At 35.5% G+C, this 49487-nt stretch carries 40 protein-coding genes, 4 tRNA genes and 1 pseudogene; 32 read left to right on the top strand and 13 right to left on the bottom strand.

The window, feature by feature from the left end; translation table 11 throughout:
* Window positions 1-111: 111 nt before the first annotated feature.
* On the top strand, window positions 112-2070 hold the full coding sequence (locus PSU83_RS04680; protein ID WP_300587238.1) for a DUF2779 domain-containing protein: 1959 nt from the start codon (window positions 112-114) through the stop codon (window positions 2068-2070).
* A 159-nt stretch (window positions 2071-2229) separates the two neighbouring features.
* On the top strand, window positions 2230-2697 hold the full coding sequence (locus PSU83_RS04675; RefSeq protein WP_300587237.1) for a hypothetical protein: 468 nt from the start codon (window positions 2230-2232) through the stop codon (window positions 2695-2697).
* 219 nt (window positions 2698-2916) lie between these two features.
* On the opposite strand, the gene PSU83_RS14775 is transcribed toward PSU83_RS04675, so the two are convergent.
* The 6 genes from PSU83_RS14775 to PSU83_RS04650 form a co-directional block, all read right to left on the bottom strand.
* The gene (locus PSU83_RS14775; protein WP_363319871.1) at window positions 2917-3009 is read right to left on the bottom strand and encodes a hypothetical protein; all 93 of its coding nucleotides are present in this window, start codon (window positions 3007-3009) and stop codon (window positions 2917-2919) included.
* Between the two features lie 47 nt (window positions 3010-3056).
* Window positions 3057-3224, bottom strand: a complete 168-nt coding sequence (locus PSU83_RS04670; protein WP_300587234.1) for a hypothetical protein — start codon at window positions 3222-3224, stop codon at window positions 3057-3059.
* Between the two features lie 186 nt (window positions 3225-3410).
* On the bottom strand, window positions 3411-5165 hold the full coding sequence (locus tag PSU83_RS04665; protein ID WP_300587231.1) for an aromatic amino acid hydroxylase: 1755 nt from the start codon (window positions 5163-5165) through the stop codon (window positions 3411-3413).
* Window positions 5166-5401: 236 nt separating this feature from the next.
* The gene (locus tag PSU83_RS04660; RefSeq protein ID WP_300587229.1) at window positions 5402-5938 is read right to left on the bottom strand and encodes a DUF4136 domain-containing protein; all 537 of its coding nucleotides are present in this window, start codon (window positions 5936-5938) and stop codon (window positions 5402-5404) included.
* An 80-nt stretch (window positions 5939-6018) separates the two neighbouring features.
* Window positions 6019-8001 carry a urocanate hydratase gene (locus tag PSU83_RS04655; RefSeq protein ID WP_300587227.1) on the bottom strand — a complete coding sequence of 661 codons (1983 nt, stop codon included), beginning with the start codon at window positions 7999-8001 and terminating at the stop codon, window positions 6019-6021.
* Window positions 8002-8136: 135 nt separating this feature from the next.
* A complete protein-coding gene (locus PSU83_RS04650) occupies window positions 8137-8313 on the bottom strand; it encodes a DUF5522 domain-containing protein (RefSeq protein WP_300587226.1) in 177 nt (58 codons plus the stop codon).
* A 27-nt stretch (window positions 8314-8340) separates the two neighbouring features.
* Between PSU83_RS04650 and PSU83_RS04645 the strand changes: the two genes are divergently transcribed.
* On the top strand, window positions 8341-8670 hold the full coding sequence (locus tag PSU83_RS04645; protein ID WP_300587224.1) for a hypothetical protein: 330 nt from the start codon (window positions 8341-8343) through the stop codon (window positions 8668-8670).
* A gap of 1 nt (window position 8671) precedes the next feature.
* Here PSU83_RS04645 and PSU83_RS04640 read toward each other — a convergent pair whose 3' ends face one another.
* Together PSU83_RS04640 and PSU83_RS04635 are read right to left on the bottom strand one after the other, a co-directional pair.
* The gene (locus tag PSU83_RS04640; protein WP_300587221.1) at window positions 8672-10291 is read right to left on the bottom strand and encodes a hypothetical protein; all 1620 of its coding nucleotides are present in this window, start codon (window positions 10289-10291) and stop codon (window positions 8672-8674) included.
* A gap of 143 nt (window positions 10292-10434) precedes the next feature.
* Window positions 10435-15756: a hypothetical protein gene (locus PSU83_RS04635; RefSeq protein WP_300587219.1), complete on the bottom strand. Its 5322-nt coding sequence runs from the start codon at window positions 15754-15756 to the stop codon at window positions 10435-10437.
* A gap of 412 nt (window positions 15757-16168) precedes the next feature.
* Here PSU83_RS04635 and PSU83_RS04630 point away from each other — a divergent pair, with 412 nt between their 5' ends.
* From PSU83_RS04630 to hemL, 4 genes are all read left to right on the top strand, one after another.
* Entirely contained in the window at window positions 16169-18127 is a 1959-nt protein-coding gene (locus tag PSU83_RS04630; RefSeq protein WP_300587217.1) for a T9SS type A sorting domain-containing protein, read from the top strand.
* A gap of 140 nt (window positions 18128-18267) precedes the next feature.
* Window positions 18268-19179, top strand: coding sequence for a pyridoxal-phosphate dependent enzyme (locus PSU83_RS04625; protein WP_300587215.1), 912 nt, complete (start codon window positions 18268-18270; stop codon window positions 19177-19179).
* Window positions 19172-20083, top strand: coding sequence for a glucosaminidase domain-containing protein (locus PSU83_RS04620; RefSeq protein WP_300587213.1), 912 nt, complete (start codon window positions 19172-19174; stop codon window positions 20081-20083). The genes PSU83_RS04625 and PSU83_RS04620 overlap by 8 nt, the downstream gene beginning before the upstream one ends.
* Window positions 20084-20095: 12 nt before the next feature.
* Window positions 20096-21382 (top strand): glutamate-1-semialdehyde 2,1-aminomutase, encoded by a 1287-nt coding sequence (gene hemL, locus PSU83_RS04615; RefSeq protein ID WP_300587211.1) that lies wholly within the window; start codon window positions 20096-20098, stop codon window positions 21380-21382.
* Window positions 21383-21439: 57 nt separating this feature from the next.
* Here the strand turns inward: hemL and PSU83_RS04610 are convergent, their stop codons facing one another.
* The 3 genes from PSU83_RS04610 to lysS all read right to left on the bottom strand — a co-directional run bounded on the left by PSU83_RS04610 (window position 21440) and on the right by lysS (window position 24115).
* Window positions 21440-21778, bottom strand: coding sequence for a hypothetical protein (locus PSU83_RS04610; protein ID WP_300587209.1), 339 nt, complete (start codon window positions 21776-21778; stop codon window positions 21440-21442).
* 95 nt (window positions 21779-21873) lie between these two features.
* The gene (locus PSU83_RS04605) at window positions 21874-22287 is read right to left on the bottom strand and encodes a hypothetical protein (RefSeq protein WP_300587207.1); all 414 of its coding nucleotides are present in this window, start codon (window positions 22285-22287) and stop codon (window positions 21874-21876) included.
* Between the two features lie 130 nt (window positions 22288-22417).
* Window positions 22418-24115 carry a lysine--tRNA ligase gene (gene lysS / locus PSU83_RS04600; protein ID WP_300587205.1) on the bottom strand — a complete coding sequence of 566 codons (1698 nt, stop codon included), beginning with the start codon at window positions 24113-24115 and terminating at the stop codon, window positions 22418-22420.
* A 262-nt stretch (window positions 24116-24377) separates the two neighbouring features.
* Here lysS and lipB point away from each other — a divergent pair, with 262 nt between their 5' ends.
* Window positions 24378-25103, top strand: coding sequence for a lipoyl(octanoyl) transferase LipB (lipB, locus tag PSU83_RS04595; protein ID WP_300587202.1), 726 nt, complete (start codon window positions 24378-24380; stop codon window positions 25101-25103).
* On the opposite strand, the gene PSU83_RS04590 is transcribed toward lipB, so the two are convergent.
* Window positions 25078-25698: a ribonuclease HII gene (locus PSU83_RS04590; RefSeq protein WP_300587201.1), complete on the bottom strand. Its 621-nt coding sequence runs from the start codon at window positions 25696-25698 to the stop codon at window positions 25078-25080. The two genes, lipB and PSU83_RS04590, sit on opposite strands and share 26 nt — an antisense overlap.
* Before the next feature lie 189 nt (window positions 25699-25887).
* Here PSU83_RS04590 and PSU83_RS04585 point away from each other — a divergent pair, with 189 nt between their 5' ends.
* The 5 genes from PSU83_RS04585 to PSU83_RS04565 all read left to right on the top strand — a co-directional run bounded on the left by PSU83_RS04585 (window position 25888) and on the right by PSU83_RS04565 (window position 36112).
* Window positions 25888-29010 (top strand): SusC/RagA family TonB-linked outer membrane protein, encoded by a 3123-nt coding sequence (locus PSU83_RS04585; protein WP_300587198.1) that lies wholly within the window; start codon window positions 25888-25890, stop codon window positions 29008-29010.
* 10 nt (window positions 29011-29020) lie between these two features.
* A complete protein-coding gene (locus PSU83_RS04580; protein ID WP_300587196.1) occupies window positions 29021-30691 on the top strand; it encodes a RagB/SusD family nutrient uptake outer membrane protein in 1671 nt (556 codons plus the stop codon).
* A 76-nt stretch (window positions 30692-30767) separates the two neighbouring features.
* Window positions 30768-32621, top strand: a complete 1854-nt coding sequence (locus PSU83_RS04575; protein ID WP_300587194.1) for a S8 family serine peptidase — start codon at window positions 30768-30770, stop codon at window positions 32619-32621.
* Between the two features lie 96 nt (window positions 32622-32717).
* On the top strand, window positions 32718-34640 hold the full coding sequence (locus tag PSU83_RS04570; RefSeq protein ID WP_300587192.1) for a putative porin: 1923 nt from the start codon (window positions 32718-32720) through the stop codon (window positions 34638-34640).
* A gap of 110 nt (window positions 34641-34750) precedes the next feature.
* Window positions 34751-36112 (top strand): pyridoxal-phosphate dependent enzyme, encoded by a 1362-nt coding sequence (locus PSU83_RS04565; protein ID WP_300587191.1) that lies wholly within the window; start codon window positions 34751-34753, stop codon window positions 36110-36112.
* A gap of 50 nt (window positions 36113-36162) precedes the next feature.
* Here the strand turns inward: PSU83_RS04565 and PSU83_RS04560 are convergent, their stop codons facing one another.
* Window positions 36163-37812, bottom strand: coding sequence for a PNGase F N-terminal domain-containing protein (locus PSU83_RS04560; protein WP_300587190.1), 1650 nt, complete (start codon window positions 37810-37812; stop codon window positions 36163-36165).
* 56 nt (window positions 37813-37868) lie between these two features.
* Here PSU83_RS04560 and PSU83_RS04555 point away from each other — a divergent pair, with 56 nt between their 5' ends.
* The 19 genes and pseudogenes from PSU83_RS04555 to rpoB form a co-directional block, all read left to right on the top strand.
* Window positions 37869-39137, top strand: coding sequence for a DUF2851 family protein (locus PSU83_RS04555; RefSeq protein ID WP_300587189.1), 1269 nt, complete (start codon window positions 37869-37871; stop codon window positions 39135-39137).
* A gap of 26 nt (window positions 39138-39163) precedes the next feature.
* Window positions 39164-39391: a PspC domain-containing protein gene (locus tag PSU83_RS04550; protein ID WP_300587187.1), complete on the top strand. Its 228-nt coding sequence runs from the start codon at window positions 39164-39166 to the stop codon at window positions 39389-39391.
* A gap of 5 nt (window positions 39392-39396) precedes the next feature.
* Entirely contained in the window at window positions 39397-40278 is an 882-nt protein-coding gene (locus PSU83_RS04545) for a helix-hairpin-helix domain-containing protein (RefSeq protein ID WP_300587186.1), read from the top strand.
* A 31-nt stretch (window positions 40279-40309) separates the two neighbouring features.
* Entirely contained in the window at window positions 40310-41479 is a 1170-nt protein-coding gene (locus PSU83_RS04540) for an acyl-CoA dehydrogenase family protein (protein ID WP_300587185.1), read from the top strand.
* A 293-nt stretch (window positions 41480-41772) separates the two neighbouring features.
* On the top strand, window positions 41773-41967 hold the full coding sequence (rpsU, locus tag PSU83_RS04535) for a 30S ribosomal protein S21 (RefSeq protein ID WP_300587184.1): 195 nt from the start codon (window positions 41773-41775) through the stop codon (window positions 41965-41967).
* A gap of 73 nt (window positions 41968-42040) precedes the next feature.
* The gene (locus PSU83_RS04530; protein WP_300587183.1) at window positions 42041-42937 is read left to right on the top strand and encodes a tyrosine-type recombinase/integrase; all 897 of its coding nucleotides are present in this window, start codon (window positions 42041-42043) and stop codon (window positions 42935-42937) included.
* 31 nt (window positions 42938-42968) lie between these two features.
* Entirely contained in the window at window positions 42969-43271 is a 303-nt protein-coding gene (gene raiA / locus PSU83_RS04525; protein WP_300587181.1) for a ribosome-associated translation inhibitor RaiA, read from the top strand.
* 91 nt (window positions 43272-43362) lie between these two features.
* Window positions 43363-43436: transfer RNA gene (locus tag PSU83_RS04520), tRNA-Thr, on the top strand.
* 31 nt (window positions 43437-43467) lie between these two features.
* Window positions 43468-43548: transfer RNA gene (locus PSU83_RS04515), tRNA-Tyr, on the top strand.
* Window positions 43549-43717: 169 nt separating this feature from the next.
* Window positions 43718-43789, top strand: a tRNA-Thr gene (locus tag PSU83_RS04510).
* A gap of 61 nt (window positions 43790-43850) precedes the next feature.
* Complete coding sequence (tuf, locus tag PSU83_RS04505; RefSeq protein ID WP_300587180.1) at window positions 43851-45038, top strand: elongation factor Tu; 1188 nt, start codon at window positions 43851-43853, stop codon at window positions 45036-45038.
* Window positions 45039-45103: 65 nt separating this feature from the next.
* Window positions 45104-45174: transfer RNA gene (locus PSU83_RS04500), tRNA-Trp, on the top strand.
* Window positions 45175-45189: 15 nt separating this feature from the next.
* Window positions 45190-45387 carry a preprotein translocase subunit SecE gene (gene secE, locus PSU83_RS04495; RefSeq protein ID WP_300587179.1) on the top strand — a complete coding sequence of 66 codons (198 nt, stop codon included), beginning with the start codon at window positions 45190-45192 and terminating at the stop codon, window positions 45385-45387.
* 10 nt (window positions 45388-45397) lie between these two features.
* Window positions 45398-45949: a transcription termination/antitermination protein NusG gene (gene nusG, locus PSU83_RS04490; protein WP_300587178.1), complete on the top strand. Its 552-nt coding sequence runs from the start codon at window positions 45398-45400 to the stop codon at window positions 45947-45949.
* 64 nt (window positions 45950-46013) lie between these two features.
* The gene (rplK, locus tag PSU83_RS04485; RefSeq protein WP_300587177.1) at window positions 46014-46457 is read left to right on the top strand and encodes a 50S ribosomal protein L11; all 444 of its coding nucleotides are present in this window, start codon (window positions 46014-46016) and stop codon (window positions 46455-46457) included.
* A gap of 3 nt (window positions 46458-46460) precedes the next feature.
* A complete protein-coding gene (rplA, locus tag PSU83_RS04480) occupies window positions 46461-47150 on the top strand; it encodes a 50S ribosomal protein L1 (RefSeq protein ID WP_300587175.1) in 690 nt (229 codons plus the stop codon).
* Window positions 47151-47171: 21 nt separating this feature from the next.
* A complete protein-coding gene (rplJ, locus tag PSU83_RS04475) occupies window positions 47172-47672 on the top strand; it encodes a 50S ribosomal protein L10 (RefSeq protein ID WP_300587173.1) in 501 nt (166 codons plus the stop codon).
* Window positions 47673-47727: 55 nt separating this feature from the next.
* Window positions 47728-48096: a 50S ribosomal protein L7/L12 gene (gene rplL / locus PSU83_RS04470; protein WP_300587170.1), complete on the top strand. Its 369-nt coding sequence runs from the start codon at window positions 47728-47730 to the stop codon at window positions 48094-48096.
* 247 nt (window positions 48097-48343) lie between these two features.
* A pseudogene (gene rpoB / locus PSU83_RS04465) lies at window positions 48344-49487 on the top strand (DNA-directed RNA polymerase subunit beta); the annotation flags it as partial.

Raw genomic sequence — 49487 nt, 5'->3', positions numbered from 1 at the left:
TCATTTAAAGAAGCCATCTTTTTGGCTTCTTTTTTATCGGACAACAATGATTTAATTATTAATGAAATTACAGGAGGAATTTTTATTTAAGTAATTTAAATTATAAAATTAATGCGAGTACTCTCAAAATCCCGTTTCAAATTAGGACTTGAATGCCCTAATAAACTCTATTTTACAAATGATAACACATTTGCTAATAAAAAAAATGAGGACTCTTTTCTGAAAGCATTGGCTCAAGGCGGTTTTCAAGTGGAGGAATTGGCAAGATTACATTATCCAAATGGTGTTTTTATTGACACAGAACCTAAGGAGTATGAAAAAGCAGTACAGCTAACTAAAGAAGTTTTAAATCAAGAAAATGCGGTTATTTATGAAGCTGCATTTTTAATTGATGGTTTTTACATTCGTACCGATATTTTAGAAAAAAAAGGAAATAGTATTCGTTTAATCGAAGTAAAAGCAAAATCATTTGACCCAACTGATGAGAATTTATTTATTGGTAAAAAAGGAGCTTTGGTTAGTGGATGGAAACCCTACTTATTTGACTTAGCCTTTCAAAAGAAAGTGGTGCAAATGGCTTACCCAAATTTTGAAGTTGATGCCTATCTAATGATGGCAGACAAAACTAAAACAGCAAGTATAGACGGATTAAATCAATTATTTCGGGTTCCACTGGAAGGAAATCCTAGAACGGATATAGTAAAAAAAATCAGCACAATTGAAGAAGCTGGGGATTCCGTATTATCAGAAAAAAATGTAGATACTATTATTAATGCAATTATTGAAGGCAGATATAGCTATTCTGAAAATCTAAACTTTTCTGAAGCTATGTTATTGTTCAGAAATGCTTATCAAGAAAAAAAATATCTCAATTGGCCAACCAATTTTAGCACTTGTAAAAAATGTGAATTTAAAACCTCTCCAGAGGATAAAGAAATAGGTTTATTGTCTGGTTTTGAACATTGTTTTGGCAAACAATTTAATTGGACAGCAAAAGACTTTACAACTCCAAATGCAATGGAAATTTGGAACTTTAGAGGTGGGAATCTAATGGAAGAAAAGCGATTGTTTATGGATGATTTAGTAGAAGATGACTTCAAAATAAATCCAGCTGTAGATAAAATCTCCCCAAGCGCTCGGCAGTGGATTCAAGTAGAAAAAGCAAGAAAAAATGATTCAACTATATATGTTGAAAAAGAAGGTTTAAAAGCTGAAATGGAAAAATGGAAATTTCCCTTGCATTTCATCGATTTTGAAACAAGTACCGTTGCACTTCCCTTCACAGCAGGAAGAAGTCCTTATGAACAAGTTGCTTTTCAATTTTCACATCATGTTTATAATGAAAATGGGACTATAGGACATCAATCTGAATTTATAAGTAATACTCCTGGTGAATTTCCGAATTTCATTTTTGCAAGAGCTTTGCAAAAAGCTTTAGAAAATGACGAAGGCAGCATATTCCGATTCGCAACACACGAAAATTCCATTTTGAATGCTATTATAAAACAATTAGAAGTTTCATCGGAAATTGATAAATTAGAATTGATTGAATTTTTAAAAACGATAACAAATTCAACCAAAAACTCTGCTCAAATTTGGACTGGTGTTCGAAATATGATTGATTTAAATGTAATAGTAAAGGAGTATTATTACAATCCATATACTAAGGGATCGAATTCTATAAAGACAGTATTGCCAGCTGTATTAAAATACAGCAGTTTTTTACAACATAAATATAGTCAGCCTTTAAAACTGTTGACTCTAAGCAGTAAAAACTTTGATGAAAATCACATTTGGCTTGCGCTACTAAATAATGAAGTTGTTAATCCATACAAAATGCTTCCTCCACTTTTTGAAGGTTGGGAAAATATTGAATTGGACGAGAATATATCTGAAATGGAAAATATTTCAGACGGTGGTGCAGCTCTAACGGCTTATGCAAAATTGCAATATCAAGACATGACAGAAAAAGAAAGAAACGAAATAACATCTGGACTTTTAAAATATTGTGAATTGGATACGCTTGCAATGGTCATGATTTATGAGCATTTAAAGGAATTAACTAATTAAGTAAAACCCAGCTCTGCAAAGTGTTTTCAGTAAATGCCCCACATTAAGCTCATCATGAATAACTCATTTGATCTATTGTAATATTTAAGAAAATTAAGTTATTCGAATTAATCTCATGTGCATCGGTTTAACTATTTATGAAAACAATAAACTTAAAAAATGAAACTTACAAAAATAGTCCTCACATTATTTATTTTCCTAACATTTCTTGCCACTATGGCTCAAACAAAAATTTTCTATGCCGATGGCAACTATAAGGGAAAATTAAAATACGTTGTTGAGGGAACAAAAATTTATTATGCAGACGGAAATTATAAAGGCAAACTTGCTTTTATAAATGAAGGCAATAAGCTCTTTTATGCTCAAGGTAATTATAAAGGTAAATTAGCATGGCTTTTTGAAGGAGAAAAAATATACAATGCTGTCGGAAATTACAAAGGCAATCTGTATATGGTTATAGTAGCAGAAAAAGCATATTTTGCGGATGGAAACTACAAAGGCAAATTAGCGTTTGTAAAAGAGGGAAATAAAATTTACTATGCTGATGGAAATTACAAAGGAAAATTAGCAGAAATCGTTGAAGGAGGTCTGCCACGACCTATTTTATTTACTTTAGCAAACAATTAAAGTATAAATTGATTAAAGAGCTTAGCTTCCGCAGTCAAGTACACTTTTACTAAAAAATTAAAAACAAAACGCCCTAAAAAGGGCGTTTTTATCTAGTAAGCAAATTTAGGTCCAAAGCAAAATATTTTCGAACCCTCAAATAGTTACTTTTATATGCTCTTAAAATTTTTTAAATTTTTGTATGTTATTTTTCAACCGCTACTTTTTGCGGAATATTTTTTAAAATTTGCTTCCCAAGTTCTGCCATCTGCCGCCATTGATAACTTCGATACCATTTGATTTAAGAATTGATGCCGCCTGAGCGCTTCTCATTCCCGAACGACAACAAACAATAACTGGTTTGTTTAGTTTTTGTATTTCTAAAATTTTACAGCAGTATTGTCCAATGGAATATTTTTGGAGTTTTTGAAATGTCGTTCACAGAATTCACCAGCGGTTCGAACATCAATAATAATGGCGCCTTTGTATGTAAAGTCTTTTATACTTTCCGATTTACTGTCTAAACCTAACATGCTTAAAATTCCCACAATATTTTTTTTGACAAAGATAAAATGTGGGGAACTTTTATGCTTTAACAAATGTTACATTTTTCCAGATTATTAGTTTAGTATTGTGTTTTGCAAAAGTAATTTCAATCCGCTAAACATTATAGTACAAAAAATGCCTTTTGAAATTTTTCAAAAGGCATTTTACTATTTGTTTAAACTATTAATCTAAACCAATTCGTTTTTAAAAATTAATTCTAAACCGTTGCTAATTAATTTGGCAACTTCAGTTCGGTTCTCTTTTAGTTGTTCTAAATGAATGAGTACTTGTTCCAGTAATTCGGGTTGATTTTCATCTTTTAAAATCTCAACAATTTCAATCGACAACAACCAATCATTTGGGTGATTTGATTTCAAAGTTTCAAAAATTTGTGCTAAAGATTTGCTTTCTTTTCTTTCACGCATTGCTCTAACGGCTTTATATAAACCTTCTAATTCTTCTCGCTGTACTGATTTTTTAGCTTTTATGGTATGGCTTGACGGAACATGATTAATCATGTCAAAACTATTTACATCTGCTGGACCCGAAAATGCTGAAATCACTTTTTTACCCACAGCCATATCGTAAATACCCCATTCTGGTTGAAATAAAATGGTTTCGTTATGAGTAACGGTGCAATTTTTAAAACTGATAATAATAATTTCGCCCTGCAGATTTCTAGAACCTGTGATGATTTCTCCAGTAACTGTAATGCCACCTTCAAATTCAAGTGTTACTTTTTCGGCTTCATAAATATCATACGCACGTAAATCACGTGGACTCATGTCTTCAATGGCCAAATTAATTCCCTTTAACATACCTAGAGGACTTCCAAAACCATCTTTGTGTTGACTGGTTCCGTGCCCCACTAATTCTTTTTCACGATAGGATAACGCTGTTTTTCCTGTTGTTTGAATATAAATAGATTTTCCGTTGTGTTCAATAACGTTAGTAAAAATACCTGATATTTGCAAACCAGTACTTAATTCAATGGTTCCTATTGAATTGGAATCAATAAGTTTCTGAACTGCTTTTGGTCCGCCTTTTCGGACTGCCATAGTATTAGCAAATTCTTCTAAAACTTGGCTGAGGAACGCAAAATCTGGAGTTACATATAGTTGAGGTTGCGGTTTTGTGATGTCAAAACTTTGATCGGCAGCCGAAATATCATATGGAATTTTGGTTACTTCATCCGTCATGCACCAGGCGCTTTCACCAATGGAAGATAACAATCCGGCACCATATATTTTGGGGTTTTCAACAGTTCCAATCAAACCATATTCTACGGTCCACCAATGCAGATTGCGAATTCGGGCCATTTCAGATAATTCACCCATATTGTTTTGCAGAAAATCAACTTGTGCTTCGGCGGCATCAATATCGGCTTGTGGAGTGCCTTCTGCTTCTTTAATAATTGAAAGTAAACGCACAGCTTCGTACATTTCATAATCACGATGAGACGAAATCGCTTTGCATCCAATTTCACCAAAACGGCGCAAATATTCCGCATATTCCGGATTGGCAATAATAGGAGCATGTCCAGCACCTTCGTGAATAATATCTGGAGCCGGAGTATATTCTATATGTTCTAACTGACGAATGTCGGAAGCAATTACTAAAACATTGTACGCCTGAAATTCCATAAAAGCATTCGGTGGAATAAAACCATCTACCGCTACAGCAGCCCAACCAATTTCCTTCAAAATTCGGTTCATGCCATACATATTTGGAATATTATCCACTTCCAAACCGGTCTTTTTCAAACCGTCCAAGTAAGAATTGTGCGCCACTTTTGAAAGATAATCAACATTTTTACGCATCACATAACGCCAAACCGCTTGGTTGATGGGTGTGTAATCTGCATAATCTTGAGGCTTGATAAATTGCTTTAAATGCTTTGGTAATCTATCTATCAAGGGGTTGCTTTCAAATGCTGCTTCCATAAATTTTTAGGTATTGTTTAGGGTAAATTTACAAATCTTAGACTAAAGAAGCGTGATATTTATCATAAAAAAATTCTATTCTAATATTGATTGAGGAGCCATTTCCAGCTTTCCATTGCAATCTTTTTTAAATAAAAAAGGATTTCCATTGCAATCTGGGCTAAAAAAAACCGCAGTCTCGTCAATTAACAAGAATGCGATTTTAAATTATTTGTAAGCTGCCCTCTGAATACGTATTACTTTTTCTTCGGTGGATATTGTTCCAGAATTTTAGTCACAAATTCTTTTATTTTTTCATCCTTTTTGTTAGTGTCTTTTGTCAAGACCCCTTCACCTTCGCCTTGCCAGATCAATTCTTTTTTCTTGGCATCAATAATATCAATGAAGAGTGTTCCAACTGGATAGCTGGAAACAGCTGAGCTTCCGTTCATCATCCATGGATTCCAACCCCATCCCCAACCGTATCCCCAACCCACGTTGAATTGGTTTACGTCCACTTGTTCTCTTTCTTTGGTAAAAATGTTGATTAACAAATCGGGAGTTTCACTTGACATGAAACCTTTAGCTAGCATGATTTCTTCAATTGAGCGTAGAATTCTTTTTTTGTCTAAATCTGATATTTCAACTTTATCAATACCACTTTTGTAGAATGCATAGGTTTTGTACGAAGTAAAATCTACTTTCTTATCGTAATCTGCGTTAACTTTTACAGAAGAACAGGATGAAACGACAAGGAAGAGTAGTAGTAACGGTAAAATTTTAACTGTTTTCATATTTTTATTTTTTAAGTATTTTAGACTTCTTATAGTGTAAAATTACTATCTTCTTTACAGTGTCTAACCATATAGGAAGTTTAATAATCTAACAAAGAATCATCAACTACGTTAGGGATGGTAACTTTTAATAAAGGTTGCGTCTCCATAGCTCTTTTAATTGCAAAAATAGCCCCTTCATTTCGAGCCCAGTTTCTTCTTGAAATTCCGTTATTGACATCCCAGAAAAGCATTGACTCTAAGCGCCGTGAAGCGTCTGCTGAACCATCAAGAACCATACCGAATCCGCCATTTATAACTTCGCCCCAACCCACGCCACCGCCGTTATGAATAGAAACCCAAGTGGCACCGCGGAAACTGTCTCCAATCACATTTTGGATTGCCATATCGGCAGTAAACCGAGAGCCGTCATAAATGTTTGAAGTTTCTCTATAGGGCGAATCGGTACCAGATACGTCATGGTGGTCACGACCCAAAATTACAGTTCCAATTTCACCTCGCGCGATAGCTTGATTAAAGGCTTCGGCAATTTTAATCCGACCTTCAGCGTCAGCATATAAAATTCGGGCTTGTGAACCTACGACTAATTTATTTTCTTGAGCACCTTTAATCCATTGAATGTTATCGGCCATTTGCTGTTTGATTTCGTGAGGCGAATTTTTCATCATTTCTTCCAAAACATCACAAGCAATTTTATCTGTTTTGGCTAAATCTTCCGGATTTCCAGTAGCACAAACCCATCGAAACGGACCGAAACCATAATCAAAACACATGGGTCCCATGATGTCTTGCACATAACTATTGTATTTAAAATCGATATGATTTTCAGCAAATACATCCGCTCCGGCACGAGAAGCTTCTAGTAAAAAGGCATTGCCATAATCAAAGAAATACGTTCCTTTAGCAGTGTGTTTATTAATTGCTTTGGAGTGACGGCGTAATGTTTTTTGGACTTCCTCTTTAAACTTTGCTGGATTGTTGGCCATCATCTCATTAGCATCTTCAAACGAAATTCCAACGGGATAATAGCCGCCAGCCCATGGATTGTGTAATGAAGTTTGGTCAGAACCCAAATCGACATGGACGTTTTCTTGATCGAATCGTTCCCAAACATCAACAATGTTTCCGAGATAGGCAATTGAAACAACTTCTTGATCATGAAGTGCTTTTTTGACTCTTGGTACTAGGTCTTCGATATCTTCAATCACCTCGTTAATCCAGCCTTGTGAATGTCGGATGTGGGTTATTTTTGGATTTACTTCGGCGCAAACCGTTACACAACCAGCAATATTGCCCGCTTTGGGTTGTGCTCCTGACATACCGCCGAGTCCTGAGGTAACAAACAAACCACCTTTTGGTGCTTTTTTAATTTTTCGAAATCCATTTAAAACTGTAATTGTGGTTCCGTGTACGATTCCCTGAGGACCAATGTACATATAGCTTCCTGCGGTCATTTGTCCGTATTGTGAAACGCCTAACGCATTCATTTTTTCCCAATCATCCGGTTTGGAGTAATTTGGAATTACCATTCCGTTTGTAACCACAACTCTTGGTGCCTCTTTGTGTGAAGGAAACAATCCCATGGGATGACCCGAATACATTGTTAAGGTTTGCTCGTCAGTCATTTCCGATAGGTATTTCATTGTGAGCAGGTATTGCGCCCAATTTTGAAATACCGCTCCATTTCCGCCGTACGTAATCAATTCGTGTGGATGTTGTGCCACGGCATAATCCAAATTGTTTTGAATCATTAGCATAATGGCTTTTGCTTGTTCTGATTTTCCTGGATATTCTGAAATTGGTCGGGCGAATATTTTGTAGTCCGGGCGAAAACGGTACATGTAAATGCGGCCATATTTTTCTAATTCTTCTTTGAATTCGCCTAGTAATAAGGCATGATGTTGCGGTTCAAAGTAGCGTAAAGCATTTTTTAAAGCCAGTTTTTTCTCTTCTTCTGAAAGAATCTCTTTTCGTTTAGGAGCATGGTTGATTTCGGTTTCGTACGGTTTCGGATTGGGTAAAACGGATGGAATTCCTTGTTGTATTTGTTCTTGAAATGTCATTTTTTTAGACTTCTTAAAGTGTTAGATTTTTAGACTTGTTAGATTTTTATAACTTGTCGTTATTATTGCCTGCGTTAGGGATTGTAGCAAGTACCGTGTACTGCGGAAAGCCCGACCCTTGTGGTAACGCCCTAATTATTTTTTTATAGTTCCTGTTTTTTTGTCAAAACCGTACGGACAATGCCTGCAACCACTTCGGCAACAATAGCCACGTTTTAAGTGGTATTTTTCGGTGAAACATCGATAACCTTCGGGTGTAATGTAAAAATCTTCGCCTTCGATTAATTTATTTTCATTATTTTGCTCATTCATAGGTACAAATTTAAAGCTTTATCATAAATGTTTGTAATCGTTTCCAGATATTTAATTCCAAAAGGGTTTCGTGGAATCACTTTATTTCCTTTTATCGTTGTTTCAGAACCGGATTTGAAGCAAAATAGGATACTGATTAATCATGAAAGAATTCATATAAGACAACAATTGGAAATGTTGATTCTGCCCTTTTTTATATGGTATGGAGTGGAGTTTTTGGCTCGATTTATAATTTGTAAAAACAAAGACAAAGCTTACCACAGTATTTCATTTGAACGCGAGGCTTATGAAAACGAAAAAGACCTTAACTATTTAAAGCAAAGATCTTATTGGAAATTTTTAAATTATTTGAACTAATTTATTTTGATTTCGTTTTATCTCGGGCAAGTTTTTTTGCTTCTTCTGATAAAGTTTCTTTTACAGTTTGAAAAGGTGCTTTATTTCCAAATTTTACAATTCCGTTTTCAGACCAAATTGCTTTTCCGCCATCAATAGTTTCATCGTGCATTACTTCGGTTAAATTATGTTCAAAGTTTTTATCCAAAATTTCTTCAGAAATTTTCGGGTTCTCGTATCCTGATTTTTCTCCTATCGCAATCCAAGTAAAAGCGATGTTTGAATTTCCGTTATTGTTTTCTTTTATGGTAAACCCTTGCGAATCCAACGAAACTAAATATAATCCATTACTTTGGCCAATTGGAGTAACTGTAACTATAATGGGTTTTTCTGTGGATAAAAGTGATACAAAATTTTTATCAAAGCGAATACTAGCATTACCATCGACTAAATTTCCAATTCCTTTGGCATTGACATCTACATTTAAAGAAGTGGAAGCATAAGTGGCTATTTTATTTTCTTTTCCGGATAAAACGATAAAGTTTTCGTTTGTTATGGTTTTGCCGATAGTATAATTACCAAATCGATTGCCTGAAAATACGGTTCCATATTCATCTCCTTTTATCCAGCCGCCAATAACTCCGCCATATATTCCTAACCCTATTAGGGTGTTTACGGAATTTGAATTTTGACTGTTTGAATTCCCGCTAAATCTACCAGTAAGACCTCCAGTAGTATGACCTTGTCCGAATCCATATACTGAATAATCATTTCCATTGGCAGCATAATAGCCTAGTGCGCCAGAGGCAAAAAGGTCAGTTCCTAAAACACCTCCAGAGCGAATACTGCCAACATATGCATTTGAACCAACTGAACCAAAAACCCCAAAGGCATAGTTTCTTGGAGTTGGTACTACATACGAACCGTTAACTCCAGCGGAAACTAAATTTGTGAAATTTGAACCAGATGCTGTGGATGATGATAATCCTCTAACACCATTACCATTGATACCTGATCCGCTATATTCGCCTTGCACTGCTGCGAAGTTTGTAGCTCCTCCGATAACTCCACCATATACAGCACCTCCAGTAAAGGAAGTGTAACCATTTACGGCCCACGGGAATGTGTTATTACCAACAGCATTCATTAAGTCTCCAGGCAAAGTGGTGTTCAAAGTACCCACAAAAAATTCTCCTAAAGAACTAAATCTTCCCACGAAATTATTGTTGGTTCTGAAATCGATATTTTGAGCATCTGTGGTTCCAAGAAAATTAGTCCCGGCGGTTGTTGTATTCCCGCCATTAGTTCCACCATTACCGGTTAGTGACCATGCATTTGCTTCAGCGCCCGTTACGGATCTCCAAATAGTTCCATTCCAATAATAAAATCCCGGAATTACATTGTTTGGAAAAACTCCTGCAGTGGCGGTATTCCAAACTAAAGTTCCACTAGGCAAAGCTCCGCCCTGCGGATTCACAACAGGCGCTGAAACGTTGGTCGCAGTTAATATGACTCTTGGCACTAACATGCCGTTTGTAGTTGAGGTTATATCTAAAGCTCCCTGAGGCGTTGTTGTCCCTATTCCAACTTGCGAATGTCCAAGGAATGTGCTTAATAAGAATAATATGTAAAGTTTTTTCATCTTACAAGATTTAAATTTTAAGGACTATAAATATAAGTATATACTATTTAATTGTCTAATTTTAAGCAAGTTAATTTGTGTATAAACTAAAAAAACCTTTACTTTTTTTGTAAAGGTTTTTTTAAAGCTTGAGGCGATTATAATTAGTAAATAATTTTGCGAGTAACTGTTCCCCCTGTTTGTAATTTTATTTTCAACAATAATGTCGTGTTGTTTTTGCGCAGATTGGAAAGTATTATATAATTTGAATTTATGGTAGTATACATGTCTAATTTCTGTCCTAAAAGATTAAAAACTTCAATAGTTTCCATTTCGAAGTTATTCGAGCTAACAGCAACTTCGTTATTAACCAATACTTTTATAGTGTTCTCATCAAATGTATTAGTTGGGACTCCCAGCGTATTATTTACATATACTACTTTAAAACGATTACTAATTCCACCAGATTGAGTTGTGTTAAAATGGTATGGACTTACTTTAAGGTCATGGGTAATATTTAACAGATTATCTTTTAAATAAATATTTTGGTTGTTAAATAATCCATCAACTGCAGCAATTCCGATAGTGTAATCCCCTTGTGTAGGAGCATTAATTCCAAGAGGAACTTCATCATTTACGTCAAACGGTAAACTTCTGCCTTGAATATTGAATTTTGTATCTCCAATTTCTGAAAACAGTAAAGTTCCTCCTGTATTTTGCGTGATACAATCATAGAAATTGTCTACACCCATTGTTGCGTTTTCAATATATCCAAAAAGTGTTCTATCGGACTGCCCATTAGGATTGATAAAATCTAACCATATTCTGTTTCTTTCAATATTAGTAATATCAATTGCTGAAGTTGTTGTAACATTTGATGTTCGATAAAAACTACTATTACTTAATGAAGCGTTTCTTAATCCATTGTTAAATTCAACTGTAATGTTATCTGCTGCAGAAACCGCCGGTCCATCAATCATCTGAACAAAAAAGCCTTGACCAGATCCAACATATAAATCAGCCGCTGCCGCAGGACAACAGCTGGTTCCAGTAAAATTAAAGGTGTAATAATCTCCAGCCGTATAATTGTATACGAAAGAGGAATAAAAAGGATTAGCTATTAAATTCGATGGAAGAGTTCCGTGAGTCCATAGTCTTATATTTCCTAGAATTTTTGTACGGTTATCAAATAAGAACTGGCTCCCGCGAATCGCTGATGGATACGGGTTTCCAAGTAAATTCCAGTTGTCGCTTAAATACGATATTTCGATTCCGTTTGTACCATAATGAGTAGTTGTATTTTGGTCATTTCCCCTTTCAATTGGAATCGTTATAATTCCATTTTGTGGAACTCCTGTAAACGTTCCGCTCAACGTTCCTGATCCGCTATTGTAGGGAGCCGCGTTTGGAGCTCTCGCAATATATCCTTTTCCCGCAACCATAATGCTGCCTGGAGCATTTTGCCATGTCCCTTGGCCACCGTTTCCATTGGCAATAGTCGTATTCCATCTGTAAATTGGACCAAAAGTAAGAGGTGATACTATGTTGCTCACATTAAATCCGACAACTGGAGACGACCAATAGGAATAGTCTAACATTCTTATATTTGGTGAATCGCGTTTGTAGATGATATTTCCAGAGTTTAGGATATTGTTTATCTGAATCAAACTTGCACTGTTATTAATAGTAAAAATACCAGCGGGTTGAACTGTGACTTTATCTGTAATAGTCAAGTTTTGATTTGAGTTAATAGTAAGCGAAGCATTATTATACACCGCAAGGTTATAACCAACAGCATTAGGTGTGTTTGATATTATTGGATAAGGACGAGGAGAATTTACCACAGGAACTATGACACAATCAGCATTGGTAGGAACACCATTAGGAGTCCAGTTTGTCCCTATATTCCAATTGTTATTTGTGTTGCCGTTCCATACTTTATTTCCAGTAATAGTTACCACTGTAATATCGCTTACTTTTAAATTCCCGGTACAAAGTGGATAAGTAACTTCGGCCGTATATGTTGTAGTTGCTGATGGACAAACATTTATAACATCCGCCGTTCCCGCAGGTGCTGCAATTGGAGTTCCTGTAGCAACCGTTCCCTGATACCATTGTACAGTTGGATTTACGGAAGGACCATTTGGAGTAAATCGCCAAGCTTCCCCAGTGCCGTTTGCTACTGTCCAATTGGTGTCTAATCCATTTCTGCTTGGGGCTACGACGGCTGCTGTTCCGGTTGTATTTTGAACTCCTATGATTGCATTTCCATCATTCCAAGTTGCACAAATATTCTTTTCTTTAATATAAACTTCAATTATGTTGGTGTTTTCGTAGAGTACCATCATGCCTGTGTAGTAACTAGAGTTACATGCTGCAGAAAACATCGGGATTTCGTTCCAAGATGCGACAAGTGCTCTACAGCCTGAGTTAAGCGTAATTAATTCCCATCCAACTTGGCCTCCTTTACTTGGGTCAATATCGTGATACACTCCAAAAATAGTATTTTTAAAAAGTGTATTGTTGGGTAAATTGTTACTGAATGACCAAGTAGAATAGCCGCCAGGACTATTGGTTGTTGTGTCAAATGTTATTACACCATTCGATCCCATTAAACATTTATTGTAGTTGTTTCCGTAAAAACAAAAATTAAAAGGAAGATTAATAGTTGATGACCAAACATCATCGATGTTAACACTTACTGGGTTTTGTAAGCAAGTAAACTGATAAGGTGGAGCATATGGTATAGAGGAAACCGCATAATCTGTTGTCTGTTTGATGGGCAAGTACGTTACTTCTAAATTGGTACAGGTCGATCCTGAACAAAGTAATGCGGCCGGATCTACGCCACTTAAACCTTGTCCTGCAGCTACTGGAGTAATACAGGCAAGTGCAGTTGTACCAGTTCCCGAACCAACTGCGCAAGGCGTATAATTAGTTGGTCCAAACCAACTGCTTACATCAGAGCCACCGCAATACGAGCGCACCCAAAAGTAATATTTAAGACCTGGTGTTAATCCAAGTAAAGTTACTGTCGTTACTCCTGCAGATGTTGAACCCGTTGGTGTTGTGCCTGCAGTTGGAGCTGTGCCAGTCGTGTTAATAAAGTATTGATAGCCACCAGAAGCCGCTACGGAAGCCGTCCATCCAACAGTAACGCTTGTGGCGGATAAAATATTAGTGTAAAGATCAGAAGGAGACGGGCAACTAGGGGTCGAGGCGCAAATACCAAATGTTCCACTACTACCACCGTAACCCCAAACTCTGACATAAATTATTTGGCCTGGTGTTAAACCAGTTAAATTAATATTTGACATTAGGGAGAAAATAATGGGGTCATCATCATTACATTCTAATAAAGTTAATGAACCACAAGTGCCAGAATAGAAAGCCATGCCGCTATCAGTTATGCCTCCACCTTGCAAATCAACCGTTATTTCACCTGTCGCAGGAACAACGACTGAAAACCAGACATCGCCTCCAGAATAGTTACCGCAAGCAGGAGCTGTCATTCCAATGCTCGGGGTTGCTCCGGTATTGGTATATGTACTGTAAGAACACAGAGAATTTACAGGCAATGAAATAGCCCCTGCACATTCATCATTAGTAAGCGGAGGGAGCGGACATGAAATCATAAAACTTACATTTCCACCGACGGAGCTTTCAGGATCTAATAAAATATAATATTGAATTCCAGCTGTTAGTGTAAATCCGGCGCTGATCGATGATCCAAATAAATCATCAATACAAGTCCAACCCGTTGGTCCACATCCAGTGCTTGCTGCCATGAATTGATAGTCTATAGTTGTGTATGAACTAGTTTGATTAATAGAATAAACTCCTGTGGCTGCTGGCGTAAAACTGTATATAACTTCCAGTCCAGGTGTAGTCCAGCCACAAGCGGAAGGACTATAAACCCCATTTCCTGATACTATAGTTTTATTTAGTGCGGTTCCACAAGTTGCAATATTGGTTATGGAGATACACGGGCTTGGTGGTGGAGCAGTGCAACTTCGCGAGATGGTAAATGTTCCTGTTGTAGTTCCAAAAGTTAACCAATACGCTACATACACATAATAAGTGGTACCATTTACTGTGGTAAATGTGGCCGTTTCTGGTGCTGTATCAGTACAGACTATATTAGTTAATGATCCACAGGTGCCTGTCGACACCGATAATTTAATATCAAATGCTGGATTTGTTGTAATAGTAGTTTGTTGCCCATTACCCACAAACGTATACCAAACGCCATAATTAGACATGGAACAACCGGATACATTTGCAATGTTTGTTGTGTTTACTGTAGTTCCTGCTAAATTTGTAGTACCGCAAGGTAAGTTTGTTGCATTAGCACAAAGATCATTTACTGGTGGGACTGGTGGGACTGGTGGGACTGGTGCAGCTGTGCAGCTTCTTGAAATTGTAAATGTGCCTGTTGTGGCTGACCCTGATGACCAATGGGCTACATAAACATAATATGTGGTTCCGTTTACTGTGGTAAATGTAGCTGTTTCTGGTGCTGCATCAGTACAGCCAATATTAGTTAATGCCCCACAGGTGCCTGTTGATACCGATAATTTAATATCAAATGCTGGATTTGTAGAAATAGTAGTTTGTTGCCCATTTCCGACAAACGTGTACCAAACGCCATAGTTTGACATGGGACAACCTGAAACATTTGCAATGTTGGTTGTTGCTACAGTAGTTCCTGCTAAATTCGCGGTGCCACAAGGCAAAGGCGTCGCATTTGCACAAAGATCATTTGCTGGTGCAGTTAAGATTTTAGAGATTAAAGAGATATTGTCAATAGCAGTAGGTGGCTGTGTTCCTAGACTACCATCATTTCGCCATTCAAAAACTAATCTTACCGTAGTACCTGCATAGGCAATGGGCAATTTAAAGGAAGTTGACGTCCAAGTTGCTTGAGCGCTATAATTTGTAGCTCCTACCTGAATTCTTCCTGTTGGTGCTGTACCTGTTGTTGTTATTTCCGTTCCATACAAAGGTGTATAAGTAGTTGGAACAACCCAGACTCTCATTCTGTCAAACGTGCTTTCTCCTTGGCCTAACCAATTAAAAGATAGCGTGATGTCTGTTTCTCCTGCTGGAATTGTTATATTTCTATAAAAATGAGTTGCTCTTGTAGTGCCTATATCATAAGTATAAGGAGGAGGAGTATTGCTAGTGTTTTGAGAAATATAAGCACATCTTGTTCCAGAAAATCCTGCAGTAGCGCCAGTATTTAGAACCCATTGATTTTGAGTGGCGATTCCCAATGTGTTGGACCAATTGTTTGAACTAAACGTTGTTCCGCTTTCAAACCCGCCATCTCCAATTGGTGAAATAAGCGTAGTTTGCCCAAAACTCTCAAAAGGGGCAAAAACTAGTAAAAGCAGTAGTCCTATTTTTTTAAAAAGGTTTTCAGTTTTTAAAAAAATAGTATGAGATGTATTGAGGTATTTTTTTATTGAGTAGTTCTTTTTCATATATCTTTCTTTGAAATTTGTGCGCAACTTTACAATAAAATTAACATTATTTGTAATAATATGACAGCATATTTGTTATAACACTATAAAAATCGATGAATTACAAATTATGACGATGAATTACATTTTTTTTAAACTGTGTTTAATTTTAAAATAGTTTTCAACGGGAAATCTTATCTTAAATAATAGTTTTTTTATCGGATCGTAAAAGGTAGTAATTTACATTTTTTAGATATTCCTACTTGCCCTAAACAAAAAGTCACTAGTTTTCGTTTGAGATTAAATAGTGAAATAATTTTAAATAATTTGAATAGTAGCTTGCTTCAATTTTGATAATATTTTTTGAATTGAGTTTGAAAATGAGCCACATATAAAAAAAATTCGTATTTTTGAAATCTAAATTGATTGACTTATGAAAATAGCTTTATTTATTTGTGGATTTATGTTTTCACTAAATTCCGTTTTCGGACAGTTGTATGTTAAAGATAGCTATGTTTTTAACCAAGGTTCAATGGTTTATGTTAAAGATTATGTTGAATTAAATACAGCAACAAGTTATATCTATCTAAGAAATGAAGGGCAGCTTTTACAAGGAAGTACAGTTGCCAATGGTGTAAATCGGGGAGTAGGTGCTTTGTCTGTTTTTCAGGAAGGAACGGCTAATAACTTTGGTTACAATTATTGGTGTTCTCCAGTAGGAGTTGCGGCAGCTGGCGCTGGAAATAATAGTTTTCAATTAGATCAGGTTCTAAAACGACCCATAGCTAATATAACATCACAAAATCCATCTTTTACATCTTCAGTCAACGGAACATCAACTAATTCACTTTTAACTGTTTCTAACAGGTGGATTTATGCATTTACGGCTCAAAATAATTATTCCAATTGGGTGAATATTGGACAATCTGGAACAATTACGAGCGGCTTAGGATTTACACTGAAAGGAGTTTCTGGCGATGATACATTAGCTGGAATAGGAGAAACTACCGTTAATAATCCAACTAACGTGGGTCCTTATAATCCTTTACATGATTATCAGCGGTATGATTTTAGAGGAAAAGCAAATGACGGAACTATTGGTATAACAGTAGCTGGTCTTGCAGGTCAATACCCAAATAGTACATTGACTGGAAATCCCTATCCGTCAGCTATAAATCTGAATTTATTTTTATTGGAAAATAGTGGATATTCTATTAATTATTCAAGTGGTGCAGTAACAAACCTATCATTTCCATTGCCCGCAAGCGGTATTATTAATGGTACTGCTTATTTTTGGGAACATGAAAAACCAGCAACTTCGCATATATTGCTTCAGTATATTGGTGGTTATGGTTACTATGCACCAAATAATATTGATGCATTTAGTCCAGGGACTTATAATAGTGCTAGTTGGAGTACGTACAATATTGATGGATCAATCAATACTACCGGTGGCAACTCAGGTTCGGTTTATAAAAGAATGTTCTCTCCTGTTGGACAAGGATTTATGATCGAAGGCAAAGGTAACGGAACGGCTCAAATGAAAAATTTATACCGCGTTTTTATTAAAGAAGGTGTCGCTACCAATTCGCAATTCGAAAGATTTTCTAGTACAAATACATCAAATAATGAAGTTTATGAGAATTGGGGACAAATTCAGAATGTTGCGGGTACAGATTATACACAATTCTCTACCGCGCCAACGCCACAAATAAAAATTCATACCATCTTCAATAATCAATTTACGAAAGAAGTAACGATGGCTTTCAATCCTAATACAACGGATGGATTTGATCCCGCTATGGATGTTAATTCGTATGAATCTGATTTTACAAATGATGCTTATTTTTCTATTTCTGATAATATCGGAAAATATGTAATTACTACGCTTCCCTTTAATGTCGATACAAGAGTTCCGTTCACTCTAAAATCAGACAATCAGGCTACATTTAAAATAGCAGTTGCTGCTGTTATTAATTTCAGCGACGCACAAAATGTGTACCTATACGACGGTTTAACTGGAGTATATCAAAGTATAAAAGATGGTTTTTTTGAAGTGACACTTCCGGCTGGTCTCTATACCAATCGTTTTGAAGTTACATTTAAAGATTCAAATGCTCTTGGAGTTGCCAATCCAATAAAGGAAAATGTAACAATTGTTCAGAATAATACTAATCAACTTTTGACCGTTTTAAATCCAAATTTACTGGAGATAAAATCAGTACTATTGTTTGATATTACTGGGAAATTATTATTGAATAAAACGAAGTTAGGTTCAAAAACCAGCTACGAGTTTACTACGGCTTCCTTACCCGAGGCGGTGTATTTAGTCAAAATTCAAACCGAAGACGGACAAGCCGTTGGACAAAAAATTATAATTTCTTCCAAATAATAAACATAAAAAAAGTGATTGTATGATCGCTTTTTTTTATTCACTATTAACAGAAGAATGTCTAGTGGACATTCGGTAAATGAGCAGAAAATTGTAATTTTTAGTCTTGTTTAATTCTTCCAATATACTACTTTTGAGGTATGAATTTTCCAGAAAGCAGTAATCAAAAAATCACTATTAAAAGCAGTACGGTTTCGCTGTACGTAAAGCGGGAAGATTTGTTGCATCCCTTAATTTCAGGAAATAAATTTAGAAAATTAAAGTACAATCTGGCCCAAGCCAAAAAAGAAAATAAGGAAACCTTGTTAACTTTTGGCGGTGCATTTTCCAATAACATCTTAGCCGTGGCTGCAGCCGGAAATGAATACGGTTTTAAAACTATCGGAATCATTCGTGGAGAAGAGTTGACAGACAAAATTCTGGACAATCCAACACTTAAAAAAGCTCAGGAATTAGGGATGATCTTTGAGTTTACTTCTCGAGAGACCTATCGCGAAAAGCATACTGCAAAATTCAGGGCTAAACTAACTGAAACGTTTGGCGATTTTTATCTCATTCCGGAAGGCGGCACGAACAATTTAGCCATAAAAGGATGCGAAGAAATACTCACATCCAATGACGACATGTTCGATTATATATGCTGTTCAGTTGGAACTGGAGGCACTATTTCTGGCATTATAAATTGTTCAAAAAGTAGTCAACAAGTTTTGGGTTTTCCTGCGTTAAAAGGTGACTTTTTAAGAGAAGATATTTGTAAATTTGCATCCAAATCAAATTGGGGCTTGATTACAGACTATCATTTTGAAGGTTATGGGAAAGTTTCGGAAGAACTCATACGATTCATTAACGCGTTTTATCAGCAGTATAAAATTCCATTAGATCCCGTTTACACTGGGAAAATGGCATTTGGAGTTTTGGATTTAATTAGCAAAAATTATTTTCCTGAGAACTCAAAAATCCTAATGATACACACAGGTGGATTGCAAGGAATAGCCGGAATGAATAAAGTCTTGAAACAAAAAAAACAATTAGAAATACATATCAATGATTAAGAAAACCATTTTACTGCTGCTTATGATTTTTGTTGCTTCGTGTAGCGCCAATCATTCTGCGGTCAGAACCTCGAAACCAGATCCAAGAAAGTCAGGAAATCCAGTAGTTCAAAGAGTAAAGAAGCCTATTTACAGACCAGCGACTGCAAAAAATCCAGTAGCAGTTAGTGCAGTAAGCGTAAAAGAGTCGCCAGGAAACGTAGATGGTCCTTTGACCTCGTCGGAGGTTGTTTTAGAAGCTACAACACGAGTAAAGGTTACTACAGCAATGGTGGTAGCTTATATCGAAAGATATAAAGAAGTAGCCAAAGAGAATATGACCAAAACGGGAATTCCTGCTAGCATAACTTTGGGTCAAGCCATTTTGGAGTCGGGTGCAGGAACGGGGCCATTAAGCGTTCAAGCGAATAATCATTTCGGAATAAAATGCCACAAGGAATGGACAGGACCGAGTATTAAATATACGGATGATGAAGAAAATGAATGTTTTAGAAAATATGATGATCCTAGTCTTTCATTCAAAGACCACTCTTATTTTTTAACGAGCAGACCAAGATATGCTGAGCTTTTTGAATTTAAAAAAGATGATTATAGAAGTTGGGCTTATGGTTTAAAAGCGGCAGGTTATGCCACCGATACGAAATATCCAGACAAACTTATCGGATTGATTGAGCGGTATCAATTGGGTAAATTTGATGCAGAAGTTTTAGGTACAGAATATGTTCCGGTCGCAACAACTAAGACGAACGTATATGCTCAGGATTTTCAGAAATATACCGTAATCAAAGGTGATTCGCTATATTCAATTTCTAAAAGATTCAATATTTCAATTGATGATTTGAAGAAGAAAAATAATTTAACAGATAATACTATTTCTTTAGGACAAAGTATAATTGTCAAATAATAAAATTCAACTATGATTTATCAACGAAGCAGTCAGCTATTTGCTGAGGCCGAAAAAGTAATACCAGGTGGAGTAAATTCACCAGTCAGAGCATTCAAGGGTGTTGGTGGAACTCCAATATTTGCCAAAAGCGCAAAAGGTGCTTATGTTTATGATGAAGATGACAACCGTTTAATTGATTACATCAATTCATGGGGACCAATGATTTTAGGTCATGCATTTCAGCCTGTCGTTGATGCTATAATCGAAAAAGCGCAAAAAGGAACTTCCTTTGGTATGCCAACAGAATTGGAGACAAAGATTGCAGAACTAGCCGTTTCTATGGTTCCGAATATTGATAAAATCCGTTTTGTTAATTCGGGTACAGAAGCTTGTATGAGCGCTATCCGTTTGGCAAGAGGTTTTACCCAAAGAGATAAAATTATAAAATTCGCTGGATGCTATCACGGACATTCTGATTCTTTCTTGATTCAGGCTGGAAGCGGAGCCAGTACTTTTGGCACACCAAATTCTCCAGGAGTTACTCAGGGTACTGCAAAAGACACTCTTCTTGCAAATTATAATGATTTGGACAGTGTGAAAGCATTGTTTGAAGCCAATCAAAATGAAATTGCCGCAATAATTATTGAGCCTGTTGCGGGAAATATGGGTTGTGTGCCACCAAACGAAGGTTTTTTACAAGCCTTAAGACAAATTTGCGACGCGCATACTACGTTACTGATTTTTGACGAAGTAATGACCGGATTTCGTATGGCAAAAGGCGGTGTTCAGGAATTATACAATGTAAAAGCAGATATTGTTTGTTTCGGAAAAGTAATTGGTGGCGGTTTGCCTGTCGGTGCTTTTGCAGCGCGAAATGAAATTATGAATTATCTCTCGCCAATAGGACCGGTTTATCAGGCGGGAACTTTATCAGGAAATCCACTGGCAATGGCTGCTGGATATGCAATGCTGCAGGCTTTAAATAATGATACCACTATTTTCAAAAGATTAGAAGAGAAAACGGCTTATTTGCATCAAGGAATAGAGAAAGTATTAACTGCCAATAAGATTTTGTTTACCATTAATAGAGTAGGTTCAATGATTTCCGTTCATTTTGATGCTAATCCGGTTTATGATTTTCAAACGGCTAAGAATGGTGATAATGATACGTTTAAGAAGTTCTTTCATGGATTGTTGCAAGAAGGAGTTTATATCGCGCCATCTGCTTATGAAACTTGGTTTATCACGGATGCATTAACGTATGAAGATTTAGATTTCACAATCAATGCCGTTGCTAAAGTTTCTAAAAGTTTATAAATAAAAAAGTCCTCTCATTTTTAAACGAGAGGACTTTTATATCTAACAGTAGATAAACTAGTTTGTTAATTTCTTTAATAACTCTGGATTTTTCTCTAATTTTTCCATTTGATTTCCATCTAATGTAGCTCTAATTTTAGCATCAACACTTTTCAACATTTCAGATTTTCGCTCTGCCGCTACATTTTTATCGTCAATAACTTGAAATTTATATTCAAAAAGCATCGCGAAATTTTGATTCGTTGTCTCGTCCAATTGAAGATACTCTGACAATTCAGCAGCCTGTTTTTTACCTTTTTCAGTAGAATTTAAGCCAATATAGCCTTTAGTATCTTGTGCATTTGCATTTATTGAAAATGCCAATAGTAACATGAAAGCTGCAATTATTTTTTTCATTTTTTAAAGTTTTTAGTGGAATAATAACTCCAAAACTAATTTATTTTGGTCGAAACTCAAAATTTATTTTTATCTAACTTTTAAGGAAAGTGTTTTTAATTTCTTTTTCCTTTTCTTTCTGCTCTATTTTCTTTCATTTGCTCAATTTTCTCTTCCCGATTTTTTTCCCATTTGGTAAATTGCGCTGGAGTTAGAATTTTTTTCATTTCAGAAGTCAAAGCAGCTTGTTCCGTTTGCATTTGCGCTTTCATTTCCGCTCTGTTTTTATCTTTGACTTGTTGCATTTCTGCTTTTTTCACTTCTCTTTTTTGAACTTGTTTGGTTACTAAAACTTTTACTTGTTCGGTTTGTTTTTCATTCAAGTCTAATTCCTTGCCCATTTTTTTGACCTGAAGTTCTACTTTTTGCTCGGTAGTTAATTTTTCTCTTCCGGCTCTTTTTCCATCTCTTTGTTGTGCAAAAGTTGTCAATCCAACAACTAGTAATGCAGCGATAAATAATTTTTTCATGTTATAATTTTTTAAATGATTTGCCAATTGGACAGTAAGACTTTTAAAAGGTTTAATTCGTAACAAAATTTTATAAAAAAAAGGAACTCAATGGAGTTCCTTGTATATTCGATTATTTATGATTTCTAAATTATTTCCCTAAATACTCAACGATTTTGTTTTCGCCATCCACAACAATTTTCATCAAACCGTGTTTCGCTATTCCTTTGCTAGCCGCATCCCATTTTTTTCCACTTAAATCAGCTTTTATTTTGAGATCACCAATAGAAATTCCTTCGTTAGCTTTCAAAATTTCAATAATGTGTTTTTCATCTGCGGTTAATTCCAATTGTTTTTTCTCCGGACGCATTTGCGGGAAAAACAATACTTCCTGAATAGATGGATTATTAGTTAAAAACATTACTAATCGATCCATGCCAATTCCTAATCCTGAAGTTGGTGGCATTCCGTATTCTAATGCACGTAAAAAATCTTCGTCAATGATACCGTTTGCCTCGTCATCGCCTTTTTCTGCTAAGGCCATTTGATTTTCAAAACGCGCTCTTTGGTCAATTGGATCGTTTAATTCTGAATACGCATTGGCAATTTCTTTTCCGCAGACCATTAACTCAAAGCGCTCCGTTAATTCTGGATTATCGCGGTGTTCTTTGCATAAAGGCGACATTTCTTTTGGGTAATCTGTTATAAAAGTTGGCTGAATAAAGTTCCCTTCGCATTTTGCTCCGAAAATCTCATCAATCAATTTTCCTTTACCCATGGTTTCGTTCACTTCAATATGCATTGATTTTGCAGCATCAAATAATTCGGCCTCCGTTTTACCTGAAATATCAAAACCCGTAAATTGTTTAATAGCATCCGTCATAGTAATTCGAGCATAGGGCGCTTTAAAGTTTACTTGGTGTTCGCCAAAAATAGCTTCTGTCGTTCCGTTTACTTCCTTAGCGCAATATTCAAGTAAGTTTTCAGTCATTTCCATCATCCAGTTATAGTCTTTATAGGCTACATAAATCTCCATAGCGGTAAATTCCGGATTGTGCGTTCGGTCCATCCCTTCGTTTCTAAAGTTTTTTGAAAACTCATACACGCCATCAAAACCCCCAACGATTAATCTTTTCAGATACAATTCGTTTGCAATTCTTAAATACAAAGGAATGTCTAGTGCATTGTGATGCGAAATAAAAGGTCTAGCCGCTGCTCCGCCAGGAATGGATTGCAAAACAGGAGTTTCAACTTCGATATATCCAGCAGTATTGAAAAAAGTTCGCATGGCTGTGAATAATTTTGTTCTTTTCAGGAACACTTCTTTCACGTGCGGATTTACTACTAGATCTACATAACGCATTCTGTAGCGCAATTCAGGATCGTTAAAAGCGTCGTGAACATTTCCCTCTTCATCTGTTTTAGGCAATGGTAATGGGCGAAGTGTTTTACTTAGAAAAGTAAAATTGTCGACACGAATGCATTGAGCACCAACCTGGGTAGTAAATAATTCACCTTCAATGCCAATAAAATCTCCTAAATCGGTTAATTTTTTAAAAACCTGATTGTACATCGTTTTGTCTTCGCCTGGGCAAAGCATATCACGGTTTAAATACAATTGAATTCTGCCTTCGCTATCTTGTAGTTCCGCAAAACATGCTTTTCCTTGATCACGAACGCTCATCAAACGACCCGCAACAATCACCTTCTTGCCGTCTTGAAAATTTTCCTTAACCTGCTTTGAAGTATGGTTAACCGGAAATAAATCCGCTGGATAAGGATTGATGCCAAGTCCGCGCAAGGCGTTCAGTTTGTCTCTTCTAATGATTTCTTGTTCTGAAAGTTGCATATTAGTGTATTTAAGCGTGCAAATGTAGTTATAAAATAAAAAACTGCCAACTGCTACTGTCTGCGGATTGCTTTTTTCTGAAGCGAATGGTTTGGGCTTTGTCGGCGGAGCATTTTCCCGCTTTCCGTTACAATCTTTTGTATTTCCCTTCCGCTTTGCTATACGAAAACACAAAAGGATTTCCGCTACAATCGGGGCTAAAAATAAACTAGGGGCATACTTTTAAACTTTGTAACTTTGCGGCTTTGCAACTTCAATCAAAATGAATAAAAACATTCAAGTTCAGGACTTAGGTCACAAAGATTACAAAGATACTTGGGATTATCAGGAACAACTTTTTAAAAAAATCGTTGATCTTAAATTAGAAAAAAGAACCGTTCCCGAATTAGTAACGCCAAATTTCTTTGTTTTTGTGGAGCATCCGCATGTTTATACTTTAGGTAAAAGTGGTGATATAAGTAATTTGCTTTTATCCGAAAAACAATTAGAAGCAAAAGGCGCTACTTTTTATAAAATCAACCGAGGCGGAGATATTACCTATCACGGACCAGGTCAAACAGTAGGTTATCCTATAGTGGATTTAGAAAATTTCTTTACAGATATTCACAAGTATCTGCGACTGCTTGAAGAAACTATTATCCTAACATTAGCAGAATACCATATAAAAGGAACAAGAAGCGAAGGAGAAACCGGCGTGTGGCTTGATGTTGGTACGCCATTTGCAAGAAAAATTTGTGCGATGGGAGTTAGAGCCAGTAGATGGGTAACTATGCATGGATTTGCGTTAAATGTAAATGCTAATTTAGGATACTTTGATAATATCATCCCGTGTGGCATAAAAGGTAAGGCAGTGACTTCAATGCATGTTGAGCTGGGTCAAGAAATTGATGCGGCTGAAGTGAAAGCTAAAATCTTAAAACATTTCGCTGTTTTGTTCGAAGCCGTCATGGAATATTCTGAAATCAGGAATCAACATTCGGGAATCTAAAATCTAATTGCAGTGGTTCTGGTAATAAGCGAAAAGTTAGGCGGTGGTATTTAGTAATCCCATATTTTCTTATGGCTTCGCGATGTTCAATCGTAGGATAGCCTTTATTCTTTTTCCAATTATACATTGGAAATTCTTTGTGAATTCTCGCCATATATTCATCTCGGTACGTTTTAGCTAATACAGAAGCAGCAGCGATACTCATAAATTTACTATCTCCTTTTATTATAGTCGAAAACGGAATGTCATCAGTAGGTTTAAATCTATTCCCGTCCACTATGATATAATTTGGTTTTGGTAACAATTTGGTAACGCACAACTGCATGGCTTGTATGGATGCATTTAAAATATTGATCTCATCAATAATATTGGGTTCCAGATGTGTTATCGAAAAACAAATGGCTTTTTCCTCAATTAAAGGTTTTAGTTTTTCTCGTATCTTTTCAGAGAGTTGTTTAGAGTCGTTTAATAAATCTAATTCAAAATTTTCAGGTAATATAACGGCTGCCGCCGTAACGGGACCGGCAAGACAGCCGCGACCTGCTTCATCAGTTCCGCATTCCAATTCAAAATTAGAAAACTTAAATTGTAACATTTAAAAATATTTTTTTGTTAAAAATATAAATAATGATGCAACTATTTACAGGTAATCGTGTCATTGTTAATCTGCGAAAAAAATTATTCGGACTTTAACACATTAAGAAAACATTATTTATGGTTAATATTTGGTTAATTAAGAAATAATTAAGAAGTTTGCAGAATAACTAACTCAAATAAAATTAATATGAGATCGAAGTTCAAATGGATTTTTACGCTATTATTAGCGTTATCAATGCAGTTTTCGTTTGCACAAGAGAAAACTGTAACAGGTGTTATTTCAGATAAGTCTGGACCGCTACCAGGTGCTAATGTAATTGTTAAAGGAACCAATCGTTCTGCCCAGGCGGATTTTGATGGTAAATTTTCTATCAAAGCAAAACAAGGAGAAGTTCTTGTTGTGTCTTTTGTTGGAATGAAAGATGCAAGAGTAACTGTTAGTGCGGCTAACACTGTAAATGTTGTTTTACAACCGGATTCGCTATTACTTAATGAAGTTGTAGTTCAAGGTTATGGTAAAACAGAAACAAGAGCAAGAACAATCGGAGCAGTTCAGACTGTTTCTTCGAAAACTATTGCAAACAGACCAAACGTAAACGTTCTTCAGTCTTTACAAGGTCAATTGGCGGGTACTAACATCGCAATGGGTTCTGGTCAACCAGGAACTAATAAAATTGATGTAATCATTAGAGGGGAAAGTTCATTAAATGCGAGTACTGATCCATTATATGTTATTGATGGTATTCCGTTAACTCAGGCATTCTTTAGAAACTTGAATCCAAATGATGTTGAAAGTGTTACAGTATTGAAAGATGCTTCTGCTACAGCGGTTTATGGAAACAGAGGTACGAACGGTGTTATCTTAATAACAACTAAAAGAGCAGGTTACGAAGAATCTCTAGGGATTAATTATTCGTCTTCTTATGGAACATCTGAATTCAGAGGTGATAAATATAATATTACCAATGCTCAGCAACATTTAAGAATTCAAAATTTACGTGGAGATGGTCCTGGAGCTACAGGTTCTGATAATTTAGGTATTATTACGGTTGATCCAAATAATCTTGCAGCTTATACTGTGGATACAAATTGGAAAGATGTATTTTTCAGAATTGGGACTACTCAAAGTCACGATTTAAGCATCACTTCAGGGGGTAAAAACATGTCAAACTTTACTTCTGTTGGTTACTATGATCAACAAGGTATTGTTCCAACTACACAGTTCAAAAGATTTACTATAAGAAGTAATTTCACTGGAAAATCTAACAATGACAAGTTTAACTACGGTCTTAATATTGGTTTGACTTATTCAAGAAGAAATCAGTTGGAACAAGAAACAAGAGGTGGTATTGACAATAACGTTCTTCAAAATCCACTACAAGGATACCTTACGTCGGCAGCTTACTACAGTCCATCAACTTATGTTAGTGGTCAGCAGTTATTTGATGATTTTGGTTCTCCTTCTTTGGATATTGTTCCTTTTATGTTGTTAGGTTTATTAGATGATAGAAATGCTCCAAGTTTCTTTGATGAGTACAAAACACTAATCAGTGCAACAATGGGTTACAAATTAACAAAAGACTTGACGTACTCTGTTACAGCTGGAGCTGATTATACAGAAGATAAAAGAGTTTTCGCTATCGGACCAGAAGCTTATCTTTCTGTAGTTCGAGCAGTTGGAGCTGGTCAGCCTTTCCACGGATTAGAAACACAAAGAAGTCAAAAAGAATTTATGTTTGATTTTGTAAATAGACTTAATTACAGAAAAATATTTGCTGAAAAACATACATTAGATATTTCAGGATATACCGAGTATTTGAAAGCACATAGAAAAGTATTTTTGTACCAACAAATTGGATTGAATCCACTTACTTGGGAGCCTGGAGCTGGTACAGGATATATTCCTTACACTCCTGCTTTGCCTCAAGGTTATATTCCTACAAATGGCGCTGCTGAAGTTGAAGCGGGTATGTTCTCTTACTTTGGTACATTAGATTATGATTATGATTCTAAATACGGTTTTGCGGCTTCGATAAGACGTGATTCATCGTATAAATTTGCTGGAGACAACAAATGGGGAACATTTTGGTCTGTTGCTGGAAGATGGAATATTTCTAAAGAAAATTTCTTAAAGGATAATTCTTTCATCAAAGACCTAAAATTAAGAGCTTCTTATGGAACAACGGGTAATCAGAATATTTCTGCTAGAGGTGTTGACGATACTCAGAGTACAATTTTTTACAATGCAAGGGATGTTCGTTCTTTGAATGCCTTACAAGGTACTCCTGGATATAATAATTCTTCCTCTTTCGGTGTCCAAACTTATGGTAATCAGGATTTGCTTTGGGAGACAACCTCTCAGTTAAACGTTGGTATTGACTTTAATATTAAGGCAAGACTTAGCGGTTCGTTTGATTGGTATTCAAAAGAAACAACAGACTTGTATATAGCTATACCTGTTTCTTATGCTAATGGTATTCCTGGAAATTCACTAGCTGGTAACAATGGTGCATTAAGAAATCAAGGATATGAGTTGTCTTTAAAATATGATATCTTAAAAGATACTAAGCTTAAATTATCCGTTTTTGCCAACGGAGCATTCAATGATAATGAAATGAGTAGTCTAGGGGTTTTAGATGACGGTACTCATTTCCTTAGACAAGGAGCAGATTTTGCTTTGGTTGTAGGTCAAACAGCTAATCAGTACTATAACGTTCCTTACCTAGGTGTTAATCCAGTGAATGGTAACTTACTTTTCCTTGGTGCTGATGGAAATCCAACGGAGTCTCCAAATGATGGCGATAGAAGAGGAACAAATAGAAATAGTTTGCCGAGATATCAAGGTGGTTTTGGTTTCAATTCTTCTTATGAAGGATTCTTCTTAGACGCATCTTTTGTATACTCTAAAGATTTTTATAAATTTGATTCAGACTATACAAGTTTAATGGATATCAGAAATGTAAACCCATTCCCAGTTTCAAATGATTTAGCAAATGCTTGGACTCCAACAAATACTAGTTCAAGTATTCCATCATGGGATGCAACGAACATTGATTCTGGAGATATCTCTGATAGATTTTTGCGTGATGCTTCATTCATAAGATTGAGAAATCTTACAGTAGGTTATGATGTTCCTGCTAAATTTTTGAAACAGACCTTTATCAAAGGATGTCGTTTCAGATTACAAGGTGAAAACATTCTAACATGGACTAAATGGAAAGGATTTGATCCAGAAACGTTTACTACTAGTGGTACTGGATATTTCCCAACTCCTAAAGTGTATACTTTTGGTGTAGATATTAATTTCTAATAAAAAAAAAATGAAAAAAGGAATCTTATTTTTAAGTCTTTTTGCAGTGTTGTTTTCATGTAATGATGCAACGGATATTATACAAAAAGGAGAGTTAAATGATGCTAGGTTATTTACGAATGTTGCTAATTTGCAATTATTTATGAATGAAACCTATGACCGACTAAATACGGAAACTGATATAATTGTTTCTTCAAAGCTGTCGGATGAAATTGCTATCGCTTCAGGTTTAACTGTAGATGATACGCAACGTTTCTTTGTTGTTACAACAAACGGTGAAGCTGACGCAATATGGAGTAATCACTATCAGTTAATCAATTATTGTAACAGAGTGATTAGAGGAGCTACTTTCTTTACTCCTACTACTGCGGCAGATATTGCGCAGTACAATTCAATCCTTGCTCAAGCTAGAGCACTGAGAGCTTTTGCTCATTTTGAGTTGATGGTTTATTTTTCAAAAGATCTTAGCGATAGCAGTGCATTAGGGGTTATGTTAGTTGATAGAGTACCTTCAATTAATGAAGATATTCCAAGATCTACAAATGGTGCTTTGTATACTTTTATTGAAGGGGATTTGACGTATGCTGAGGCTAATTTAGGTACACCAAATGCAGGAGCTACTCCGGTAACAGCTGCGAACGCATATAAGTATGTTAGTGTTAATATGATTAATGCACTAAGAGCTAGAATGTACTTGTACAGAAAAGATTATCCTCAAGCTTTAACATATGCTAATGCAGTAATTAATGCTAGACCATTATCTCAGTCTACATTTGCATTTACAGGCGCTACAGCTGCTTACCCTCTTACTTCTGCAGTAATTCCAGCAGTAGGAGCAGCATCAGGTTCAACAACTATTAATACTGCTCCTAGTGCGACAAATCCAGCACAAGCTGTTCAAAGAGCTTTGTATACAATTGACCAATGGACATCAACTACCTCACCAGAATACAGAAAAATTTGGGTTGATGCAGTTCAAGGAGAAGTTTTATGGGCTGTTGATAGACAAAATAATAGAACAAACTTTAGTAGCCGTTACAATACAAATGGTTCGTATTTAACGGGAGGTCCATTATTTGATATGGGTAGAAATTTATTTAATTTGTATACACAGCCTCTAGGTGGTGGTGCTGAGGATTTTAGAAGATGGTCGTTTATTGATCGTTCTGCTACTATTTCTGCTACACCTGCTACGGCAACTAGAGTTACTGAGCAAATTGTAATTGATAAATATCCAGGAAAAGCTGGTTCACATACTGCCAATGATCTAAAAGTTTTCCGTGCTTCGGAGATTTATTTCATCAAAGCGGAGTGCTTAGTTAGAAGTAATGATTTACTAGGTGCAGCTGGTTTAATTCAACAAGTTAGACAAGCTAGAAACTACATTATTGGTGCAGTTGTACCAACTCCTGTATATGCTAATCCAACTGCTGCTTTGAATGATATTCTTACTGAAAGAAGAAAAGAATTAGCTTTTGAAGGTCACAGATACATTGACTTAAAAAGATTAGGAGCTGACGCTGGTGTTACTGGAACAGACAGAGATGCAACAGACGGTGTAAATTCAAGTGCAACTAGTCCTTTAAATATACTTTTAGGAGATTATAGATTTACATTACCTATACCACAAGGTGAAATAAATATCAATCCTCTTGTGCCAAATGAAGGATACGGTGGTTAATCTGTATTTTAATTAATTTTTTAAAAACCTCTCTTTTCGAGAGGTTTTTTTTTATCTTTATAAAAAAATTATTGTTATGAAATATATTTTACTTTTTTCGTTTGTTTTTTGCAATGTCTTTTCTCAAACACAGAAAGAACGTGATTTTATTATAAGTAAATCTGATCCGGTTGAGTCTTTCAAATTAAAGCAATCTTTACAACAAGAGTACTTGAAGGATCAAAAGGAAGTTCGTGATTATCTGTTACAACATCCTAATACAAAGAATGCTACTAATCTTCAAAAAATTATTGATGGTGTTCCCATTTTTTATCAGGAAGATAGTAATGCTCTTTGCGTTCAAACTTTGAGAGCTAATTCAATGTATCCATCTGGTTCTCTAGGTTTATCGGTTACAGGTCAAGGAATGACTATTGGAATGTGGGATGGCGGAAGAGTTAGAGAAACTCACGTCGAATTTGCTACAGGAAGACTAACCTTAGGGGATGCAGTAGTAACGTTATCCACTCACTCGACGCATGTTTTAGGAACGATGATCGCTGCAGGAATTAGTCCAACACGAAGAGGTTTTGCTTATCAGGCATCGGCAATCGCCTACGATTTTGGAAACGATTCAAGTGAAATAGCTACTTTTGCAAGTCAGGGCTATGTTGTTTCAAATCATTCTTATGGAAATATTGCAACTAATTTACCTCAAAGTAGTTTTGGAGCCTACAATTCTCAATCCGTATCGGCAGATAATATAATGGTTACTTATCCGTTTTATCAAATGGTGAAATCTGCTGGAAACGACAGAAATGATACAACTTTAGATCAAGCAACCGGTAAAGGCGGTTATGATTTATTAACTGGAGTTGGAAATTCGAAAAATGCCATTGTGGTAGCTGCAGTTGAGGGAATCATGACAAATGGAAACGATAATTCTTTTGTAATGTCAAACTTTAGTAACTGGGGTCCCACTGATGATGGAAGAATTAAACCTGACCTGTCAGCTAAAGGAGTAGCGGTTTCTTCATGTATTTCCGTTTCTGATAATGCTTATTCGGAACTGCAAGGAACGTCAATGTCAGCACCATGTATTACTGGACTAATAACACTTCTACAAAAGCACTATAACAATTTAAACCCAGGAACCTTCATGAGATCTGCTACTGTAAGAGCCTTACTTTTTCAGTCAGCTAGAGAGGCTGGTGATAATCCAGGCCCTGATTATCGATTTGGTTGGGGTTTACCGGACGGGAGTGCAGCTGCACAAATTATTACGAACAAAAATATATCTTCAATTTTGGAAGAGAATACTTTAAACAATTCGCAAGTTTATACTAAAACAATTACTATCAATTCCGTTCAGAACTTAAGTGTCGATATTGCTTGGACAGAAAGAATTGGTATTGCGAATAACAGTGGAGATATCGATAACCGTACCCCTGTCTTAGTTAATAACTTGGATTTAAAAGTGTTGAAAGACGGAACGACATACTATCCTTGGAAATTAGATCCAGAAGATCCAGAAGCAGGAGCGACTAATAACTCTGATAATGATGTAGATAATAGTGAGCGTGTTAATATTAGTAACGCACAACCTGGTGTTTATACAATTCAAGTTACCCATAAAGGTACCTTGGTTGGAGGTTCGCAAAATTATTCTTTAGTAGCAACTTCAACAAATGGTTTAGGTTTGAATTCAAGAGATTATGACAACAGCGTTTTTATTTATCCAAATCCTGCCCAGGATGTTTTGAACTTTGAAATTAAAAGCGATGTAATTTTATCTGACATTTCATTAAGTGATATTTCAGGTAAACAAATTTATAAATCTACAAATGCAATCGGTAACTCAATCGATGTTTCAAATCTATCATCAGGGGTTTACTTTATTACATTCAAATCAGATAGTAATTCAATCACTAAGAAATTTATAAAACGATAAACTTTCTTCCTATTATTCTAAAACCACCTTTATGGTGGTTTTTTTATGATTTTATTACAGATTGTTTTATGTATTTTTGTTCCGAAATATTTTAAGATGAAATACTTATTACTTGTACTTTTTTTATTAAATTTTTCATTTGGTTTTTCTCAGCGGACAGAGAAATTAAATGAAAGTGCTGCAGATACTATTGAAAAGAAAGCGCCAAAGGCTGCCTACAATCAGTATAGAATTATCACCTTGCAAAAAGATACAACTTATGTTGACACGTCGCTCACGATAGAAAAAGAATACCAATTCAATTATCTACGTAAAGATATTTTTGGGCTTCTTCCTTTTGCGAACGAAGGTCAAACGTATTCCGTTTTGGATTTCGGATTGAAAAAAGATAATTCATTTCCTGAAATTGGATATTCCGGAAAACATTTTAGTTTTTTGGGAGTAAATGATATCAAGTATTATTCAGTAGCAACTCCAGTAACCGAATTGTATTTCAAAACCACAATGGAACAAGGACAATCTGTAGATGCGTTCGTAACTGTAAATACTTCGGAGCGATTTAATATTTCTCTTGCTTTTAAAGGACTTAGGTCTTTAGGAAAATATATTAATCAGCTGTCTAGCAATGGTAACTTTCGTTTTACATCGAGTTACAACACGCTAAATAAAAGATATTTTATTAATTTTCATTTCACGGGTCAAGATTTACTAAACGGCGAGAATGGCGGAATTACAACCTTAACAGACTTTGAGAACGGAGATCCAAATTTTGATAATCGTGCCAGACTACAAGTTTATCTCCTAGATGCAAAAAGTTTTTTGAAAGGGAAACGAGTTTTCTTTGACCATAATTTTCTAATTAATTCTAAGAAAGGTGAAAACAATTTATACCTGACACATCAATTCAATTACGAAAACAAATTCTTTGAATATAACCAAAAAACCATTTTATCAACTGTAGGTACCCTATCAGTAAAACGTTTTGGAGATTCGTATGTCACATCGAATATCAATGACCAAAATCGTTACAACAGAATGTATAATAAAGTAGGTGCTATATACGAAAATGCTACCCTTGGAAAATTCCAATTCTTTGCAGAGGATTTCAGATACAATTATTATTTTGATAAAGTACTGATCCTTAATTCGGTAACCGTTCCAAGTGCGCTTAGTGATGAAATCAATACCGTTGGTGGCCAATATGAATACAGAAAAGATAAATGGAACGGTACTTTTATGTATTCCAATTCTATTTCCAATCAACCCATGTCGAATTTGGATGCGAAGTTGAATTACAAACTGAATGAGAAGAATGAATTTGTTTTTCAGTACCAAATGTTAAGTAAAGTTCCAGACCATATTTATAATTTGCATCAGAGTAGTTATGTAGGTTACAATTGGGCTAATGATTTTAAAAACGAAAAAATAAACAACATTGAAGCTACCGCTAAAACGCAATGGTTCGATGCTTCATTACAACTCAGTTCGATTCAAGATCATTTGTTTTTTAGAAACGATGCAACCAATGCTCAGCAACAAATTATTAGTCCAAAGCAATATGATAAAACCATAAATTATTTGTCGATTAAAGTAAGTCGAGAATTTAAATGGTGGAAATTGGCTTTAGATAATACGGTACTTTATCAAAAGGTTGATCAAGAAGACGAGGTTCTAAATGTACCCCAATTTGTGACTAGAAACTCATTATATTATACGGATTATCTCTTCAAAAAGGCATTGTATTTACAAACCGGATTTACAGTTAATTATTTTACAAAGTATTACATCAACGATTACAATCCAGTTATAACAGAAGCATTTGTTCAAAATGATACTAAAATTGGTAATTTTCCGATGATCGATTTCTTTGTCAATGCTCGAATTCGTCAAACAAGAATCTTTTTGAAATTAGAACATTTCAACTCAAAAATAACTGGAAACAATTACTATACGGCACCAAATTATCCGTACCGTGATTTTATGATCCGATTTGGATTGGTTTGGAATTTCTTTCAATAAAATGTACTAGAATTTCTAGATTCAATATCTTTGTCAAAAATTCAACAAAAGCAAAAAATCATAATGACTTGTGCTTGTAAAGGCATGACTTCAAACAAATAATAACACGAATGAAATACGCAGAAAATATATTAGGAACTATTGGTAACACACCATTAGTAAAACTTAACAAAGTAATAGAAGGAATTGATGCCTTGGTTTTAGCCAAAGTAGAAACATTTAATCCAGGAAATTCTACCAAAGACCGAATGGCGCTTAAAATGGTAGAAGATGCCGAAGCAGATGGAAGATTACAGCCAGGCGGAACCATCATCGAAGGAACGTCTGGAAATACGGGGATGGGATTGGCGCTTGCCGCTATTGTGAAAGGCTATAAATGTATTTTTGTAATTACAGACAAACAGTCTAAGGAAAAAATGGACATTCTTCGCGCTGTTGGTGCCAAAGTTATCGTTTGCCCAACCGACGTAGAACCAACAGATCCGCGTTCGTATTATTCTGTTTCAAAAAGATTAGGTACCGAAATTCCAAATTCTTGGTACGTAAATCAATATGACAATCCGTCAAATGCTCAAGCACATTATGAACAAACAGGTCCTGAAATTTGGGAACAAACTGACGGTAAGATTACGCATTTCGTAGTTGGAGTAGGAACAGGCGGAACAATCTCTGGAATTGGAAAATACTTAAAAGAAAAGAATCCAAATATTAAAATTTGGGGAATTGACACCTATGGTTCGGTATTCAAAAAATACCACGAAACAGGAATTTTTGATGAGAATGAAATCTATTCTTATATCACAGAAGGAATTGGGGAAGACATTCTTCCAAAAAATGTTGACTTTTCACTTATTGATGGTTTTACTAAAGTAACCGATAAAGATGCTGCAGTATATACCAGAAAAATTGCTTTAGAAGAAGGAATTTTTGTTGGAAACTCCGCTGGATCTTGTGTTAAAGGGTTGCACCAATTAAAAGAGCATTTTACAAAGGACGACGTAGTTGTGGTTTTATTCCACGATTCAGGAAGTCGTTATGTTGGAAAAATGTTCAATGATGATTGGATGCGTGAAAGAGGATTTTTGGATGAAGAAATTACAACAGCAGAAGATGTTATCAAAGACCATTTAGATAAACCTTTAGCCATTGTTCGTACAGAAGAGTTAGTGTCACACGCTATTGACAGAATGCGTAAATTCAAGATTTCACAGATTCCGGTAATTGACATAACTGGCTTTGTTGGTTCTGTTGATGAAAGCGATTTGTTCCAAAGCTATGTATCAGATAAAAACGTAGCGGACAAACCCATAAAAGAAGTAATGGGAAAACCTTATCCTATCGTTAAAAGAAATACGCCAATTGAAGAAGTCTCTAAATTATTTACTAAAGAAAACCAAGCTGTTTTGGTAGATTTAGAAAACGGAAAACATCATATAATTACAAAATATGATATTATTGGTTCGATAAAATAAGTAAATAGTGAAAAGGGATAAGGCAAAAGTAAAAGTCTTTTCCCTTTTTTTTATTCCCCAATCAATACTCCCGAAACATTCCAAGAGCTAAAACTTCCGCCTTCAGGTAAGCCTTGTGGAATTTTAATTTGTATCGAATGCGTTCCTGCTGCTAAATTGCCTAAATCAATAAAGATTGGATTGGTTACAGTTCCAGGGCACCAATTGGATCGGCTGTAATCCGAGGATGATAATCCGTTTGGGAAATTCCCCGATGCCGGATTGGACAATCGATACGAGCCACAATCTTGTCGCCATGGTATAAAACTGAATGCTTCTTTTTCGTCAAGGAAAATCGAATTCTTCTTTGGTACAAATTCATCGCCATTTCCCCAGCCACCGTGACCTGTCGTGATGTAACGAAGTTTGCAGTTTTTCACGGGTTTGTCTAATGTGAAGGTCACTTCCAAACCTTTATCAGAATTAAACATAGTACCATATTCTTGACCGGCCATTTCCATAATATTGTTAGTGCAAAAAAGCGGAAGAATCTGCGTTGGAACAACAGTGCTTTCTTCCTCGTCATGAATCGTAATGTTTGCCGAAACTTTGTGTCCGCCTTTATCATAATTTCCAATGTTGATGCCAATCCAAACTTCCTGATTGCTCAACAAACTTCTCAAATCAGAAACATCCTGACGGTACAAAACATTATCTGCCCAAGTTTTATCTTTCAGTTGAAGCGTGTTGTATTGCTTTACGCCAAAGGGTGTGAAAAAGCGCATCAATTCTACAACCGGATTATAGTCGTTAGTAGAAACAATCCCTTGATATTCTTTGCCGTTTCCGTTAGTGTAAATCGGTAATGTTTTAGCACCATTCTGCAAACCATCCATAAAGGATTGCTTTTTATTGGTCGGAATAATGAAAAATGAACCCGTTCTATCATAAGCATCGCCATTAGATTGTTCGGTAACATCAACAAAAATTTGACTTCCAACTTTTATTTCCGGAATCTTGATTTTTCTGACTGCTATAGTGCCGTTTGCAAATCGCAAAATGCTGTCGTTAGATTTTGATGCATCTGAAAAATTGATGATTTGATCTTTGAAAATAGGAATTGTTGTGAAGCGGCTTTTCCAAAGCAAATCTTTGTAAGTAAGTGCATCAATTGATTTCTTAACTTCTGTCAGTGCCGGAAAGGCTTTTACTTTTTCAATTTTGGTTGCTGTGATTACAAAATTTCCGTTGCGCACCATTTCGAGAACCAATCCTAAATTCTGCCCTAACACGGTTGGAGATCCTTTTACTTTTAAATCGTCGGTATACCAAAATTCAATTGTATTCGAATTGACAATGGCTTTTGCTTTTTTGCATCTGTATCCCACAATAGTTTTTGTTTCTGGTAGCAGTTCAAAAGTTTGTTTTGCCAATGAAAGACTGTCTCTCATACTGATGATTTCTTTTTGATTCAGATTCGCAATTTGGATCAATGAATTCGAAGTTCTGATTAGTAAAGTTTGCTCATAAGGAAAGGAGGATTTTTGGTTTACAATAGCTTCCGAAGTCAAAAATGTCTGCTGTAAATTTGTAAAAACAAAAATCGGATCTTGATTTTCGATTAGTGTTCCGTTTGAACTTTTTAGATAAGTGATTTTATAATTTTGGGAAAACAAACTCCAGTAAAAGGCAAATAAAACGCATAAAAGTAATTTTTTCATTACAAATGTATTGTTATTAAAAGTAAAATTCTTACTTTAGTTAAAAATTAGAGGTCGTGAAAGAAGATTTTCTTCATTATGTATGGCAATATAAGAAGTTTGACTTTTCAAACCTAACAACTGTGGCCGGAGAATTACTAACAATAACAAACAGTGGAAGCTATTTACAGCAAGCTGGACCTGATTTCTTTAATGCCCAAATAGTTATCGATAATCAAAAATGGGCAGGAAATATTGAGATTCATATAAAGTCTTCCGATTGGTATTTGCATCATCATGAAAAAGATTCAAATTATGATAGTGTAGTTCTTCATGTAGTTTGGGAACACGATTCGCCGATTTTCAGAAAAGACAATACGGAGATTCCGACTTTAGAATTAAAAAAATTTGTACCGAACGATATATTAGAAAATTATAATTCACTGACTTCACCAAAATCATGGATTAATTGTGAAAATCAGATTGCTACCGTTGATAATTTTATAGTTACGAATTGGCGGGAACGTCTTTTTTTTGAACGATTAGAACGAAAAGCAATTCCGATTGCCCAATTTTTATTAGATACAGAAAACGATTGGGAAGCAGTTTTGTTTTGTGTATTGGCAAAAAATTTTGGATTGAATACGAACGGAGAAATTTTTTTGAAGATAGCCAAATCAATTCCGTTCTCGGTTGTACGGAAAGAAAGTTTTGAAGTTGAGAATTTGGAAAGTGTACTTTTTGGAATGGCAGATTTGTTTCCGGTAGAGGTTCAGGATAATTACACCAAAGCGTTAAAAAGTCGATTTGAGTATATTTCGCAGAAGCATCAATTGAAGAAAATAATTGTTGAGCCCGTCCAGTTTTTCAAACATCGTCCGGATAATTTTCCAACGATTCGATTAGCACAATTGGCGCTGTTGTATCACAAAGAACAAAATTTGTTTTCAAAAATTATTGCCGCGACAACCTTAAATGAATTATATCAATTGTTTGAAATTTCGACCTCGGATTATTGGTGCTCTCATTATCAATTTGACAAAGTGAGTCCGAAACGGCAGAAGCGATTTTCAAAATCTTTTATCGATTTGCTAGTGCTCAATACTATTGCTCCGCTTCAATTTGCATACGCGAAAAGTCAGGGAAAAGAACTGGCAGAGGCCGTAGTGGAATTGCTTAGGGAAATTGCAGCAGAGAAAAATGTAATAGTTGAGAAGTTTTCCAATTTTGGAATCAAATCCAAGAATGCTTTCGAAACACAGTCATTATTGCAGTTGAAAAATGAATACTGTAATCGAGGAAAATGTTTGCAGTGTGCTGTTGGAATTCAGCTTTTAAAAGCGTAAATTTAATATTTTAAATCAAGACAAAAATGTCACCGGTAATTCAGTTGAAATATTTTTTTGAAAAACACGGTTTTCACGTGTCTTCGCGACTGGCAGATAGGCTTGGGATGCGCGCTTCCGATGTGCGTCTTTTTTTTATTTACATCACATTTGTGACTGCTGGTTTATGGTTTGGCGTTTATTTGACTTTGGCTTTCTGGATTAAACTTAAAGATTTAATCCGTGGAAAAAGAACTTCTGTTTTTGATTTATAACTCTTATGACCAATAAGAATTCCTTCATAAAATCCGTTTTAAGTTATTCGAAAAGCCAGCGAATCGGAATTGTATTATTTTTTCTTATTATAATTTTCACGCAAGGTATTTATTATTTTTATGATTTTACTTCGCTCCGAAAGGATGATGCTGCTAAAGGAAAATGGTTAGCAAATCAAAGCGTTATTGACAGTTTAAAACTAGAAAATAAAAATTATAAGCCAGCAATTTATCCCTTCAATCCCAATTTTATTACTGATTTCAAAGGGTACAAACTCGGAATGAAAGTGGAAGAAATTGACCGATTGCTTGCGTACCGAAAACAAAATATGTTTGTCAATTCTGCAGAAGAATTTCAGGCAATAACCAAGGTTTCGGATTCTCTACTGAACGCCATTTCGCCTTATTTCAAATTTCCCGATTGGGTATCTAACAAAAAGAGCAACTATAAACCATTCGATAAAAAGGATTTTTCAAAGGCTGAAAAGATTGATGTCATGGATATCAACGAAGCGACTAAAGAAGATTTAATGAAAGTTTACGGAATTGGAGATAAAATTTCGGATCGGATTTTAGCGGAAAAACAAAAATTTGGTGCTTTCGTTTCGATGGAACAAATGAATGCTATTTGGGGTTTATCGCCAGAAGTTATTGAGAAGCTGAAAACGGCTTTTGTCGTTAAATCTGTTGCGAATACCAAAAAGATTAATATTAATAATGCTTCAGTTAAAGAGTTAAGTCAGTTTCCTTTTTTTAGATACCAATTAGCTAAAGATATTGTAATTTACAGAACAATGAATGGTGATGTTAAAATTGAGGATTTAGCAAAAATTAAAGGTTTTCCGATTGAAAAAATTAGAATAATTGCCTTATATTTGGAATTCTAAAAAAATGACATAAAAAAAACAGCGTAGTTATATGAATTCAATATATTTTACAGAAGAACACGAATTATTTAGAGAAAGTTTTAGAAATTTTCTTTTTATTGAAGTTGTGCCTCATATTGAAAAATGGGAAAAGACCGGAACCATTGAACGATTCATTTGGAAAAAGTTTGGAGATATGGGTTTTTTCGGAATCGCCTATCCTGAAGCTTATGGCGGATTGAATCTTGATTTGTTCTATACGGTAATATTCTTAGAAGAACTTCAAAAAGTAAAGTCTGCTGGTTTTGCTGCTGCTATGTGGGCTCATGCTTATTTAGCAATGACTCATTTAAATGCGGAAGGTGATGAGCGTATTAAGCAAGAGTATTTAGCGCCTAGTATTTCTGGAGATAAAATTGGGGCTATGTGTATTTCCGAGCCTTTTGGAGGTAGTGATGTTGCAGGTATGCGAACAACTGCTGTGAAAAAAGGAAATAAATACATTATTAATGGATCTAAAACATTCATTACGAACGGAGTTTACGCCGATTATTATGTAGTAGCTGCAAAAACAAGTCCGGATTTAGGCAATAAAGGCATAAGTATATTTCTGATCGATACAAATCTAAAAGGAATTTCGGCTACCAAATTAGATAAATTAGGATGGAGAGCTTCAGATACAGCCGAGATTGCTTTTGATAATGTTGAAATTCCTGAAGAAAATTTAATGGGTGAAGAAGGGAAAGGCTTTCCTTATATAATGCAACATTTCGCCCTAGAGCGATTGATTATGGCAGTTAATGCGCACGCAAGGGCTGAATATGCGATAGAATACACAATCGATTATATGGCGCAGCGTCAGGCGTTTGGAACTACAATCAATAAGTTTCAAGCATTAAGACATACCATGGTTGACCACGCTACTGAAGTAGAGCATTGTAAAATATTCAATTATGCTGCAGTAGCCCGATTAGATAAAGGAGAATACGTAGTTAAAGAGGCTACAATGGCTAAATTAAAATCTACAAAAGTGGCTGATGAAGCTATTTATAGTTGTTTACAGATGCTTGGAGGTTATGGTTATATGGAAGAATATCCATTAGCCCGTTTGTTAAGGGACAGTCGTTTAGGGCCAATAGGCGGAGGAACTTCTGAAATTCTTAGAGAAATTTTGTCAAAAATGATTATTGACAAACAGAATTATAAGCCGGCAGTGAAATAATATCTTAAGAAAATAGAGAAAAGAGCAAGAATCAAGAAATAGTTCCTTGGTTTTTTCTTTTGTGCGATTTTCTTTTGCGTGAGGGATGGGAGCAAAGTGCCGTGCACTGCGGACAGCCCGACGGTGGTTTAACAGAGTATGATTTTAATGGGATTAGGTGACCACCGGCACGCCTTAAAAATAATTTAAAATTTATAATTACTTCGTCAGTTCAAAAATAAAATATTTTTTTTGGGTCAGAATTCATAATATTGATTACTTTTACACCCTTAACGAGAGGAGGTGTCTATATTATGTTAATTATACCAATTAAAGACGGAGAAAATATCGATAGAGCATTAAAGCGCTATAAAAGAAAATTTGATAAAACAGGAACTGTTCGTCAATTAAGAGCACGTACTGCTTTTATTAAACCTTCAGTTGTTAAGAGAGCTCAAATTCAAAAAGCGGCTTACATACAAAACATGAAAGACGGTTTAGAAAGTTAGTCCATAATTTTCTAAAAATATACTAACCGTTAGTTATTAAAGTTTCATAACTTTGATGCTAACGGTTTTTTTTATGGAGAATTTTATAAATAAGTTTCAGGATTATCTATTGTTAGAGAAAAACTATTCTCAGCATACCGTTACCGCTTATGTTAATGACATTAGTTTTTTTCAGATTTTTTTGTTGAGTGAATATGATGATGATAATCTTTTAGCTATCAATTATAGCCAAATCCGTTCTTGGATTGTTTCGCTGTCTGATAACGGAATATCGAATGCAAGTATTAACAGGAAAATTTCGTCTTTAAAATCTTTTTATAAGTTTTTGCTTAAAACCAAGCAGCTCAGTTCTAGTCCGCTCTTAAAACACAAAGCTTTAAAATCACCAAAGAAAATCCAGATTCCTTTTTCAGAAAAAGAAGTGGATATGGTATTGCATCAGATACTTTATAAAGAAGGTTTTGAAGGAATGAGAGATAAACTGATTATAGATTTGTTTTATACAACTGGTATAAGAAGAACTGAGCTGATTCATTTAAAGACAACAAATTTCGATTTGTCAAATCATACAATAAAAGTTTTAGGCAAAAGAAATAAAGAACGAATTATTCCTATTTTACCTATCATTGTGGAGCAAGCAACAAAATATTTAGTGGAAAGATCACGAATCCAAGAACTTAAAGATGAGGGCTATTTTTTCCAAATGTTAAATGGCGATAAATTAAACGATTCGTTTGTTTATCGATTAATAAATTATTACTTTAGTAATGTCTCCGAGAAAGTAAAAAAGAGTCCGCATATACTTAGACATACATTTGCGACTCACCTTTTAAACAATGGAGCAGACATAAATTCGGTAAAGGAATTATTAGGACATTCTAGTTTGGCTTCAACACAGGTTTATACACATAACAGTTTGGCCGAGCTCCAAAAAGTGTATAACAGTGCGCATCCAAGGAATAAAGAATAGTTTCAAATGTTAAATCAATAAAATAAATATTATGAAGGTAAATGTTCATGCGGTTAACTTTACTGTTGACAGAAAGTTGGTGGATTTTATTCAAGAACGAATGGATAAACTTGAAAAGTTTTACGACAAAGTAGTTTCATCTGACGTCTTTTTGAAAGTTGAAAAGACTAGTGAGAAAGAAAATAAAATTGTAGAGATTAAGATTCATGTGCCGGGAGATGATTTTATGGTCAAAAAACAATGTAAAACTTTTGAGGAAGCGATTGAGGTTTCGGCAGAATCATTAGAGCGATTATTGATTAAAAGAAAAGAAAAAATCAGAACACATATTTAATATAATTTTTTTTAAAAAATGTTTTGAATAAATAACAAAAAGATATACATTTGCAGTCCGTTAGAAATAGCGGACTTTTTTTATTATATATGCCAGCGTAGCTCAGTTGGCTAGAGCAGCTGATTTGTAATCAGCAGGTCGTGGGTTCGAGTCCCTCCGCCGGCTCTAAATATAAGGTATTGTAATAGAAAAAGTTGGGGAGATACTCAAGCGGCCAACGAGGGCAGACTGTAAATCTGCTGTGTGAACTTCGCAGGTTCGAATCCTGCTCTCCCCACAAAGTTTTTGGATAAGGAATTTTATCAAGCTCGCTTGAATAAAATTGTGTTTCAAAAACTTCGTAAGGGTTCACCTTTGCAGATCACAAGCTTTGCTTGTAATCTTGAAAGTGGATGGCCTTATTGGATTGTTAAGCTTTTGTTGATAGTCTGCAAACCAAGGAAACTGCCGACTTAGCTCAGGGGTAGAGTGCTTCCTTGGTAAGGAAGAGGTCACGGGTTCAATTCCCGTAGTTGGCTCAAATTGAATTGAAAATTGAACACTAATAAATAAATATAACTAAGTTTAAAATTAATTAAAATGGCAAAAGAAAATTTTAATCGTAACAAACCACACCTTAATATTGGTACGATTGGGCACGTGGATCACGGAAAAACTACATTAACTGCTGCAATTACTAAAGTATTGTCTGATGCAGGATACTGTCAAGCAAAATCATTTGATCAAATTGATAATGCTCCAGAAGAAAAAGAAAGAGGTATTACTATCAACACTTCACACGTTGAGTATGAAACTGCTAACCGTCACTACGCACACGTTGACTGTCCAGGTCACGCGGATTACGTTAAGAACATGGTTACTGGTGCTGCTCAAATGGACGGTGCTATCTTAGTAGTAGCTGCTACAGACGGACCAATGCCACAAACACGTGAGCACATCCTTCTAGGTCGTCAAGTTGGTATTCCTAGAATGGTAGTTTTCATGAACAAAGTGGATATGGTTGATGATGCTGAGCTTTTAGAGCTAGTTGAGATGGAAATCAGAGACTTATTGTCTTTCTACGATTATGATGGAGACAACAGTCCAGTTATTCAAGGGTCTGCTTTAGGTGGATTGAATAACGACCCTGCTTGGGTACCAAAAATCATTGAATTAATGGCTGCTGTTGATGCTTGGATTGAAGAGCCAGTGCGTGATATTTCGAAACCATTCTTGATGCCAGTTGAAGATTCATTTACAATTACGGGTCGTGGAACTGTTGCTACAGGTCGTATCGAAACAGGAATTGCTAATACAGGAGATCCAGTTGAAATTATTGGTATGGGAGCTGAAAAATTAACTTCTACTATTACAGGAGTTGAGATGTTCCGAAAAATTCTTGATAGAGGTGAAGCTGGAGATAACGTAGGTTTGTTGTTAAGAGGTATTGATAAAGCGGATATCAAAAGAGGTATGGTTATTATTAAGCCAGGTTCAGTTAAACCACACGCTACTTTCAAAGCTGAAGTTTACATCTTGAAAAAAGAAGAAGGTGGTCGTCACACGCCATTCCACAACAATTACCGTCCACAGTTTTACGTACGTACAACTGACGTAACTGGAGTTATTACGTTGCCTGATGGAGTTGAAATGGTTATGCCAGGAGATAACTTAACAATCAATGTTGCTTTGTTAAGCCCAATTGCAATGAACGTAGGTTTGCGTTTCGCTATCCGTGAAGGTGGTAGAACAGTTGGTGCAGGTCAGGTTACTGAGATCATAGCATAATTTAAATAAAATAGAAATCCAGCAGAGAACCATTTTGGTACTCTGCTGTTTTTTAATACTAATCGACGGGCGTAGTTCAAGGGTAGAATAGCGGTCTCCAAAACCGTTGATGGGGGTTCGAATCCCTCCGCCCGTGCAAAAATAAAACACAATGACAAAAGTTGTTAATTATATATCAGAAGCATTTGAAGAATTGAAATCAAATGTTACTTGGCCAGAATGGGCTGAAACTCAGCGTTTGACTATTATAGTTGCTGTATTTTCAATTGTTTTCGCTTTGGCTACATGGGGCGTTGACGAAATGTGTGCAAAAGCAATCGAAGGAATTTTTAATTTGATAAAATCATAATTTCTCCGAAATGGCTGATAATAATGTAAAAAAATGGTACGTAGTTAGAGCGGTAAGCGGACAAGAAAATAAAGTCAAAGCTTACATCGAAACTGAAATCAATAGATTAGGAATGTCCGATTACATTTCTCAGGTTCTCGTTCCAACTGAAAAAGTGGTAACGGTTCGAGATGGAAAAAAAGTCGCTAAAGATAAAGTCTATTTTCCGGGATATGTAATGATTGAGGCTAATTTAGTTGGTGAAATACCACATATTATCAAATCAATCACTAGTGTAATAGGATTTTTAGGTGAAGTAAAAGGCGGAGATCCTGTGCCATTAAGAATATCTGAAGTTAACAGAATGCTTGGAAAAGTAGATGAATTAGCGGTTAATACGGATACCCAAAATATACCATTTACTATCGGTGAAACGATTAAAGTTGTAGATGGTCCTTTCAATGGTTTCAATGGAACGATTGAGAAAATTAATGAAGATAAGCGCAAACTAGAAGTAATGGTGAAGATTTTCGGAAGAAAAACACCATTAGAGTTAGCCTTTATGCAAGTAGAAAAAGTATAATTCGTTACACTATTATAAACCGCAAACGTCTGCTTCCACAGACAATTGCATTTTTTTTTAAACAATGGCTAAAGAGATTAGTAAAGTAGTTAAACTACAAGTTAAGGGAGGTGCTGCGAACCCGTCGCCACCGGTTGGACCTGCTCTGGGAGCTGCTGGTGTTAATATCATGGAGTTCTGTAAGCAATTTAATGCTAGAACACAAGATCAACCTGGCAAAGTATTACCGGTACAAATTACCGTGTATAAAGACAAATCGTTTGATTTTGTTGTAAAAACTCCACCTGCTGCAATTCAGTTATTGGATGCTGCTAAATTAAAATCTGGTTCAGGCGAGCCTAATAGAAAGAAAGTTGCGAATGTGACTTGGGATCAAATTAAAGCTATCGCCGAAGACAAGATGGTTGATTTAAATGCTTTCACACCTGAAAAGGCGATGAGCATGATTGCTGGAACAGCTAGATCTATGGGAATAACTGTAACTGGAGATTCTCCTCTAAAAAAGTAAGAAATGGCAAAATTGACAAAAAAACAAAAAGAGGCTGCTTCAAAAATTGAAAAAAACAAACTGTATTCTTTAAAAGACGCTTCGTCTTTATTGAAAGTGGTTGCTTCAGCAAAATTTGACGAGTCTGTTGACATTGCTGTTCGTCTAGGAGTTGATCCAAGAAAAGCAAATCAAATGGTAAGAGGTGTAGTTACCCTTCCTCATGGAACTGGAAAAGATACTAAAGTATTAGCTTTAGTAACTCCAGATAAAGAAGCAGAAGCGAAAGCTGCTGGTGCTGACTATGTAGGATTGGATGATTACCTTCAAAAAATTAAAGACGGTTGGACAGATGTTGATGTTATCATCACGATGCCGGCTATCATGGGTAAATTAGGACCATTAGGACGTATTTTAGGTCCAAGAGGTTTAATGCCAAACCCTAAAACTGGAACGGTAACCATGGATATTGGTAAAGCAGTTGCAGAAGTAAAAGCTGGTAAAATCGACTTTAAAGTTGATAAAACTGGTATCGTTCACGCAGGAATTGGAAGAATCTCTTTTGAGGCTGACAAACTTGTAGATAACGCTCACGAAATTATTCAAACCTTACTTAAATTAAAACCAACTGCAGCTAAAGGTACTTACATCAAGTCTATTCACTTGTCAAGTACAATGAGTCCTGCTATTGCTTTAGATCCTAAAGCGGTATAATTTAGTTAAACAAATTTTATTATGACAAGAGAAGAAAAATCAATCGCGATAGAAGATTTAACTGCAAAGTTGGCTAATGCAAATATAATTTATATTGCAGATACTTCAGGATTGAATGCTGAAACAACCTCTAATTTGAGAAGAACTTGTTTTAAAGCAGGTATCAAACTAGAAGTGGTTAAAAATACTTTGCTTGGAAAAGCAATGGAAGCTTCAAGTAATGATTATGGTGATTTAGCAAGTGTATTAAAAGGGAATTCTTCAATTTTTATTGCAGATATTGCTAATGCACCAGCGAAAATCATTAAAGATTTCAGAAAAAAATCAGATAAACCATCTTTCAAAGGAGCGTATATCAACGGTGAAATTTACATCGGTGACAACCTTTTAGATAGCTTGGCATCATTGAAATCTAAAGAAGAAGTTATTGGAGAAATCATTGGATTACTTCAATCGCCTGCAAAACGTGTTATTGCAGCATTATTAAATAATGCAGAGCAAAAAGGCGCAACAGCAGAATAATTAGAGCAGACTAAAAAAAAATAATAATTAAAGAACATTTTAAACGATAGAAAAAATGGCAGATTTGAAACAATTCGCAGAACAATTAGTTAACATGACAGTTAAGGAAGTTAACGATTTAGCTACAATATTAAAAGATGAGTATGGTATTGAGCCTGCTGCTGCTGCGGTTGTAGTTAGCGCTGGTGGTGGAGCTGAAGTTGCTGAAGAGCAAACAGAATTTACAGTAGTACTTAAAGAAGCTGGTGCTTCTAAATTAGCAGTGGTAAAAGCTGTTAAAGAATTAACAGGATTAGGTTTGAAAGAAGCTAAAGATCTTGTTGATGGTGCACCATCTAACATCAAAGAAGGAGTTACTAAAGCAGAAGCTGAAGGTTTGAAAAAATCTTTAGAAGAAGCTGGAGCTGTTGTTGAATTAAAATAATTCAACTCCGGTTTTAGAACTAGGTTTAGGCCTTGGACAAATGCGTCCAAGGGCCTAAACCATTTTTCGTATAATAAAATTATATCCAGTTTTATTATGAATACGAAAATCTTTTGATCGATAACGAAGAAAGATAATGAACGAACTTGGTTCATTTTCAAAGATGTATCGGTATAAAAAGAAAGTATGGATTGCTCGTGTTTCTACACAAAAAATCACTTTTTTTTAATCAAAATTTTGCTCATTGATGATAACAAATCAGACTGAAAGATTGAATTTTGCTTCTACAAAGAATATTCCTCAATATCCAGATTTTCTAGATGTTCAGGTAAAATCTTTTCAAGATTTCTTCCAATTGGAAACGAAATCAGATGAAAGAGGCACCGAAGGATTGTATAATACCTTCATGGAAAACTTTCCAATTACTGATACAAGAAACCAATTTGTATTAGAATTTCTAGATTATTTTGTTGACCCACCACGTTATACAATTCAAGAGTGTATCGAAAGAGGTTTAACATATAGCGTGCCTTTAAAAGCGCGTCTAAAACTGTATTGCACTGATCCAGAACACGAGGATTTTGAAACTATCGTACAAGATGTTTATTTAGGAACTATTCCTTACATGACGCCAAGCGGTACTTTCGTAATCAACGGTGCTGAGCGTGTTGTAGTTTCGCAATTACACCGTTCTCCTGGGGTTTTCTTTGGTCAATCATTCCACGCAAACGGAACGAAGTTATACTCTGCCAGAGTTATTCCTTTCAAAGGTTCATGGATTGAATTTGCTACCGATATCAATAGCGTAATGTATGCGTATATCGACAGAAAGAAAAAATTACCTGTAACTACTTTATTCCGTGCAATCGGTTTCGAAAGAGACAAGGATATCCTTGAGATTTTCGACCTTGCTGAAGAAATTAAAGTTTCAAAAACAGGACTTAAAAAATACATCGGTAGAAAATTAGCAGCCAGAGTATTAAATACTTGGCATGAAGATTTCGTAGATGAAGATACTGGTGAAGTAGTTTCTATCGAACGTAACGAGATTATCCTTGACAGAGATACCATTATCGACAAAGATAATGTGGAAGAAATCATCGATTCTAACGTTAAATCTATTTTGTTACATAAAGAAGATGCTAATCAAGGTGATTACGCCATCATTCATAATACGTTACAAAAAGATCCAACAAACTCTGAAAAAGAAGCCGTTGAGCATATCTACAGACAATTGCGTAATGCAGAACCGCCTGATGAAGAAACTGCTCGTGGTATTATTGATAAATTGTTCTTCTCTGACCAACGTTACAACTTAGGTGAAGTAGGTCGTTACAGAATGAATAAAAAACTTGGTTTAGATATTCCAATGGAAAAGCAAGTGCTTACCA

The sequence above is a fragment of the Flavobacterium sp. genome, from assembly GCF_029945805.1.
GTDB lineage: Bacteria > Bacteroidota > Bacteroidia > Flavobacteriales > Flavobacteriaceae > Flavobacterium.
Note: the sequence above shows the minus strand (reverse complement) of the source record. Positions and strands in the feature narration are given on the sequence as shown.

Bases quoted from the DNA above. Each gene is read 5' to 3' on its own strand.
- lipB (WP_300587202.1), top strand. From the start codon at position 24,378: ATGAATAAAAACATTCAAGTTCAGGACTTAGGTCACAAAGATTACAAA.
- PSU83_RS04665 (WP_300587231.1), bottom strand. From the start codon at position 5,165: ATGGAAGCAGCATTTGAAAGCAACCCCTTGATAGATAGATTACCAAAG.
- PSU83_RS04605 (WP_300587207.1), bottom strand. From the start codon at position 22,287: ATGAAAAAATTATTTATCGCTGCATTACTAGTTGTTGGATTGACAACT.
- PSU83_RS04540 (WP_300587185.1), top strand. From the start codon at position 40,310: ATGAATTCAATATATTTTACAGAAGAACACGAATTATTTAGAGAAAGT.
- PSU83_RS04655 (WP_300587227.1), bottom strand. From the start codon at position 8,001: ATGACATTTCAAGAACAAATACAACAAGGAATTCCATCCGTTTTACCC.
- secE (WP_300587179.1), top strand. From the start codon at position 45,190: ATGACAAAAGTTGTTAATTATATATCAGAAGCATTTGAAGAATTGAAA.
- rpsU (WP_300587184.1), top strand. From the start codon at position 41,773: ATGTTAATTATACCAATTAAAGACGGAGAAAATATCGATAGAGCATTA.
- PSU83_RS04585 (WP_300587198.1), top strand. From the start codon at position 25,888: ATGAGATCGAAGTTCAAATGGATTTTTACGCTATTATTAGCGTTATCA.
- PSU83_RS04675 (WP_300587237.1), top strand. From the start codon at position 2,230: ATGAAACTTACAAAAATAGTCCTCACATTATTTATTTTCCTAACATTT.
- PSU83_RS04550 (WP_300587187.1), top strand. From the start codon at position 39,164: ATGTCACCGGTAATTCAGTTGAAATATTTTTTTGAAAAACACGGTTTT.
- PSU83_RS04530 (WP_300587183.1), top strand. From the start codon at position 42,041: ATGGAGAATTTTATAAATAAGTTTCAGGATTATCTATTGTTAGAGAAA.
- PSU83_RS04545 (WP_300587186.1), top strand. From the start codon at position 39,397: ATGACCAATAAGAATTCCTTCATAAAATCCGTTTTAAGTTATTCGAAA.
- PSU83_RS04660 (WP_300587229.1), bottom strand. From the start codon at position 5,938: ATGAAAACAGTTAAAATTTTACCGTTACTACTACTCTTCCTTGTCGTT.
- PSU83_RS04620 (WP_300587213.1), top strand. From the start codon at position 19,172: ATGATTAAGAAAACCATTTTACTGCTGCTTATGATTTTTGTTGCTTCG.
- PSU83_RS04610 (WP_300587209.1), bottom strand. From the start codon at position 21,778: ATGAAAAAAATAATTGCAGCTTTCATGTTACTATTGGCATTTTCAATA.
- PSU83_RS04630 (WP_300587217.1), top strand. From the start codon at position 16,169: ATGAAAATAGCTTTATTTATTTGTGGATTTATGTTTTCACTAAATTCC.
- rplA (WP_300587175.1), top strand. From the start codon at position 46,461: ATGGCAAAATTGACAAAAAAACAAAAAGAGGCTGCTTCAAAAATTGAA.
- PSU83_RS04645 (WP_300587224.1), top strand. From the start codon at position 8,341: ATGTTTGTAATCGTTTCCAGATATTTAATTCCAAAAGGGTTTCGTGGA.
- rplJ (WP_300587173.1), top strand. From the start codon at position 47,172: ATGACAAGAGAAGAAAAATCAATCGCGATAGAAGATTTAACTGCAAAG.
- PSU83_RS04565 (WP_300587191.1), top strand. From the start codon at position 34,751: ATGAAATACGCAGAAAATATATTAGGAACTATTGGTAACACACCATTA.
- PSU83_RS04650 (WP_300587226.1), bottom strand. From the start codon at position 8,313: ATGAATGAGCAAAATAATGAAAATAAATTAATCGAAGGCGAAGATTTT.
- PSU83_RS04575 (WP_300587194.1), top strand. From the start codon at position 30,768: ATGAAATATATTTTACTTTTTTCGTTTGTTTTTTGCAATGTCTTTTCT.
- hemL (WP_300587211.1), top strand. From the start codon at position 20,096: ATGATTTATCAACGAAGCAGTCAGCTATTTGCTGAGGCCGAAAAAGTA.
- PSU83_RS04570 (WP_300587192.1), top strand. From the start codon at position 32,718: ATGAAATACTTATTACTTGTACTTTTTTTATTAAATTTTTCATTTGGT.
- PSU83_RS04640 (WP_300587221.1), bottom strand. From the start codon at position 10,291: ATGAAAAAACTTTACATATTATTCTTATTAAGCACATTCCTTGGACAT.
- PSU83_RS04560 (WP_300587190.1), bottom strand. From the start codon at position 37,812: ATGAAAAAATTACTTTTATGCGTTTTATTTGCCTTTTACTGGAGTTTG.
- lysS (WP_300587205.1), bottom strand. From the start codon at position 24,115: ATGCAACTTTCAGAACAAGAAATCATTAGAAGAGACAAACTGAACGCC.
- rplK (WP_300587177.1), top strand. From the start codon at position 46,014: ATGGCTAAAGAGATTAGTAAAGTAGTTAAACTACAAGTTAAGGGAGGT.
- PSU83_RS04635 (WP_300587219.1), bottom strand. From the start codon at position 15,756: ATGAAAAAGAACTACTCAATAAAAAAATACCTCAATACATCTCATACT.
- PSU83_RS04680 (WP_300587238.1), top strand. From the start codon at position 112: ATGCGAGTACTCTCAAAATCCCGTTTCAAATTAGGACTTGAATGCCCT.
- PSU83_RS04590 (WP_300587201.1), bottom strand. From the start codon at position 25,698: ATGTTACAATTTAAGTTTTCTAATTTTGAATTGGAATGCGGAACTGAT.
- nusG (WP_300587178.1), top strand. From the start codon at position 45,398: ATGGCTGATAATAATGTAAAAAAATGGTACGTAGTTAGAGCGGTAAGC.
- raiA (WP_300587181.1), top strand. From the start codon at position 42,969: ATGAAGGTAAATGTTCATGCGGTTAACTTTACTGTTGACAGAAAGTTG.
- PSU83_RS04625 (WP_300587215.1), top strand. From the start codon at position 18,268: ATGAATTTTCCAGAAAGCAGTAATCAAAAAATCACTATTAAAAGCAGT.
- PSU83_RS04580 (WP_300587196.1), top strand. From the start codon at position 29,021: ATGAAAAAAGGAATCTTATTTTTAAGTCTTTTTGCAGTGTTGTTTTCA.
- rplL (WP_300587170.1), top strand. From the start codon at position 47,728: ATGGCAGATTTGAAACAATTCGCAGAACAATTAGTTAACATGACAGTT.
- PSU83_RS14775 (WP_363319871.1), bottom strand. From the start codon at position 3,009: ATGAGAAGCGCTCAGGCGGCATCAATTCTTAAATCAAATGGTATCGAA.
- tuf (WP_300587180.1), top strand. From the start codon at position 43,851: ATGGCAAAAGAAAATTTTAATCGTAACAAACCACACCTTAATATTGGT.